Annotated in this window: 53 protein-coding genes, 3 pseudogenes and 1 riboswitch (1 of these 57 running past the window's edge); of the genes and pseudogenes, 22 read left to right on the top strand and 34 right to left on the bottom strand. The window is 72.2% G+C overall.

Annotated elements, in window-relative coordinates; translation table 11 throughout:
* Positions 1-81 precede the first annotated feature (81 nt).
* Positions 82-909, bottom strand: a complete 828-nt coding sequence (locus ACZ5ON_RS08925; protein ID WP_465587692.1) for a class I SAM-dependent methyltransferase — start codon at positions 907-909, stop codon at positions 82-84.
* Positions 910-981: 72 nt separating this feature from the next.
* Between ACZ5ON_RS08925 and ACZ5ON_RS08920 the strand changes: the two genes are divergently transcribed.
* Positions 982-1,590 carry a TetR/AcrR family transcriptional regulator gene (locus ACZ5ON_RS08920; RefSeq protein ID WP_465587689.1) on the top strand — a complete coding sequence of 203 codons (609 nt, stop codon included), beginning with the start codon at positions 982-984 and terminating at the stop codon, positions 1,588-1,590.
* A gap of 292 nt (positions 1,591-1,882) precedes the next feature.
* Here the strand turns inward: ACZ5ON_RS08920 and ACZ5ON_RS08915 are convergent, their stop codons facing one another.
* From ACZ5ON_RS08915 to ACZ5ON_RS08895, 5 genes are all read right to left on the bottom strand, one after another.
* Positions 1,883-2,932, bottom strand: coding sequence for a TIGR03617 family F420-dependent LLM class oxidoreductase (locus ACZ5ON_RS08915; protein WP_465587686.1), 1,050 nt, complete (start codon positions 2,930-2,932; stop codon positions 1,883-1,885).
* Positions 2,933-3,248: 316 nt separating this feature from the next.
* Positions 3,249-4,415 carry an MFS transporter gene (locus tag ACZ5ON_RS08910; protein WP_465587959.1) on the bottom strand — a complete coding sequence of 389 codons (1,167 nt, stop codon included), beginning with the start codon at positions 4,413-4,415 and terminating at the stop codon, positions 3,249-3,251.
* A gap of 265 nt (positions 4,416-4,680) precedes the next feature.
* Entirely contained in the window at positions 4,681-6,786 is a 2,106-nt protein-coding gene (locus tag ACZ5ON_RS08905) for a SpoIIE family protein phosphatase (protein WP_465587684.1), read from the bottom strand.
* A gap of 464 nt (positions 6,787-7,250) precedes the next feature.
* Positions 7,251-7,445: a zinc-binding dehydrogenase gene (locus ACZ5ON_RS08900; protein ID WP_465587680.1), complete on the bottom strand. Its 195-nt coding sequence runs from the start codon at positions 7,443-7,445 to the stop codon at positions 7,251-7,253.
* 96 nt (positions 7,446-7,541) lie between these two features.
* Positions 7,542-8,183, bottom strand: a complete 642-nt coding sequence (locus ACZ5ON_RS08895) for a DedA family protein (RefSeq protein ID WP_465587677.1) — start codon at positions 8,181-8,183, stop codon at positions 7,542-7,544.
* Between the two features lie 178 nt (positions 8,184-8,361).
* On the opposite strand from ACZ5ON_RS08895, the gene ACZ5ON_RS08890 reads away from it, so the two are divergent.
* The 4 genes from ACZ5ON_RS08890 (at position 8,362) to ACZ5ON_RS08875 (ending at position 11,050) form a co-directional block, all read left to right on the top strand.
* Positions 8,362-8,904, top strand: coding sequence for an SUKH-4 family immunity protein (locus ACZ5ON_RS08890; protein WP_465587674.1), 543 nt, complete (start codon positions 8,362-8,364; stop codon positions 8,902-8,904).
* Positions 8,905-9,106: 202 nt separating this feature from the next.
* A complete protein-coding gene (locus ACZ5ON_RS08885) occupies positions 9,107-9,502 on the top strand; it encodes an SUKH-4 family immunity protein (RefSeq protein WP_465587956.1) in 396 nt (131 codons plus the stop codon).
* 366 nt (positions 9,503-9,868) lie between these two features.
* A complete protein-coding gene (locus tag ACZ5ON_RS08880) occupies positions 9,869-10,405 on the top strand; it encodes a hypothetical protein (RefSeq protein ID WP_465587671.1) in 537 nt (178 codons plus the stop codon).
* 117 nt (positions 10,406-10,522) lie between these two features.
* Complete coding sequence (locus ACZ5ON_RS08875; protein ID WP_465587668.1) at positions 10,523-11,050, top strand: hypothetical protein; 528 nt, start codon at positions 10,523-10,525, stop codon at positions 11,048-11,050.
* Between the two features lie 112 nt (positions 11,051-11,162).
* Here the strand turns inward: ACZ5ON_RS08875 and ACZ5ON_RS08870 are convergent, their stop codons facing one another.
* Positions 11,163-11,555, bottom strand: coding sequence for an RNA-binding S4 domain-containing protein (locus tag ACZ5ON_RS08870; protein WP_465587665.1), 393 nt, complete (start codon positions 11,553-11,555; stop codon positions 11,163-11,165).
* Positions 11,556-11,639: 84 nt separating this feature from the next.
* Between ACZ5ON_RS08870 and ACZ5ON_RS08865 the strand changes: the two are divergent.
* From ACZ5ON_RS08865 to ACZ5ON_RS08850, 4 genes and pseudogenes are all read left to right on the top strand, one after another.
* Positions 11,640-12,044 (top strand): annotated as a pseudogene (locus tag ACZ5ON_RS08865) (SDR family NAD(P)-dependent oxidoreductase); the annotation flags it as partial.
* An 83-nt stretch (positions 12,045-12,127) separates the two neighbouring features.
* Positions 12,128-12,238 (top strand): annotated as a pseudogene (locus tag ACZ5ON_RS08860) (3-oxoacyl-ACP reductase); the annotation flags it as partial.
* A 178-nt stretch (positions 12,239-12,416) separates the two neighbouring features.
* Entirely contained in the window at positions 12,417-13,115 is a 699-nt protein-coding gene (locus tag ACZ5ON_RS08855; RefSeq protein ID WP_465587661.1) for an alpha/beta fold hydrolase, read from the top strand.
* A 322-nt stretch (positions 13,116-13,437) separates the two neighbouring features.
* Positions 13,438-13,812: a hypothetical protein gene (locus tag ACZ5ON_RS08850; protein WP_465587655.1), complete on the top strand. Its 375-nt coding sequence runs from the start codon at positions 13,438-13,440 to the stop codon at positions 13,810-13,812.
* 25 nt (positions 13,813-13,837) lie between these two features.
* Here ACZ5ON_RS08850 and ACZ5ON_RS08845 read toward each other — a convergent pair whose 3' ends face one another.
* Positions 13,838-14,659 carry a TetR/AcrR family transcriptional regulator gene (locus ACZ5ON_RS08845; RefSeq protein WP_465587651.1) on the bottom strand — a complete coding sequence of 274 codons (822 nt, stop codon included), beginning with the start codon at positions 14,657-14,659 and terminating at the stop codon, positions 13,838-13,840.
* Positions 14,660-14,787: 128 nt separating this feature from the next.
* Between ACZ5ON_RS08845 and qcrB the strand changes: the two genes are divergently transcribed.
* The 4 genes from qcrB to ACZ5ON_RS08825 all read left to right on the top strand — a co-directional run bounded on the left by qcrB (position 14,788) and on the right by ACZ5ON_RS08825 (position 18,587).
* On the top strand, positions 14,788-16,407 hold the full coding sequence (qcrB, locus tag ACZ5ON_RS08840; protein WP_465587648.1) for a cytochrome bc1 complex cytochrome b subunit: 1,620 nt from the start codon (positions 14,788-14,790) through the stop codon (positions 16,405-16,407).
* Positions 16,408-16,540: 133 nt separating this feature from the next.
* Positions 16,541-17,008 carry a PNPOx family protein gene (locus tag ACZ5ON_RS08835; protein WP_465587645.1) on the top strand — a complete coding sequence of 156 codons (468 nt, stop codon included), beginning with the start codon at positions 16,541-16,543 and terminating at the stop codon, positions 17,006-17,008.
* A 677-nt stretch (positions 17,009-17,685) separates the two neighbouring features.
* On the top strand, positions 17,686-17,895 hold the full coding sequence (locus tag ACZ5ON_RS08830; protein ID WP_465587641.1) for a hypothetical protein: 210 nt from the start codon (positions 17,686-17,688) through the stop codon (positions 17,893-17,895).
* A 44-nt stretch (positions 17,896-17,939) separates the two neighbouring features.
* Entirely contained in the window at positions 17,940-18,587 is a 648-nt protein-coding gene (locus ACZ5ON_RS08825) for a restriction endonuclease (protein ID WP_465587636.1), read from the top strand.
* Between the two features lie 378 nt (positions 18,588-18,965).
* Here the strand turns inward: ACZ5ON_RS08825 and ACZ5ON_RS08820 are convergent.
* Positions 18,966-19,088, bottom strand: a pseudogene (locus ACZ5ON_RS08820) (IS200/IS605 family transposase); the annotation flags it as partial.
* A 164-nt stretch (positions 19,089-19,252) separates the two neighbouring features.
* Between ACZ5ON_RS08820 and ACZ5ON_RS08815 the strand changes: the two are divergent.
* The 4 genes from ACZ5ON_RS08815 to ACZ5ON_RS08800 all read left to right on the top strand — a co-directional run bounded on the left by ACZ5ON_RS08815 (position 19,253) and on the right by ACZ5ON_RS08800 (position 23,394).
* Entirely contained in the window at positions 19,253-19,888 is a 636-nt protein-coding gene (locus ACZ5ON_RS08815) for a TetR/AcrR family transcriptional regulator (RefSeq protein ID WP_465587632.1), read from the top strand.
* 69 nt (positions 19,889-19,957) lie between these two features.
* Positions 19,958-20,623 (top strand): VC0807 family protein, encoded by a 666-nt coding sequence (locus tag ACZ5ON_RS08810; RefSeq protein WP_465587629.1) that lies wholly within the window; start codon positions 19,958-19,960, stop codon positions 20,621-20,623.
* Positions 20,624-20,666: 43 nt separating this feature from the next.
* Positions 20,667-22,106, top strand: a complete 1,440-nt coding sequence (locus ACZ5ON_RS08805; protein WP_465587626.1) for an FAD-dependent monooxygenase — start codon at positions 20,667-20,669, stop codon at positions 22,104-22,106.
* Positions 22,107-22,389: 283 nt separating this feature from the next.
* Positions 22,390-23,394 (top strand): hypothetical protein, encoded by a 1,005-nt coding sequence (locus tag ACZ5ON_RS08800; RefSeq protein WP_465587623.1) that lies wholly within the window; start codon positions 22,390-22,392, stop codon positions 23,392-23,394.
* A 271-nt stretch (positions 23,395-23,665) separates the two neighbouring features.
* Here the strand turns inward: ACZ5ON_RS08800 and ACZ5ON_RS08795 are convergent, their stop codons facing one another.
* Positions 23,666-24,880, bottom strand: a complete 1,215-nt coding sequence (locus tag ACZ5ON_RS08795; RefSeq protein WP_465587619.1) for a cytochrome P450 — start codon at positions 24,878-24,880, stop codon at positions 23,666-23,668.
* Positions 24,881-25,084: 204 nt separating this feature from the next.
* Entirely contained in the window at positions 25,085-25,288 is a 204-nt protein-coding gene (locus tag ACZ5ON_RS08790; protein WP_465587616.1) for a ferredoxin, read from the bottom strand.
* A 427-nt stretch (positions 25,289-25,715) separates the two neighbouring features.
* On the opposite strand from ACZ5ON_RS08790, the gene ACZ5ON_RS08785 reads away from it, so the two are divergent.
* Together ACZ5ON_RS08785 and ACZ5ON_RS08780 are read left to right on the top strand one after the other, a co-directional pair.
* Positions 25,716-26,153 carry an OsmC family protein gene (locus ACZ5ON_RS08785; protein ID WP_465587612.1) on the top strand — a complete coding sequence of 146 codons (438 nt, stop codon included), beginning with the start codon at positions 25,716-25,718 and terminating at the stop codon, positions 26,151-26,153.
* Between the two features lie 74 nt (positions 26,154-26,227).
* The gene (locus ACZ5ON_RS08780; RefSeq protein WP_465587607.1) at positions 26,228-26,854 is read left to right on the top strand and encodes a DUF3592 domain-containing protein; all 627 of its coding nucleotides are present in this window, start codon (positions 26,228-26,230) and stop codon (positions 26,852-26,854) included.
* Positions 26,855-27,145: 291 nt separating this feature from the next.
* Here ACZ5ON_RS08780 and ACZ5ON_RS08775 read toward each other — a convergent pair whose 3' ends face one another.
* Positions 27,146-27,661, bottom strand: a complete 516-nt coding sequence (locus ACZ5ON_RS08775; RefSeq protein WP_465587602.1) for a GNAT family N-acetyltransferase — start codon at positions 27,659-27,661, stop codon at positions 27,146-27,148.
* Positions 27,662-27,858: 197 nt separating this feature from the next.
* Here ACZ5ON_RS08775 and ACZ5ON_RS08770 point away from each other — a divergent pair, with 197 nt between their 5' ends.
* Positions 27,859-28,872, top strand: coding sequence for a hypothetical protein (locus tag ACZ5ON_RS08770; RefSeq protein ID WP_465587599.1), 1,014 nt, complete (start codon positions 27,859-27,861; stop codon positions 28,870-28,872).
* 260 nt (positions 28,873-29,132) lie between these two features.
* Here the strand turns inward: ACZ5ON_RS08770 and ACZ5ON_RS08765 are convergent, their stop codons facing one another.
* From ACZ5ON_RS08765 to ACZ5ON_RS08755, 3 genes are all read right to left on the bottom strand, one after another.
* Positions 29,133-29,876: an SDR family NAD(P)-dependent oxidoreductase gene (locus ACZ5ON_RS08765; RefSeq protein WP_465587595.1), complete on the bottom strand. Its 744-nt coding sequence runs from the start codon at positions 29,874-29,876 to the stop codon at positions 29,133-29,135.
* Positions 29,877-30,634: 758 nt separating this feature from the next.
* The gene (locus ACZ5ON_RS08760) at positions 30,635-31,768 is read right to left on the bottom strand and encodes a transglycosylase family protein (RefSeq protein ID WP_465587592.1); all 1,134 of its coding nucleotides are present in this window, start codon (positions 31,766-31,768) and stop codon (positions 30,635-30,637) included.
* Between the two features lie 4 nt (positions 31,769-31,772).
* Positions 31,773-31,917, bottom strand: a riboswitch (cyclic di-AMP (ydaO/yuaA leader).
* 476 nt (positions 31,918-32,393) lie between these two features.
* Positions 32,394-33,521, bottom strand: coding sequence for a nucleotide disphospho-sugar-binding domain-containing protein (locus ACZ5ON_RS08755; RefSeq protein WP_465587588.1), 1,128 nt, complete (start codon positions 33,519-33,521; stop codon positions 32,394-32,396).
* A gap of 290 nt (positions 33,522-33,811) precedes the next feature.
* Between ACZ5ON_RS08755 and ACZ5ON_RS08750 the strand changes: the two genes are divergently transcribed.
* Positions 33,812-34,426, top strand: coding sequence for a TetR/AcrR family transcriptional regulator (locus ACZ5ON_RS08750; protein WP_465587585.1), 615 nt, complete (start codon positions 33,812-33,814; stop codon positions 34,424-34,426).
* A gap of 435 nt (positions 34,427-34,861) precedes the next feature.
* Here the strand turns inward: ACZ5ON_RS08750 and hypE are convergent, their stop codons facing one another.
* From hypE to ACZ5ON_RS08655, 19 genes are all read right to left on the bottom strand, one after another.
* A complete protein-coding gene (gene hypE / locus ACZ5ON_RS08745; protein ID WP_465587582.1) occupies positions 34,862-35,941 on the bottom strand; it encodes a hydrogenase expression/formation protein HypE in 1,080 nt (359 codons plus the stop codon).
* Positions 35,934-37,139, bottom strand: a complete 1,206-nt coding sequence (gene hypD / locus ACZ5ON_RS08740; protein ID WP_465587579.1) for a hydrogenase formation protein HypD — start codon at positions 37,137-37,139, stop codon at positions 35,934-35,936. Before hypD ends, hypE begins: the two co-directional genes overlap by 8 nt.
* Positions 37,136-37,411: a HypC/HybG/HupF family hydrogenase formation chaperone gene (locus ACZ5ON_RS08735; protein ID WP_465587576.1), complete on the bottom strand. Its 276-nt coding sequence runs from the start codon at positions 37,409-37,411 to the stop codon at positions 37,136-37,138. The genes hypD and ACZ5ON_RS08735 overlap by 4 nt, the downstream gene beginning before the upstream one ends.
* A 42-nt stretch (positions 37,412-37,453) precedes the next feature.
* Positions 37,454-39,793 (bottom strand): carbamoyltransferase HypF, encoded by a 2,340-nt coding sequence (hypF, locus tag ACZ5ON_RS08730; RefSeq protein WP_465587574.1) that lies wholly within the window; start codon positions 39,791-39,793, stop codon positions 37,454-37,456.
* Entirely contained in the window at positions 39,790-40,530 is a 741-nt protein-coding gene (gene hypB / locus ACZ5ON_RS08725; RefSeq protein ID WP_465587571.1) for a hydrogenase nickel incorporation protein HypB, read from the bottom strand. Before hypB ends, hypF begins: the two co-directional genes overlap by 4 nt.
* Before the next feature lie 4 nt (positions 40,531-40,534).
* Positions 40,535-40,915 (bottom strand): hydrogenase maturation nickel metallochaperone HypA, encoded by a 381-nt coding sequence (hypA, locus tag ACZ5ON_RS08720; protein WP_465587568.1) that lies wholly within the window; start codon positions 40,913-40,915, stop codon positions 40,535-40,537.
* A gap of 339 nt (positions 40,916-41,254) precedes the next feature.
* Positions 41,255-41,365: a DUF6893 family small protein gene (locus ACZ5ON_RS08715; protein ID WP_465587565.1), complete on the bottom strand. Its 111-nt coding sequence runs from the start codon at positions 41,363-41,365 to the stop codon at positions 41,255-41,257.
* A complete protein-coding gene (locus ACZ5ON_RS08710; RefSeq protein ID WP_465587953.1) occupies positions 41,365-41,907 on the bottom strand; it encodes a hydrogenase maturation protease in 543 nt (180 codons plus the stop codon). The genes ACZ5ON_RS08715 and ACZ5ON_RS08710 overlap by 1 nt, the downstream gene beginning before the upstream one ends.
* An 89-nt stretch (positions 41,908-41,996) precedes the next feature.
* Entirely contained in the window at positions 41,997-43,400 is a 1,404-nt protein-coding gene (locus ACZ5ON_RS08705; protein ID WP_465587562.1) for a hypothetical protein, read from the bottom strand.
* Complete coding sequence (locus ACZ5ON_RS08700; RefSeq protein WP_465587559.1) at positions 43,397-44,056, bottom strand: DUF6084 family protein; 660 nt, start codon at positions 44,054-44,056, stop codon at positions 43,397-43,399. The genes ACZ5ON_RS08705 and ACZ5ON_RS08700 overlap by 4 nt, the downstream gene beginning before the upstream one ends.
* Positions 44,053-44,700, bottom strand: a complete 648-nt coding sequence (locus tag ACZ5ON_RS08695) for a DUF5947 family protein (RefSeq protein WP_465587556.1) — start codon at positions 44,698-44,700, stop codon at positions 44,053-44,055. Before ACZ5ON_RS08695 ends, ACZ5ON_RS08700 begins: the two co-directional genes overlap by 4 nt.
* Positions 44,697-45,167, bottom strand: coding sequence for a thioredoxin (locus ACZ5ON_RS08690; RefSeq protein ID WP_465587553.1), 471 nt, complete (start codon positions 45,165-45,167; stop codon positions 44,697-44,699). The genes ACZ5ON_RS08695 and ACZ5ON_RS08690 overlap by 4 nt, the downstream gene beginning before the upstream one ends.
* A complete protein-coding gene (locus ACZ5ON_RS08685; RefSeq protein WP_465587550.1) occupies positions 45,164-46,948 on the bottom strand; it encodes a nickel-dependent hydrogenase large subunit in 1,785 nt (594 codons plus the stop codon). Before ACZ5ON_RS08685 ends, ACZ5ON_RS08690 begins: the two co-directional genes overlap by 4 nt.
* An 81-nt stretch (positions 46,949-47,029) precedes the next feature.
* On the bottom strand, positions 47,030-48,088 hold the full coding sequence (locus tag ACZ5ON_RS08680; protein ID WP_465587546.1) for an NADH-quinone oxidoreductase subunit B family protein: 1,059 nt from the start codon (positions 48,086-48,088) through the stop codon (positions 47,030-47,032).
* Positions 48,089-48,228: 140 nt separating this feature from the next.
* Entirely contained in the window at positions 48,229-49,917 is a 1,689-nt protein-coding gene (locus tag ACZ5ON_RS08675; RefSeq protein WP_465587543.1) for an enoyl-CoA hydratase-related protein, read from the bottom strand.
* Positions 49,918-50,158: 241 nt separating this feature from the next.
* Positions 50,159-50,524 carry a hypothetical protein gene (locus ACZ5ON_RS08670; RefSeq protein ID WP_465587541.1) on the bottom strand — a complete coding sequence of 122 codons (366 nt, stop codon included), beginning with the start codon at positions 50,522-50,524 and terminating at the stop codon, positions 50,159-50,161.
* Positions 50,525-50,895: 371 nt separating this feature from the next.
* On the bottom strand, positions 50,896-52,425 hold the full coding sequence (locus ACZ5ON_RS08665) for an SDR family oxidoreductase (protein ID WP_465587538.1): 1,530 nt from the start codon (positions 52,423-52,425) through the stop codon (positions 50,896-50,898).
* A gap of 327 nt (positions 52,426-52,752) precedes the next feature.
* Positions 52,753-53,544: a crotonase/enoyl-CoA hydratase family protein gene (locus ACZ5ON_RS08660; protein ID WP_465587533.1), complete on the bottom strand. Its 792-nt coding sequence runs from the start codon at positions 53,542-53,544 to the stop codon at positions 52,753-52,755.
* Between the two features lie 114 nt (positions 53,545-53,658).
* Positions 53,659-54,462 carry a hypothetical protein gene (locus ACZ5ON_RS08655; protein ID WP_465587530.1) on the bottom strand — a complete coding sequence of 268 codons (804 nt, stop codon included), beginning with the start codon at positions 54,460-54,462 and terminating at the stop codon, positions 53,659-53,661.
* Positions 54,463-55,044: 582 nt separating this feature from the next.
* Here ACZ5ON_RS08655 and ACZ5ON_RS08650 point away from each other — a divergent pair.
* A protein-coding gene (locus tag ACZ5ON_RS08650) for a cupin domain-containing protein (RefSeq protein ID WP_465587527.1) crosses the window boundary here: on the top strand, positions 55,045-55,160 show its 5' portion. It continues 190 nt past the right edge of the window; only the first 116 of its 306 coding nucleotides appear in the window; it begins with the start codon at positions 55,045-55,047; its stop codon lies off the right edge, out of view.

Below are 55,160 nucleotides of genomic sequence, written 5' to 3'. Positions count from 1 at the left end.
CCTCCGGCTGCCCGCAGGACAACGGGCCGGCGTGCGGTACGAGTCGGCGAATCCGCCGGCGGACCGACCTGTGGATCCGGGTCAGCCGGAGCCGGTTCGCGCAGCGGTGACCACAACGGCGGCGTAGCGCATCGTGAAGCTGCCTCCCACCGAGTCGACAGCGGCCCCGATGCCCGCCAGCACCTCCTCGGACTTGGCCGGCGGGAGCAGGGTGTGGCCGCCGGTGGTGGGCAGCTGGTCCAGCCATTCGTCGCGGGTGTAGGACCGTTCCCAGTCGAACCGCCACTGCTCCGGCTCGCCGAACGCGACCGTCTCCCGGATCCCGTCGGCCGCCCTGGTGGACAGCGTCGCGAATCCGTCGGAGCCGGTCGTGGTCCATCGGCGGGAGGCGAGCGAGTCGGGCAGCACCCGGCGGTAGACGGCGGCGAAGGCTTCCGCGAGTTCGGGCGGCGGTTGGTCCACGTTCCAGAACACGGCCAGCCGACCGCCGGGGCGCAGTGCCTCGGCCGCCTTCGCCGCGCCCGCGACCGGGTCCACCCAGTGCCAGGTCTGCCCGGAGACGACGGCATCGAACGTCCGGCCGGCCGGGTCCCAGGCTTCAAAAGTCGCCACGTCGACCTCGAGTCCGCGCTGCCGCGCCCACGCGGCCATCCGCGGGTCGACCTCGACCCCGAGGACCGTGCAGCCGGCCGCCTGGAACTGCCGGGCCGCGATGCCGGTGCCGGTACCGACGTCCACCACGTCGGGCCCGGGGGAGGCGGCGACGATCGCCTCCACCATCGCGTTCGGGTAGCGGGGCCTGGCCCGGTCATAGCGTTCCGGGTCCGTGCCGAACGACTCGGCCAGCGCCCGGACTTGGTGAGGCTCGTAGCTGGAGGGCGGAGTCCGCTCCGGAGGTAAAGTGGGCATGCGCCCACTATGAGTGGGCATCTGCCCACCCGTCAACCGGGTGGGATCGATCGAGGCAAGAAGGGGTACACCGTGCCGACAGGGGTGGCCATCCACGACGTACGGCGGCAACTGTTCGACGCCGCCGAGCGCATCCTGCTCCGGGACGGGCCGAACGCGCTGACCAGTCGGGCGGTCACCACGGAGGCGTGCTGCGCCAAGGGCGTGCTGCACCGGCACTTCGCCGATTTCGACGCCTTCCTGGCAGAGCTCGTGCAGGACCGCGTCGGCCGGATCGACGGCCAGGCCGCCGTCCTGCGCGACCTGGCCGGGACCGGCACCGTCGCCACCCACCTCGTCCGCGTGCTGACGGAGCTCTTCGAGTCGGTCGCCGTGGCCATCATCGCCCTGGTCACCTTCCGGGACGACCTGCGCGCCCGGCTGCGCCGGACCAGGCCGGCCGGAGTCCCGGTCCTGACGGAGGCCGCGGCCGCGATCGCCTCCTACCTCGCGGCCGAGCGCGAACTGGGCCGCATCGCGGCCGAAGCCGATGTCGACACGCTCGCTCCCACGCTGATCGGCGCCGCGCACCTGCTGTTCGCCGACCGGAAGGGCGCCCCGCCGGAGGCCGAAGCAGTCCACCGGGTCGTGACCGCCGTGATTGCCGGTGTCGTGCAGGACCCGCCCGGGCGCCCGGTGTGAACCCGCGGCCGCTCCGGGGTTTCCTGCCGCAAGGAGGCCGCGGCTCGGTCTCCGACTCGCCTTCGCGGTAAATGAGTTGACCTGCGCCGCGCTGGAACGGTCCCATTGCCGTCGGCCCGACAACGGGGGTGGAGCGGGCCATCGCCGGCCGCCGGCCCGGCTGATCACTCCAGGAGGCTCACGATGACCGCCGTACCGGATCCGCATCTCGCCCTCGTCCGCGAGGTGGTGCCGCACACCCCGCGGGGCTGCGAGGAGTGCCTGCGCCTGGGGCGGCTCCGGCGCGGCCGGCTCAGTCCAGTGCGCGGACGGCGTCCAGGACGTCCAGGCCGAGTGCCGGGTCGGCGCCGTCCGGCAGGCTGACGGAGAGCCGGGTGACCAGGCCGGCGTAGCGGCGGTGGATCTCCCGGGCGACGTCCTCGACCGGGCCGGCGACCGCGAAGGTGTCGAACACCTCGTCGTCGATCAGCTCGGCCATCTCCTGCCAGCGTCCGCGTACCGAGAGCCGGTGCAGCTCTTCCTGGAGGTCCTCCCAGCCGTGCTGGGCGAGCACCGGGCGGTAGGCGGGTGTGGAGGCGTAGAAGGCCAGCCGCTCGCGTACGCCGGCCAGGTTGGCGCGCAGTTGCTCCTCGGTCCGGCCGGTGGCGGTGAGCACGCTGCCGGCGATCTCGAAGGGCCGGGCGGTCCAGGCGGCGCCGTCGGCCTCGGCCCGGGCACGGGCCTCGGTCAGGCCGGGCAACACCTGCCCGGTCAGGTAGGCGACCGAGGTGAAGGGGTGGCTGAGGAAGCCGTCGGCGACCGCGCCGGCGGTGCGGGTCATCAGCGGGCCGACACCGGCCAGCAGGATCCGGGGCACGCCGGTGGGGACCGGGTCGGGGGAGAAGACCGGGGTCATCAGCGTGTGGGCGTAGAAGTCACCGCGGAACCGCAGCCGTTCGCCGGTCTGCCAGCTGTGCCAGATCGCCCGCACCGCGTGGACGTACTCGCGCATCCGCGCGGCCGGCCGGTCCCAGGGCATCCCGAAACGCTTCTCGATGTGCGGCTTGACCTGCGAGCCGAGGCCGATGACGGCCCGTCCGCCGGAGGCGGCGTGCAGCCCCCAGGCCTGGTAGGCGAGGGTCATCGGGGTGCGGGCGAAGGCGACGGCGACGCCGGTGGCCAGTTCGATCGTGCTGGTCCGGTCGGCCGCGCGGGCCAGCTGGACGAACGGGTCGTACGCGGTCTCGGAGACCATCAGCCGGTCCATGCCCCGGCGTTCGGCCTGCTCGGCGGCGTCGAGGATGCCCGTCGGGTGCCCGGAGGCGAGCGCGTCGAGTCGGAAGGTGGCGCGCGGGCGGTGCATGGAGCGGCTCCTGGGTGCGGTGAGCGGAAGCGGTGCCCCCGTAGCCTCCCACGCCGGTCGGTACGGGTGGGCGCCTTGCCCGGTGCCGCGGGATCCGCTTCGTACCAAGCCTCGGTGTCCCAGCGGTCCTGCGGAGTCTCGTCGACCGCGTCCACACCGTGGAGCAGTCGGCGCCGGGCGGCGAGGCCGCGGAACCGGACTGCGGCGCTGACCTGCGTCCGCACGCCGCACGGCGGAGGCGGCGCACCCTTCGGGAACACCGGGAGCACGAACGTCCGAGCCGGACACCACCCCGCGGGGAAGCTCCGCCCGAGGGTCAGGCACGGCGGACGAGGGTGACGGCCAGCAGGATCAGTGCGGCGGACTGGATCGCGGCGACCGTGGTGATCAGTACGGGGATCGAGACCGTGTAGAGCACTCCGGTCAGCGTGCCGCCCGCGAAGGTCGCTGCGCCGACCACGCCGGCGAAGACGCCGTAGGCGGTGGCCCGTCGGGGACCGGCCACCAGATCCGCCACCGTGGCCCTCAGCGTGGACTCCTGAACACCCGTCGCGGCACCCCACAGCAGCGAGCCCGCCACCACCGCCGGGAGACTGTCGGTGAACGCCGTTGCCGGGACGGCGGCCGCCAGTAGTGGCAGCACCGTCAGGCCTCGGGTGCCGATGTGGTCGTACAGCCAGCCCGTGGCCAGCGCGCCCAGCGCGGCGGCCAGCATCGCCCCGGCGTACAGCACCGGGACCAGGGAGGCGGCCAGCAGGTGGCGCTCGACCAGGTGGAAGGAGAGCACGCCGAACGTGGCGAACCCGCTCATCGTCGCAGCCGTGAACGTCGCGTACAGCCAGAACGCCCTCGGCAGGCGCTCGCTGTCCCGGTCAGCGGTGTCGGTGCGGACCGGCTCGGCCGCGGTCTCGTAGCGGGTCGGGTCGGGCACCCGGAGCCGCAGCCAGCACAGCAGCGTCAGGACCAGCACCCCGGGGACGGCGAGGACGCCGAGCGCCGGGCCGTAGCTGCCGGTCCAGGCGAGCATCCCGGCGACCGTGAGCGGGCCGATCACCGCGCCGACCTGGTCCATCGCCTCGTGCACCGCGAAACCGCGCCCGCGCCCGGTGGCGGCGGTCGCGTGGGAGAGCAGGGTGTCCTTCGCCGGGGAGCGCACGGCCTTGCCGACCCGCTCGGCGATCACCAGCACGCACGCCGGCCACAGCGCCCCGGCGATCCCCAGCAGCGGCACCGACACCACCGTGAGCGTGTAGCCGGTGATCGCGATCGTCCAGTAGCGGCGGGTCCGGTCCGCCAGCGGTCCGGACACCAGCCGCAGCCCGAGTGCCGCGGCTTCGCCCGCACCGGTCACCGCACCGACCACGGCGGCGGAGGCACCGAGGGACGCCAGCAGCGGGCCGGTGATCGACCGGGCCCCCTCGTAGACGAAGTCCGCCAGCATGCTGATCGTGCCGAACCACACCACGAACCGCCATGGCCGCATCACCGCACCGTCCTCCCTCTCCCGCTCCGCTGCCTGTTTCCGCTCCGCTGCCTGCTCCCGCTCCGCTGCCCGTGCGGCGGCGGCCCCGTCACGTCCGCGCGGCCTGACCGGCGCGCAGCCGGCCCGATCTGCATGCTCCCGGCGATCTCCGTGGCCGTTAAGGTCCGGTCGCCGGGCCCGGCCACCCGCAGTGTCTCGTACGAGAGCCTGGAAACCGTGGTCAGCGCCCCGGGGAAGCCTCGTGATCCACGGACGGTTCAGGGTTTCAGGTGCGTTCCGGTCCCGTGCCGGGGGCAAGGGGCCGGGCGCGGGCGATGAGCAGTGCCACGTCGTCGGGCTCGTCGGGGTTGTGCAGGCTGTCCAGGAGCAAGTCGCAGGTCTCCTCCGGCGAGCCGGGCCGGTCTTCGAGCAGGTTGAGGAGCACCTGGAGCCGGGCGTCGATGTCCTGGTCCCGGGTCTCGACCAACCCATCGGTGTAGAGGGCGAGTTGGTGGCCGACGGAGAAGTCGACGGTGACGGCCCGGAAGTCGCCCCCGCTGACGCCGAGAGGGGATCCGGTGGGCAGGTCGACCAGCTCCGGTGCCCGGTCGACGGGGATGAGCACGGGCGGCAGGTGCCCCGCACCGGCGATGCGGTACCGGGCGAGATGGGGGTCGTGGACGGCGTAGACGCAGGTGGCAATGGTGTCGTCCAGGCCGGCGGTGATGCGGTCGAGGTGGTACAGCACCTCGTCGGGGGCGAGGTCGAGATCGGCCAACGTGCGGGTGGCGGTACGCAGTTGGCCCATGGTGGCGGCGGCGTTGAGGCCCCGGCCCATGACGTCGCCGATCACGAGGGCGGTCTTGTCACCGGCCAGCGGGATGACGTCGAACCAGTCGCCGCCGATGTCCACCGCCGCTCCGGCGGGCCGGTAGCGGGAGGCGATCTCCAGGCCCGGCCGCAGGGACGGGTGGTGCGGCAGCAGGTGGCGCTGGAGGGCGCGGGCCGCGTGGCGCTGGCTCTGGTACCAGCGGGCGTTGTCGATGGAGACCGCCGCGCGGGCGGCGAGTTCGCTGGCGAGGATGACGTCGTCGTGGTCGAAGGGGCGCGGGGTGTCGGTGCGCTTGAGGTCGAGGACGCCGATGACCTCACTGCGGGCGATCAGCGGCACCGCGAGATAGGAGCGCAGTCCGGCCTCCGCCAGCAGCCGGGCGGCCTCGCCGTCCCGGGCGATGCGGGGCAGGTCCTCCGGCCGCACCCGGGCCACCAGGACGGGTCTGCCGGTGGCCACGCACCGGGTGACCAGGCGGTCCGCACCGTAGGCCGCCGGCTCGCCGACCGGGTCGGCCGCGCGGGCGGCCGGTGTGGGCCGGGCGGCCTTGACCGCGAGGGCCCGGAACGACAGTCCGCCGGGCGGTGCGTCGGTGCCGCGCCCGACGTCCAGGATGTCCAGGACGGATTCGAGGACGTCGACCGCCGCGATGTCGGCGAGTTCGGGCACGGCGATGTCGGCCAGCTCGCGAGCGGTGGTGTCCAGGTCGAGGGTGGTGCCGACACGTACGGAGGCGTCGGCGATCAGGGCGAGCCGGGAGCGGGCCTGGGCGGCCTCGGTGGCGACCTGGTGCTGCTCGGTGACGTCCAGGACGGACACCGCCAGGCCGATCACCCGGCCACTGAGATCCTCAAGCCGGAAGTACGACGCCCGCCAGGCGTGCTCGGTCTCCGGATCGCCCGGTGGGTAGCCGACCGAGCGCCGGTTCACCAGCGGGGTGCCGTCGGCCAGGACCCGGCGCATCACGGACTCGACGGCATCGGTGTCCTGGAAGGGCAGCACCTCGCCCGCCCTCCGGCCGAGGTGCTCCTCGGCGGGCAGGCCGTTGATTCGTTCCAGCGCGGGATTGACCAGGACGTAGCGCAGGTCGGTGTCCAGCACCGCCAGGCCGACCGGGGAGTGCGAGACCAACCGCTCGGAGAGCGCCAGGTCGCGTTCGACCCGCCGTACCGTTTCCCGGTCGGAAGCGAGCCCGAGGGCGTAGACGCGGCCGTGTTCGTCCTGCAGCCGCACGTTGCGGAACTCGGTCAGCAGCCGGTGACCGTCCTTGTGCCGCACCGGGAAGGTGCCGACGTAGGGCCCCTCGCCCGCCATCACCCGGGCGAACAGGGTGAGAACGCGCTCGAAGTCCGGCTCATCCACCAGCAGCTTCGCCGCGGGCTTGCCGAGTGCCTCCTCGGCGGTGTACCCGAACAGGGCCTCGGCCTGCGGGCTCCAGAACACGATCCGCCCCTTCGCGTCGAGCACCGCCGCCGCGATCGCGAGCATGTCCAGCAGACCGCCAGGCGCCAGTGGGCCAGCGCATTCGAGGCCGGCCCCGGGCGGATCGCTCCTGCTCATCCCGGCCGCTCCTTCCCATTCGGCGTCTTGCCGCTGCTCCCTGGGCCACACGCGTCAACCGGCCATTCCATGATCTCCCTCGAGCTGCCGAAGGGCAGAGCGACGCCGGACGGAGAGGCCGTCCGGGGTGACGGTGACGCCCGGGTGAACGATCGTTCGCCCGGGCGAAGGGCGCCTGCTGTGGACACTCCGTCCCGGTGCCGTGGCCGCTCGGCTCCGCCCTCGCGGGCGGCGGACAGCGGACAGCGGACAGCGGACGACGGGCGACGGGCGGCAGGCGGCGGGTGCCGGAATGAGCCGGCGGCTCCGTCGGGGGTACCCGCGCGTGCCGTGACCGGCCGTAAGGCCGCCGGGCTGCGGAGGAGCCGCGTCCTCGGCGGCCCGGCTCCTTCGCTCCGGTCGGAGCCCATGGGCAGCAGGGCAGTCCGTCGGGAGCCCGCGCCGCGGCCCGCCGCCCCGGTCGGTCAGGGCACCAGGACCAGCCGTCCGCGGACCCCGCCCTTCGCCAGCCGCCGGTGCGCCGCGGCGGCCTCCGCCAGCGGGTACGTCCCGGCCACCCGCAGGGTCAGCTGCCCGTCCTGACCGTGCTGGGGCGGAGCCTGCTGCGGCTGATCGTCGCCCGCAAACACTGGGCCGAGGAACGGATCGGAGAGACCCACGCGGCCCGCCGGGAGTACGACGTCCGGTCGGACGCGGGGACGGCCTGACCGCCGGATCGTGCGGTTGCCCCGGGAGCCGCCCGTACTGGCCGCGCTTCAGCGCCTGCCTTCACGGTCGTCGTCCCGGTGCCGGCGCCCGATGATGCCGCGGCGGCGCAGCTGCCAGGCGGCCAGGACGGCGATCGCCACGACGGCGAGCAGAACGGCGGTGGTACGCCCGACGGCTCCCTCGACGCGGCTGTAGGCGGAGCCGGCGAAGTAGCCCAGCAGTGGGAAACCGGTGCCCCAGGTCACGCCGCCGAGCGCGTTGAACAGCAGGAATCGGCGGTAGGGCATGTGCGAGCTGCCGGCCAGGGCGGGCATCGTCGCCCGGAAGAACGCGACGAAGCGGCCGGCGAAGACCGCCACCGGGCCGCGTCGGCGGATCAGGTCCTGGGCGTCGGCGAGCCGGTCGCGGTGCCGCCGCAGCGGCCGGGAGCCGAAGATCATCGGACCGGCGCGGCGGCCGATCTCGTAGCCGACCGAGTCACCGACGATGGCCGCGCCGACCACGGCCAGGATCAGCCAGCCGATGGAGACCCTGCCCTGGTGGGCGAGGACACCGCCGAGGACGGCCGCGGTCTCGCCGGGCAGTACGAAGCCGAAGAAGAGCGCGTCCTCCGCGAAGACCAGTGCGGCGACGACGGCGTAGACCACCGGGCCGGAGAGGCCGCGCAGCCAGTCGGTGATCGAGTGCATCGGCCACCTCCCTGCCGGCTGGCCCGCCGGTCCTGTCCTGCTCAATGTAACCCGGCTGGTCCGGGCCGGTCGGCAGCCCGGGGCGGACCGGAGCCCTCCCGGCTGACCGGCGGGTCGTCAGTGGCGCCCGATAGGATCGGCGCTCCGGTGAAGGCGGCGGCAGGGGAGGCGGCAAGCCGTGGACAGTGGACGGCGAACGGACCGGCACGGGCTGGTCCGGCTGGCGGAGCAGGCGCTGCCGGACGGGCTGACGCACGGTCCGACGCGGCGCTTCCTGACCGAGCAGGGCCTGCCCGCGGCGGGAGCGGACTTGGTGTTCAACGGCCTGAGCGCAGAAAGGCTGCAGCAGCTCGGCCCGGGGGAGGGGGCAGCCGATGACGGGCGATGGCTGGTCCTCGGCGAGACCGACTACTGCGGCACCGCTGTGGTGCTGGACGGGGCGACGGGCGAGGTCCACCTCGCCGACCGGGTCGGTAGCGAGCTCCTGCGGGACCTGATCGCCTCCGACCTGCCCGCGCTCGCCGGGCTGATCCGTGAGGTCGAGTCGGTCGAACCGGCCGCCCGGCAGACCGACTCGCACGGCGGGCGCGGAGGTGATCGCGGCCGCCGAGCAGCGGTTCCGGGCCATCGACCCCAGGCTGTTCGAGGCCGACACGCCACCCGCGCACTGGCCCACCACCTTGCTGGTCCGCGCCCTGCACTGGGGCGCCCGCCCCGGTGAACCGGGCGGTCTCGCCTACGAGTTCGAGCCCGAGCTGGTCGCGGAGCTCGCCGCCATCGACGGGAGCGGCGAGGTGCGCCGCTACCAGCCGCAGGAGCTCCCGGCCGGGCTCACCCACGAACCCACCCGGCTCCTGCTCACCGAGGTCGGGCTGCCCCTCGACGGCGAGCTGTTCAGCGTCGACGCGGAACCGCTCCGGACGATGGCGCAGGCCCACCCCGGCACCGCCACCGAACGCGCCCACCAGCGCGACTACATAGCCGTCGGCCGGTGGCCGCACGATCTCGTGGTCGCCCTCGACGGCGCCACCGGACGGCTGGAGCTGCCGGACTGGTACGACGACGGCGGCCCCGCCGCCTACCTTCACCGGGACTTGTCCACCCTGCTCTACGCCTGCTGGACGTACGGGCGGCTACGGGACGAGTGGGCCCGCTGGGACTACGGTGCCGGCGACTGGGAGCTGTTCGACCCCCGGGCATTGCTGGGCAGCCACGTCGATGCCATGGTCGAGGCCGTCGATCCTCAGGCGTTCGAGACCTCCGGCCACTCCTGGCGGATGCTCGCCGAGGACCCGTACACCGGCGGGTTGCTCGCCTGACACCTGGCCGGGCGCCCGCACTCCGGACGGACGCGCAGCAGCAGCCGCACCAGTGCCCGACCACGGGTCGGGCCCGGCCTGCCGCGCGGGCCGCCGCGCCACGGATCGGGCCGGGCCGCGAAGTCGCCGGTCCCATGGGCGGAAGGCCGTGCATCTATCGGGAGTTGACGACCGCTCGCCGCGCCCAGGACCCGGACGCCCCAAGACCCCTGCCCGCGACCGGACCCGGCTGCGACGGTGGTGAGCCGAGCTGGCATGATGCGTGCCCGGCGCGGCCGGAGCGGGCCCGCGGCAAGGGGGAGTGGAGCTGTGCCGGGAACAGGGCGGGCATCCGCGGAGCGAAAGCCGGACATCGGCTGGGGGCTTGTGGCGGTAATGCTGCTGGTCGCCACGGGACTGCTCGTCGGCTGTGGCCACGCGGTGGAGAGCCGGGCCGGGGACCTTCGGTACGCGATGCGCGAAGCCGGTGTCGTCGGCCGGTTCACGGTGGCTTCGCATGCTCGCGTCCAGGTCACCCGGGGACGCGTGATCTGCCACGGCCCGGCCACCGCCACCGACGGCCGGCTCCTGGAAGCCGACGCCACACTGAACTTCGACGAGCCGGTCGGCGCCCGGATCCAGGTCCAGTACGCGACCGACGGCAGCATCCACCGCGTCGGCCTCTCACCCGTCACCGAGGACCTCTCCACCATCTGCATCTGCCTGGCCGGCGTGGTCGCCGGTGTCGTGGCGGCGGGCGCCGCACTCGGACACGCCGCTCCGGTACTCGCGGACCGGCTGTCGACCAGTGGGTGGAGCCGCCGGCTGACCGTGGGTGCCATGGCACTCGGCCTCAGCCTGGTGGCCTGCTCGGCAATGCTGATCGCGATCTCACTGGTGGCCCGGATGGTGCCGTCGGACTAAGGCCGACCGAGAGTGATGTAACCGTTGGGAGCTTTGCGGTTGCGGACCGTAATGGGGCGGGTGAGGCTGACCATCGCCGCCCCTTGCGGCCTCAATACACACAGCAAAGGTTGTTCCATGCGTAACAAGCGGATCATCGCGGCACTCGCCGGTGTCGCGCTCACCGGAGCCCTTGCCACCACCGTCGAGGCGAGCGCGGCCACCGCGCCGACCTCGCGGACCGCCACCACCCGGGCGGGACAGGCGGAACAGATGCAGTCGCTCCAGCAGATCCACCAGCTAGGCTTGCTCGGCGACCTCACCAGCAAGGTCGACGCCGTCGCGGCCTCCGCCAAGACCAACCCCCAGGTGGACAAGGCCACCCTCCGGACCCAGGTGGACGCTGCGAAGGCGGCGGCCGCCGCCCTGCAGAAGCAGGCCGAGAAGGCCGCCACCAGAGATGGTGCCGAAACCCGCAGCCTGGCGTCCGACATCGCCAAGCTGAATGCCGACCTCGCCAAGCTGATCGCCGACATCGAGGCCGGCAACGCCGCGGCCATCCCCGGCGACCTGGCGGCGATCGCAGCCGATCTGGTCGCCATCGTCAACGACGTCCTGGGTGTCCTGGACGCCCCGGCGGACGCCTCGGCCACAGCCGGGCACTGACCTCACCCGTCCCGCGCCCGCCCCGCCACCGCGGCGAGGCGGGCGTCGGCGTGCCGGAGCGCCGCCCGGCCACCACCGCGCCCGGGTACCGGACCGCCTGGGCCCGGTTGCGTCACCGACCGTGCAGTTGCTCCAGGTCGCGCAGCCGGTCCAGGTCACGACGGTCGCGCTTGGTCGGCCGCCCGGTGCCCCGGTCGCGCAGGCCGACCGAGGCGATCTCCTCGCGGGTCGGCGGCGGCGGGCTGTTGTCGATGTAGCACTCGGTGGCGACGCTCGCACCGACCCGCTTGCTGATCACCCGTGAGACGACCACGATCCGCTCCCGGCCCTCGTGCTGCAGCCGTACCTCGTCCCCGGGGCGCACCAGCTGCGCCGGCTTCACCCGCGTGCCGTTGACGCGGACGTGTCCCGCCCGACAGGCGGTCGCCGCCAGCGAACGGGTCTTGGTCAGCCGGACCGACCAGATCCAGCTGTCGACACGCACGGTTCCCTCGTCCGAACTCATACCTCAGACCTTAGACCGACCCGCAAAGGGCCCGCGGTCCCGGTCTCCGGTCACCGGCCCAGGGCTCTGTCGCCCTGCCGGCCGATGCCGCACAGTAGAGGGCGACCAGCGGTGGCGCGGTGTCGCGTCGACCTGTCCACTCCGGAGGGCCCCGGCCGGTTGGTGGACCGGGTCGCCGCCGAGCTCGGCGCACTCGATCTGCTGGTCAACAACGTCGGCGGCGGTGACGGCGGCCAGGGGCAGCTCGGCGGCTTCGCCGGCTTCACGGCTCAGCAGTGGTGCGAGACGTTCAACCTGAACTTCCTGGCCGCGGCCCGCACGACCAGGGCCGCCCTGCCCCACCTGACCGCCGCCCGGGGTTCCGTCGCCAACATCTCCTCCAACGGCGCCCGGGTGCCGCACGCGGGCCCGATCACCTACACCACGGCCAAGGCGGCACTGACCGCGTTCGGCAAGGCCCTGGCCGAGGAACTCGGCCCGCAGGGCGTACGCGTCAACACCGTCTCGCCTGGTCCCGTCCGCACCGACATGTGGAGAGCCCGGACGGCTACGGCGCTGACCTGGCACGGGCGATGGGCGTGGAACACGAGCAACTGCTGGGTCGGCTCGCGGCGATGGTCGGGATGCTCACCGGCAGGCTGGTGGAGACCTCCGAAGTCGCGGCCCTGGTGGCCTTCCTGGCCTCGCCCCTGGCGGGCAGCGTCACCGGTGCGGATCACATCGTCGACGGCGGGTCGGTCAAGACGGTCCGAGGCCGGGCCACCCTCCGACGGAGCGGTCGGGCCGGCCGCCGGACCCGGCGAGGGCGTGTGCCGAAGGTGATCAGGCGCGATTGTCAGTCCCCTCCGTTACGGTGCCGCCATGGTGAACTACGTACTGGTGGCAGGTGCCTGGCTCGGATCGTGGGCCTGGAGCGAGGTGGTGCCGGAGCTGCGTGCGGCCGGGCACGGTGCCCATGCGTTGACGTTATCGGGTCTCGCCGAGAGGCAGGGGGTGCCGGCCGGGCAGCAGACCCACGTTCAGGACATCGTCGGAGAGGTCGAACGGCTCGATCTGCGGGACGTCGTGCTGGTCGGCCACAGTTACTCGGGCATTCCGGTCGGCCAGGCAGCGGAGCGGATCGGCGACCGGCTGGCCCGGGTGGTCTTCGTCGATTCCAACGTCCCGGCCGACGGCGAGTCGTTCGTCTCGGGCTGGCCGGACGGCCGGGTGATGGTGGAGGCGTCGATCGCGGAGAACGGGGGTTTCTGGGCGCCCCTGACGGCGGCCGACTATGCGGGCCAGGGCCTCAACGACGAGCAAGTGGCGCGGATCGTGGGCGGATCGACACCGCACCCGGGTGCCACGCTGACCGAGCCCGCCGTGCTGGCCGGCCCGCTCGAACGGCTTCCGGCCACGTACGTCAAGTGCCTGCTGGACGGCGCCGAGCCGAGCCCGCAGGTGGCCGAGCTGCTGACCGGCGAGCACTGGCGGCTGGTGGAGATGGCCACCGGCCACTGGCCGATGTTCTCCCAGCCGCGCGAGCTGGCGCGCGTCCTCCTCGACGCGGCCGGGAGGTGACCGCGGTCGTAGGCGGCAAGCTCCGGCCGGGCGGCCGTCGGCTCGTGCGGTGCCGGTGAGTGCAACGGCTGATGTCCAATCAACATGCCGATCAGAACGGAGGTCGGCGCTCCCGTCGGAACAGGTGCGGGTCCGGTCCGGGGGCTGTCGATCCGCAGGCACCTGGATGCGCCGGCTGATCCCGGCCCGGTTCCCGGCGGAAGCGGGGTGATGTGCCACGGCTGCGTGAAGGAGCCGCTCGAGGCGGCCGCAGGGCGGTTCCTTCCCGGATGTGCGGGCGAGCCCCCGGAGCAGTGGGCGCGACGGCCGTTACCGTTCCATCGTGATGAACCACCAACCGGACGAGGATCCGGACGCCACCGTGGCCCGCGAGGCCATCGACGAGTACCTCACCGCGCGCTCCGAGCACTGGCGGCAGCTCGCCATCGCGACCCGCGACAGCGACCGGCAGGCCACCTACCACGCTGTCGAGAACCGGCTGACCCGCTGGCGCGAGCAGGGCACCCTGGACAGCTGGGTGGCCAACGACGCGCTCGAGGCCGCGAAGCAGAACGCGGCGCGCGAGCGTCTCGAGGCGATGGCGACGCCGGTGGGGGGTGCCGTGATCGAGGCCGCCACCCAGCGCGTGCAGGCGATCCGGCGCTGGTGTCGCGCCCAGGGCTTCGTCCTCGCCGACGACGTGGCCGAAGGGGAGTAGAACCCGGCCGGGGAGCCCGGCCGGGTCAGCGCGCTATCTCCCAGACACCGGTGAAGACCCCGTCCAGTTCCTCCTGTGCGGTGGGCGGACCGGGGAGCGGCCGCGGCGGACCGGAGCGGAACGCGTCGAGGACGATGGCGAGATAGCGCCGCCAGGCGTCCGGGTGGACGGTGCTGAAGGCGGGTACGGCCCGGCAGATCGGGCCCATCACGACCAGCAGGTCGATGGGCGTGATGTCGGTGCGCAGGGTGCCCTGCTCCTGGGCACGGGTGACCAGGGTGGCGACGGTCCGCGTGTTGCGCCCGATGGTGTCGGCGAGCGCCTTGATGTCCGGGTTGCTCATGGTGACCAGGTCGTTGATCCCCCGGTCGGCGGCGACCAGGGCGAAGACCCGCTCGAAGTAGCGGGTCAGCGCGGTCCAGCCGTCCTCGATCGCCAGCACCTCCTCGGCGGCCTCCGCGAGCCCGGCCAGTGCCTCGGCGAACACCTCCTCGATCAGCGCGTCCCGGGTGGGGAAACGCCGGTAGAGGGTCGCGTTGCCGACTCCGGCCCGGCGGGCGATCAGGTCGAGCGGCGCGGCGAGGCCCTGCTCGGCGAACACCTCGCGGGCGGCGGCCAGCAGCAGCTCCCGGTTGCGCTGGGCGTCCCGCCGCAGGCCCAGGGGCGCGGCGGCCCCGGTACCCGTCGCCGTCCCGGCGGTGCCCGCGCCGGACTCCCCGCGCGCCGAGACGGCTCCGGCGGATGCGGTGGACCCGGCGGACGCGGCGGACCCGGTGGCCCGGGTGTGCCTCCTGGCCGCCCCCTGGCTCTTCGGGCGGTCCGCCTGCTGGTCGGTGTGCTGTGCCATGCCCCGACCCTAACAGCATTCGGGGAGGGCTCCCCGGTTACGCTACAGTCGATCGCGGAACTGGGGACTAGTCCTCGTTTTTCCGTGCCGTGTTCTCACGATGTCCTCTCGAACGACAGGGGTGTGTGATGCCTGCAACCCGGACGGCCTCGCGCGGTGTCAGGGCCGCCGACTGGGCGGACGGCCGGCTTGGGGTCTACTCCCTAGCCAGGGCCAACCTGCGCAAGATCTTCCCGGATCACTGGTCCTTCATGCTCGGGGAGATCTGCCTCTACAGCTTCGTCATCATCATCCTCACCGGCGTCTACCTGACGCTGTTCTTCAAGCCGAGCATGGCCGAGGTGGTCTACCACGGCCCCTACGCCCCGCTGGACGGCATCCGAATGTCGGAGGCGTACGCCTCGACCATGAACATCAGCTTCGAGGTGCGCGGCGGGCTGCTGATCCGTCAGATCCACCACTGGGCCGCGGTGGTGTTCGTCGCGGCGATGTTCGTCCACATGATGCGGGTGTTCTTCACCGGCGCCTTCCGCAAGCCGCGCGAGATCAACTGGGTCTTCGGCTTCCTGCTGCTCTTCCTCGGCATGCTGGACGGCTTCTTCGGCTACTCGCTCCCGGACGACCTGCTCTCGGGTACCGGCATCCGGTTCATCGAGGGCACCGTCCTGGCGCTGCCGCTGGTCGGTACCTACGTGCAGATGTTCCTGTTCGGCGGGGAGTTCCCCGGAACCGACATCGTGCCGCGGTTCTTCACCATCCACGTGCTGCTGATCCCCGGCATCATGCTGGGCCTGCTGGTGGCGCACCTGATCCTGGTCTTCTACCACAAGCACACCCAGTGGGCCGGTCCCGGCCGGACCGAGCAGAACGTCGTCGGCATGCCGCTGATGCCGGTGTACATGGCCAAGGCCGGTGGCTTCTTCTTCCTGGTCTTCGGCATCATCGCCACGACCTCGGCGATCGCGATGATCAACCCGATCTGGGCGTACGGTCCGTACCGCCCCGACCAGGTGTCCACCGACGCGCAGCCGGACTGGTACATGGGCTTCGCCGAGGGGTTGATCCGCGTGATGCCCGGCTGGGAGGTCCGGGCCTGGGGTCACACCCTCAACCTGGGCATCCTGATCCCCTTCCTGCTCTTCCCGTTGGTGCTCGCCGCGATCGCCTGCTACCCGTTCGTCGAGGCGTGGATCACCCGGGACGCCCGCGAGCGGCACCTGCTGGACCGGCCGCGCAACGCACCCGTCCGCACCGCGCTCGGAGCGGCCTGGATCAGCCTCTACCTGGTCCTGCTGGCCGGCGGCGGCAACGATCTGTTCGCCACCCACCTGCACCTCTCGCTCAACTCGATCACCTATGCGGTGCGGATCGGCGCCTTCGTGGTACCGGTGGCCGTCTTCACGGTCACCAAGCGGTGGTGCCTCGGCCTGCAGCGCCGCGACCGCGAGAAGGTGCTGCACGGCCGCGAGAGCGGGATCATCAAACGCCTGCCGCACGGTGAGTTCGTCGAGGTCCACCAGCCCCTGGCACCGGCTCAGTTGCACCGGCTGACCGCGCACGAACAGCACCGGGCGGTCGAACGTCCGGCCGGCGTCGACGAGAACGGGGTCGAGCACAAGGCCGGACCGCTCGCCACGGCCCGGGCCCGGCTCTCCGCGGCCTACTTCGGCCCGACCGGCCAGATAGCCAAGCCGACCCCCGCCGAGCACCGCGAACTCGCCGGCGGACACCACGCAGACGGCCACTGACCACCGGAACGATCCCCGGCGTGATCAGCGGTCCTGGATTGGAACCGATCACCCGGCCGATCCCGGACCGACCTCCGATCCTCACCGATCCCGGACGACCTCGAACCACCTCGGACGACCTCGGAGCTGTGACATGACGACGACAGTGCGCCACGGGGGGCCGGCCGTGCGGCGCCGGACCGCGCAACTGGCGGCCCGCCGCCACCTGTTGGTCACCGCCGTCGACGGCACGCCGCTCACCGCCCCGACCTGGGTGGTGGCGGACGGCGCGGCGCTCGGGATCTGGGTCCCCACCGACAGCCGGGCGGTGCGGCAAGTGCTGCGGCGATCGCCGGTGTTCGTCGTCCCGTGCGACGGCCACGGCAGGCCGACCGGTGCCCCGGTGCTCGCCCGCGCCGCCGTCTGCGACCCGGAAACCACGGCGCGATACCGGACTTCGCTCATCAACAAGTACGGTTTCACCGCCCTGTTCAGGCTGGCCCGGGCCCGCCTGCGCGGCGGCCTGGAGGGCACCGTCGGCCTCCGGCTCACCCTGGTCGACTGGGAGTGCCTGCTGACCGCCGAACCCTGGCGGCCGTCAGGCTGGTACTGCCTCAACTAGGCACCGTTCGTGCAAAATGCGGCCAGGGGAACCGCGTGATTGTGTCGAGAAAGCTCGGGGCTTCCCAGCGGGGTGCTTCAGCCCCGGGGGGAAATCGGCCTCCTCGGCCTCCGTTGCGACGCGACGGAGTGTCACTGCTCGCCGGATGCGTTGGCGATGCTGGCTGTGCATCGGCAGGGTGAATCCGGCCTGGTCCTCCGTTACGGGTCCTGGGTGAGTTCGGGCGGTCCACCAGTCGTCCCGCGACCCTGGACTCCACGTGGCACCTGCCCGCACGGCGACGCCGACCGCCGGTACTCGAGTCGTGCCCGATCCGGAAGTGGGTCCGCGCCCGCAGTTCGTCGCGCGGAAGCCCCGCGCGCCCGATGAGCCGGCGTGCGCCGATGCGAACGCGCCATCTAGGGCGATGGGCGATCCACCGGTCGCGGAAGGCCGACTGCGGGCTCCGCCCTCGTGGCAGACCTTTACCGCCCCTGGACGGAGGCCCGTCCGCGCTGGTCAGGCGGGGTGGCCGGAGGCGGACAGTGCTCAAGGCGCGACCGTCCGGCAGATGGCCGATAAACATCGCGGACATTGCTGGTTGTTGATGGTCGATCAGGAGTTGTCGGAGCACGCTGCTACACCAATCTCCGGGACGGACCGCGCCGAGCGGTCCGCCAGGCAGGGAGGGAAGACCCATGGCACGCGAAGGGCTCCACTACGTCCGCGGTCACTACCGGCGCAACCCGAGGCCGCGCGTCAAGAAGACCAGCGGCTGGCTGGTGGCCGCGCTGCTCGTCGGAGGGCTGTGGCTGTGGGGCCACAGCGGTGACTCCGGTGCTGCGAACACCGGCAGTACCAACCCGGACAGCACCGCGTCGGCCTCCGCTCCGGCGGCGGGCCGCTGATGGGCCGACGGCCGTCACGGGTGCGACGGCGCATGCCGCTGCGGATGCCGCGCACACCCGCGGAGCGCGTCGCCGCCGGTGTCATCGTGCTCGCGGTCGCCTCCTGGGTCGCCGACGGCCTCCGGTGGTTGACCTCCGAGGGGCTTCCCGTGCTCGTCGCCGCGGCGGCCCTCGTGGCGGCGGGTCTCGGTGCCCGGTGGTGGCTGCGGCGGGCCGCGCAGGCCGCCCGGCGGGAGCGGCTGGCCATGCTGCGACTGAGCCTCGACCAGCTCGACGCCATGGACGACCGGCAGTTCGAGTTCGCGCTCAGGGATCTGATGATCCGCGACGGCATCTGGGCCAGGCAGGTCGGCCGGCAGGGCGACCAGGCCGCCGATGTGATCGGTGAGGATCCGCGGCGTGGCCGGATCGTCGTCCAGGCCAAGCACACCCGGGTCGGCGGCAAGGTGGGCTCCCAAGTGATGTACCAGGTCAAGGGAACCGCCGGCCCGGTGCACCGCGCGGACATCTCGGTGGTCGTCACCAACGGCTCGTTCACCCGGGACGCCAAGACCTGGGGTGACCGGCACCAGGTCCACTGGGTCGACCGGGAGCGGCTGCGGACCTGGGCCGAGCAGGGGATCGCGCTGCACGACCTGCTGCGCCTGCCGGCCCGCCCGGCACGGCGCACGCTCGGCGCTACGACCGGGTGAGCCGGTCCGCCGTGCGGGTGCCACACGTCGGCCGGCGGATCCGTGAGGCTGGACGGCGCGACCGTCCAGCCCGGCATCCGTCCTCCGGGGAGCACTGCCACCCGGCTCACGGCGGGTACGGGGCAGTCCGGCGGCACAGGGCCGGGTGATCACGACAGCCCGGAACCGGTCTGCCGCAGAGGGAAGTTCAGGAGGTCGGAGGAGGGTGCGAGGAGAGTGGCAACGCGGTGGCCGCCGAGCGCTGCCTCACCGCCTTCAGGGCCCGGTACGAGCAGGCGCTCCGTGTACTGATGGCCAAGGGCATCGCCTGGTCGAGCGCTCGCCGTTGAACTCGCGCAGCTCGGGGTGGAAGTCCGCGCACACGTCCCGCATGATCTCTCCGCAGCGTCGCAGGACCTCGTCGGTGAAGACTCCGCGCCGAGACTTGGGGACGAAGACCAAGTGGGTGTGGAGGGTGTGAATGGCGCTGCGGCCCCTACGCACGGCAGGGCTTGGTGTCATCAACAGATCGTCCCGGCAAGCCGGTTGACTCTGTCCGAGGGCCGCTCACCGGGCGGCCCTCGGTGCGCCCGGCAGGGCCGGGTGGGTGAGCCTCGGCGGGCCCCGGAGAGGCAGGCGCGGTCAACCTCTTGCTCGGCCGAGCAAGAGGTCCTATAGTTTTGCTCATGCGAGCAAATAATAGTTCGAGTGAGCAAAGGGCGGGCGGCAGGACGTTCACCGAGTCGGCGCGGCGGGCGCAGATCGTGCAGGCCGCCATCGAGGTGATCGCGGAGGCCGGATACGCCAAGACCTCGTTCGCGAAGATCGCCAAGCAGGCCGGCCTGAGCAGCACCGGGATGATCTCGTACCACTTCAAGGGCAAGGACGACCTGATGCACGAGGTCATCGCCGAGGTGATGCGGGTGGCCCAGGCGTACCTGGTGCCCCGGATCGAGGCGGCCGAGGGCTACCGGGGCCGCCTGCGGGCCTTCATCGAGTCGAACGTCGAGCTGCTGACGGTCTACCCGAAGTACCTGCCCGCGCTCATCGAGGTGCTCACCAACCTCAAGGGCGACGACCCGCACCGGATCGGCTACGCGGGCGCGCTGAAGGCGATGATGGGCGTCCAGGAGCAGCGCATGCGAGAGGCCCAGGCGGCCGGCGAGTTCAGGGACTTCGACGCCCAGGTGATGGTCACCGCGATGCGCGGCGCCATCGACGGCGTGATCACGCGCTCGGTGCACGATCCGGGCCTCGACATCAAGGCCTGCGGACGCGAGTTGGCGGACATCTTCGACCTGGCCACCCGCCGCACGCCGTAACAGTCGGCAGCAAGAGCGGCAAGCAGCCCATCAGAGACACATCACAGAGAAACATCACAGGGGGAGACCATGAGCGAGACCTCGGCACCGACCACCGAGCCCACGCAGAAGCAGAAGACCGCCCGCGCACGCCGGCATCTGATCCGGTCGCTCGTCTTCGAGCTCGGCATCCCGGTCGGCGGCTACTACCTGCTGCTCGGCCTGGGCCTGGGCCAGTGGGCCGCCCTCACTCTCAGCGGCCTGCTGGTACTGCCCTGGCTGCTCTACGGGATGGTCAGGAACCGCCGGGTCGAGCTGATGCCGGTGTTCGCACTGGTGCTGCTGATCGTCGGCGCCTTGATGTCGCTGGTCACCGGGAGCCCCAGGACCCTGCTGATCAGGGACAGCTGGCTGATCGGCGTGCTGGGAGTCTGGGTGCTCGGCACGCTGCCGACCCGGCGGCCGTTCATGCTCACCGCCTCCCGTTCGGTCGTCGCGGCGAAGATCGGCGAGGACGGCGCGCAGGAGTGGCTGCGCAACTGGGACCGCGATCCCGCGTTCCGGCGGCACATCCGGCTGCTCACTGCCTTCTGGGGATGCGGATTCACCCTGGACGCCGGCATCCGGGTGGTGCTCGCCTGCACGCTCCCGGTCGACTCGGTGCCACTGGTGAGCACGCTGCAGTGGCTGGTGATGCTCGGCGGCATGCTGGGCTACCACAACTGGTACGTCACCCGGCACGGGCTCAAGGTCTGACGGACCACCACGAGGAACCGGACGACACCACCAAGGAGCGAACATGGATACCGACGTTCTCGTGGCCGGAGCCGGCCCCACCGGTCTGCTGCTCGCCAACGAACTGCAACTGGCCGGAGCCCGGGCGCTGGTACTGGAGCGGATGCCGCAACGTACCGGTCAGTCCAAGGCATTGAACCTTCAGCCGCGCACCGCCGAGATGCTCCAGCAGCGCGGCTGGCTGGACGCGGTGCTGGACCGGGCGATGGCGACCCTCCCGGCCGGACACTTCGCCGGACTGCCGCTGGACTACACGGTGTTCGACACCCCCTTCCCCTACCAGGTGGGCATCCCGCAGGCCCGGGTGGAGGAGTTCCTGGAGGACCGGCTGACCGGGCACGGCGTCCCGGTGCTGCGCGGACACGAGCTGCTGGACCTCGCCCAGGACGACCAGGGCGTGACGGCCACGGTGGCCGGTCCGGACGGACGGCGGACCCTGCGGGCCCGCTACCTGGTCGGCGCGGACGGCGGGCACAGTACGGTCCGCAAGCGGCTGGGGGCCGCCTTCCCCGGCCGGGACGGCCGCGTCTCGGCGGTCGTCGCCGATGCGGTGCTCGAGGGTGAAGCCGGCACCGAGTGGCGACTGCCGGACCTGGAGCCGGACGAGAACGGCGTCTGCTTCCTGCTCCCGCTGGGCGACGGCCTGTACCGGCTGGTCCTCGGCGGCCCGGCGCAGCAGGGAGCCGAACGGACAGCCCCCGTCACCGAGGAGGAGATCCGCGCGGGGCTCCGGATGCACCACGGCGACGCCGTCCGGCTGCGCGAGCTCCGCTGGGCCTCCCGGTTCACCGACGCCTCCCGGCAGGTCGAACGCTACCGCCACGGCCGGGTGCTGCTGGCGGGCGACGCGGCCCACATCCACAACCCGTCGGGTGGCCAGGGGCTCAACCTCGGAATGCAGGACGCGTTCAACCTCGGCTGGAAGCTGGCCGCCGAACTGGCCGGCTGGGCGCCGCCGGGACTGCTGGACACCTACCACGACGAACGCCACCCGGCGGGCGCGATGGTGCTGGAGAACACCAGGGCCCAGGGCGTGCTCGGCGTGCCCGACCCGGACGTGCGGGCGCTGCGCGGTGTCTTCGCCGAGCTGCTCGCCACGCCGGAGGCCAACCGGCGGATCGCTGGGATGATCTCCGGCCTGGGCATCCGGTACGGAATTCAGGGGGAGCCCGAGCATCCGCTGCTGGGCGGGCGGCTGCCGAGGATCGAACTCCGAAGCGGACGCGGTCTGTTGCTGCGGTCCGCCGGCCGTGCCGACCTCGCGGGGGCGGTAGCGCCGTGGGCCGACCGGGTCGACTGCACGGTCGGTGCCGCGACGCACGGCGGGGAGGACCTGAGCGTCCTGGTCCGGGCGGACGGCTACGTCTGCTGGGTCGCGGAGGGTGCGGCCGGGCAGCCGCAGGACGCGCTGCACCGGTGGTTCGGCGAGCCCGCGCGGGCGTAGCCGGGGTCGGGACCCACGACGGACCGGGCCGGTAGACGGCTTCTGGCCGGTGGAACCGTCGCTCTGTCAACCGTTCGCGATGACAGTTGTCATGCCGATCCGGGCATGCGGGTCACTGACGGAGGATCGGTTCTCCACGGCAGGCTGGACGCAGAGCAGAGCGCGGCGAAGCGTCCAGCGGTGGAGGCCGGATCGTGATCAGCGCCAGTACCCCGTCGACCGATCCGTCGGTGGTCAGGAAACCCGATCACCGACGGGTCGCGGCAGAACAGGAGCAACCACCATGCGCGGCAAGGGAATCAACTACGACACCGGTTTCAGTCCGGTCGGCGGCAGCTCGCGGCCGGACTTCTCCGTCGAGACGGTCAGGGCGGAGATGCGGGTCATCGCCGAGGAGCTGAACTGCACGGCGGTCCGGATCACCGGTGGCGAACCCGAGCGGCTGGGTGTGGCCGCCGAGTGCGCGGCCGAGCAGGGGCTCGAGGTCTGGTTCGCGCCGTTCCCCTGCAACATGACGACCGAGCAGATGATCCCGTGGTTCGAGGACTGCGCCCGCCGAGCGGAGGCGGTCCGGATGGCCGGTGCCGAGGTGGTCCTGGTCCTCGGCTGCGAACTCTCGCTGTTCGCCCGGGGGTTCATCCCCGGTGACACCTTCCCCGACCGGCTGGCCAACATCGGCGCCCCCGACCCGGCGCTCTTCGCGCCGTACGGTGACGTACCCGGCCGGCTCAACGCCTTCCTGGCCGAGGCCGCCGCCGCCGTCCGGCCGCACTTCTGCGGCCGGCTGAGCTACGCCTCCGGCCCGTGGGAGAAGATCGACTGGACCCCGTTCGACCTGGTCGGGATCGACGCCTACCGCGACGCGCAGAACACCGCCGGCTACCGCGACCACCTGCGGGCCCAGTTCGCGCACGGCAAGCCGGTGGTGGCCACGGAGTTCGGCTGTTGTCCGTACCAGGGCGCCGCGGACCGGGGCGGCATGGGCTGGGCGATCGTCGACAACGACGCCGAACCGCCCCGGGTGGTCGGCGAGTTCGTCCGCGACGAGCAGGAGCAGGTGCGCTACCTGCGGGAGCTGCTTTCGGTCCTGGAGGAGGAGGGCGTGGACAGCGCCTTCTGGTTCACTTTCGCCAACTACCATGCGCCGCACAGCTCCGATCCGGAGCACGACCTCGACCTGGGCTCGTACGGGGTGGTCGCCGTGCTGGCCGAGGGAGGCCGCCCGGGGCTTGGCTGGCGGCCCAAGGCTGTGTTCGACGCCCTGGCCGAGGCCTACCGGTCCCGGTAGCCGACAACCCCTCGAAGTGGCGGTCGGCGAAGGACCGGGCAGCGGCGAAGGCCGGGTGGTGCGGGGGAGGCCGCGTCTCCGGCGGCCGACAGCGATAGCCGCAGCCGCACCGGCCCGGCGCCCGGGAGCCACGCGATCGGCCACCACGGGTGTGTGGACGGTCGCGCGGCGGCCCCGCACCCCGGCCGGTGCGACGCGTTGGCGGCGGATCAAGGCCCGCCGTGGTGCGCCGGCCGCGCCGCTGCCCGAGTCCCCGGGCAGCGGCGCGGTTTCACCAGGTGACGGGCAGCTCGTGGACCCCGTACACCGCCATGTCGCTCCGGTACCGGATCTCCTCGAAGGGCACGGCGAGCCGGAGCCCCGGCAGGCGGTCCAGCAGTGTCTGCAGGGCGATCTGGAGTTCGGCGCGGGCCAGCGGCTGGCCCAGGCACTGGTGGATGCCGAAGCCGAAGGCGAGGTGGTGGCGGGCGTCCCGGGCCACGTCCAGCCGTTCGGCCCCGGTGAACACCGCCTCGTCCCGGTTGGCGGTGGAGACCATGCACAGCACTCCGTCGCCGGCCTTGATCAGCGTGCCGTCGATCTCCACGTCCTCCAGCGCGACCCGGGGGACACCGAGGTGGACGATCGTCAGATAGCGCAGCAGTTCCTCGACCGCGCCCTTGATCAGCGAGGGGTCGGAGCGCAGCCGTTCGGCCTGGCGGGGGTTGCGCAGCAGGGCCAGGGTGCCGAGCGCGGTCATGTTGGCGGTGGTCTCGTGGCCCGCGATGAGCAGCAGTACGCCCAGCGCGGCGGCCTCCTCCAGGGTGACATCGTCCCTGGCGACCAGGCGGCCGAGCAGGCTGTCGTCGGGTTCCCGCTGCTTGCGCCCGGCCAACTCGGCCAGATAGGAGTTCAGTTGCTGCTGCGCCGCCTCGACCTCGGCCGCCGTCGCGCTGAGGCTGAGCAGCGCCTGGCTCTGCTCCTGGAAGAACTCGTGGTCCCGGTAGGGGACACCGAGTAGCAGGCAGATCACCAGCGAGGGCACCGGCAGGGCGTACTCGCGGACCAGGTCGGCCGGTCCGCCGTGGGCGATCATGCGGTCGAGCGCCTGGTCCACGATCTGCTGGATCTGCGGCCGCATCGCCTCCACCCGCTTGATGATGAAGTCGCCGGTCAGCAGTCGGCGCTGACGGGCGTGCGCCGGATCGTCCATGCGGAGGAAGGTGGGAGTGGTACGGAGCACCAGCTCGCGGCGGCCGGGGAGGAGGAAGGGGAAGCCGGGGAGACGGGCGTCGGCGCTGAAGCGGCGGTCGCCGAGCGCGAATCTGGCCTGCCGGTGGCCGGTCAGCAGCCAGCACGGGCTGCCGTCCCAGAGGCTGACCCGGCTGATCGGACCGGCGGTGCGGTGGACCTGCTCGTAGGCGGGCGGGGGAGCGAAGGGGCAGGTGCCCCGGTCGGCGGGGACGGCCGGCGGGCTGTCGGCCGTACCGTTTACGGCGGTGGTCATGCGACTCCTTCCACGTGCGGGCTTCCCGTTGCTGGGGGAGCGGGTACCCGGCTGTCGGTGTGTCAGGAAGACGGGGGATGACGTCCGGCAGTGCTGTGACGTTGCTGCTGCGGTGCCCGACGTCTCAGGTGCCTCGAGGGAGGTCCTCGCGGGGCGTGGTCGCGGTGCGGGAGGATGGGAGGCTTCCGTGGCCTCGCCGGCCGTTCAGTCGCCGTTCTCGTGCACGGTGATCACATTGGCGGGGCAGAGGGTGGCCGCCAGCCGGACGTCGGCCTGCTCCGAGGGGTCGGGGCGGTCCGTGAGGAGCTGGACGAGCCCATCGTCCTCGTTCTGGTCGAACACCGCGGGGGCGGTCAGTACGCACTGCCCCGCGCCGCAGCAGCGGTCGCGATCTACGGTCACCTGCATCTCGGGCACCTCGGGTGGGAGAGACGAAACGGTTGCCTTAGGCAACTGATTGTAATCTAGCTCACACCCGTGTCGCACACGAATAGCCGCCGGCGATTCTCCGGTGATTGGCTGGAAACTGCCCTTTGAATGCCCTGTGTGCCGGTGCCGGTCGGTCCGGTGGTGGGAAGGGATGGGGGTGGCGGCCCAGGTGGCGGCGGGCGCGGGCAGTGACCTGGGGACGGCGTGTGGCGAGTTGACGGAGAATCTGGAAGTTCAGTGGTGCCCGGACGAGTCTTGTGGTCTCATACAACTAGTTGAATGACGAACCTTGCGCCCTTCCTGGACCCGTGGCCGAGGCCAACTGCCCAATCACCGGCGGAACTTGTTCGGAGTGGCCGGCCGCAGGAGGCGAGGCCGGATTGACGACACCTTGGAGCAACCCGCGATGGACCTGGTGAGCGCCGGCGACGCCGATACCTTCACCCGCAGCGCCGCCGTGGTCGCCACCGGCACCTCCACCGACTACCGGGTCGAGATCCGCGCCGGCAAGCACCCGGTGGCCGCCGACGAGCCGGAGTCCTCGGGCGGCCAGGACACCGCCCCGACACCGATCGGCCTGCTGCTGTCCGCCGTCGGCTCGTGCACCGCGATCACCCTGCGGATGTACGCCCAGCGCAAGGGTTGGCCGCTGGAGCAGGTCCGGGTCCACGTCGCGTACGAGAAGGGCGAGCACGGCGACCGCCTCACCCGGCGGATCGATCTCACCGGCGACCTCGACGAGGCCCAGCGCGCCCGGCTGCTGGACATCGCCGAGCGCACACCCGTCACCCGCGCCGTGCGCGACGGACTGCCCATCGTCCCCGCCGGGGGCGCCCGCCACTGACGACGGACCGGCACCGGACCCGCCGACGGGGGGCGGCACGGGGGCGACAGGCGACAGACCAGGGGGAAGCTGTGATGTCGAACGGCCAGAGCACGACCCGTCGCGCGCACATCGGCTACGGCAGGGGGAGGGTCCGACCGGCCTTCGCCGGCCACCCGGCCGCCGCGGCCCCTGCGGTCTTCGCGGCCGCAGCTGCTGAACCGGCTTGTGAGTGGCCCGAGTTCATACTGGAGGGAGCCAGCCGCACCGGGGTGCGCAGGCGAGCCCTGCGCACCCTGGTGAACCTCGTCGGCGCCGTCGCCTTCATGGTCACCGGACTCGTCTTCGACTGCACCCAGGTCCACCTGTGGGTGAACTTCGCCGAGGCCGAGGAGGTCCCCGCGGTCGTCACCGATGCCGAGTACGTCAGGATCGGCGCCAAGGAGAGCCCCGCCGTGATCCGGCTGGCCATCGACACCGACGACGGCCGGGTCGAGGCGACGGCCGACGACCCGGCCGGGGGTCCGAACGGCCTGACCGCCGGTGACCACGTACGGGTCCTCTTCGACCCGGCCCGGCCCGGCCACGCGGCCTTCCCGGGCCAACTCGACTGGAACGCGGTCACCTTCCCCGGCGGGGGGTTCACCATGATCGGCCTCGCACTGGCCGGACAGGAGGCCTTCCTCACTGCCCGGCGGCTCAGGCACCGCCGTACCTGCTGACCGGACCGGACCGGACCGGCGGACTGGACTGGACTGGACTGGACTGGACTGGCCAGGCTCGCCTGTTGGGCCCGGCTCGGCCGTTGGCCAGGCGGGCGCAGCCGGGCACGACCCGACTCGGTGCGCGCAGCAGATGCGTGGCGCGACGGATTCGCAGAACCGGTCACCTGCGATGCCGCCCGTATGCCCGCTGCGCGTTGGGTCCGTACCACCAGCTCGGCTCGGCCCGGCGCGGCCACCCGGATCCGCTCCGTGTTGCGGTGCTCCCGGGTGGCCGCCCCGGGCCGGGCGTCACGGGAGGCGCAGCGGGCGGATCATGCACACCCGGGGCCAGTGGTCGAGGCCGTGTTCGGCCTCCAGGCGGCGGATCTCCCGCAGGCCCGGGGGCAGTGCGGCCGGGTCCATCGTGCGGAAGCCGCAGCGCTCGTAGTACGGCGCGTTCCAGGGCACCTGGAGGAACGTGGTCAGGGTGAGCGCGGGCATCCGGTGGGCGGCCGCGTGGCTCGCGAGGTGCTCCAGCAGCTCCCGGCCGATGCCCCTGCGGGCGTGCTCCGGGTGGACCGACACCTGTTCGACGTGGAGGTTCCCGTCCACGGGTTCCGCGATCAGATACGCCACCGGGCGGTCGTCCGCGTCCGCCGACACCCAGGCGAGCCCGGCACGCTGGTAGCGGGTGAGCTCCTCGATCGACGGCGGTTCGTCCTCGGCGATCTCGGGCATCCCGACCGAGTGGAAGGGCTCGCCGGCCGCCCGCTCGATGTCCTGGAGCGACGGGAGGTCATCGATTCGAGCCAGTCTGATGATCATTGTCCCATTCTGGGCACAGCGTGCTGTCTCGGCCAGCGGTTATCCGGAGGCGGTTCGCGGACCGCCCTAGCCGACCGGTGCTCCCGAGGTGAACTGCCCACCGGACTACGGCGAGCTGGCCACCGGTTGGCCGACCGGCTCGCCATAGTGACGGGATGACACCAGACCAGTCCGGGAGGCCGAGCTGTCCCGCGTCCTTGCGGCCCTCTCGTCGCAGCATCCTGGCCGGCGCGCTCGGCACGGCCGCACTGGCCGCGGGCTGCGGCGAGCACCCCACGAAGCCGACCGGTTCCTCAAGCACCACCTCGGCCCCGGCCGCCGGCCCTGCTACCGCTCCCACCGGCCCGGCCGGTGCGTCCCCTTCCGCACCGCCGACGCTCCCGCAGACCTCGCCGTGGACACCGGGCGCCGGCGAGATCCAGCCGGACGTCAAACTGCGCGCCGTCCAACTCGTCGAGGCGCTCGGAACCTGGCCGGACGGCGGACGGGGAACCGTTCGGGCCCGCAGTCGGATCGCGCCGCTCGGCCTCGACCCCGCCCTCGCCGACCAGGCCGGCCCACTGCTCGGGAGCGCGGACCGCGCCGCCCTCCAGGTGATCGTCGCCCAGTACGGCGGCATCCTCGCCGACTCGGCCAGCGTGCTGGTGGTCTGCGACCAGTGGACCCAGGTGGCAGCCGGACCGGTCGTGCCCAGCGGCACCACGGTGGACGTACGCCTGAGTGCCGCGACGCCCCGTTGGACCGTCACCGCCCTGCACCCGGCAGCCCCGGGACCGCCGGCGTCCGCCCTCTCACCGGCCGCCGTACAGGTACTGGCGGACCGTCGGATCATCCTGCCCCCAGCGGCGGTGGCCGACATCCGCAGCGGAGCCGTCCATGACAGCGTGCTGACCGCGATGCTGACCCTGGCGGCCGCGCACACCTTGGCGGTGAGTGTGGTCAGATCCGGCCATCCGCTCAACGTCTTCGGTACCGACCGCCCGAGCGACCACCCCCGCGGCCGGGCATTCGACGTCTGGCAGATCGACGGCCATGCCGTAGTGGACCCGGCCACCCCGCACGCCCTGGTGGACGGTTTCATGCGCGCGGCCGCGGCCGCCGGCTCGTACAACGTGGGCGGCCCCCGCCAACTCTCCGGTGGATCGACGCCGAACCAGTTCTTCAGCGACGCCACCCACCACGACCACGTGCACATCGGCTTCGAGGCCTGAGCCCTCCAGCTGTCCTGAGCCCTCCAGTTGTTCTGAACCCTCCACCCGTCGTGGCACGGACGCCGCGCGGCAAGGTCAACCAGGACGGCCTCCCGTGTCAGGCGGCCGCGCGGAGGCGGCGGTTCAGATCCGAGCGATCAGGACGTAGCGCTCGTCATCGACCCGCACCTCGCCACAAGTCCGGCCGAGGGGTTCGGGCCGCAACTCACCGATCAACGGCCCTATCGCCTCCTCGAGCGCGACGCTCCGCTCGATGGCGGTCAGACCTGGCCCAGGCCGCCGTCGACGAAGAGCTCTGCTCCCGTGGTGAAGGAACTCTGGTCCGAGGCTAGGAAGACGGCTGCAGCGGCGACTTCCTCGGGACGTCCGATCCGACCGAGCGGAAGCATGGCCGCGAGGGAGTCCGCCAGTTGCTGGTCCCCCTGCGCCGAGAGGCCGCGGATGCCGGGGGTCTCGATCGGGCCGGGGCTGAGGGCGTTGACCCGGATGCCGCGGCCGGCGAGCTCGGCGGCCCAGGTGCGCGCGAAGTTGCGGTTGGCGGCTTTGGTGGCGCTGTAGGTGGTCATCCCCTCGATTCCCATCGAGGCGTTGGTGGAGGAGAGCACGATCACCGAGGCGCCGTCCGGCATCAGGGGCAGCGCCTTCTGGACGGTGAAGATCGCCCCCCTGACGTTGATGTCGAACGTCTTGTCGTAGTGCTCCTCGGTGATCTCCCCCAGCCGGGCGATCTCAGCGAATCCCGCGTTGGCGACGACGACGTCCAGCCGTCCGCTGCGCCTCTCGATCGTTGCGAAAAGCCGGTCGAGATCGTCCAGATTCGACACATCACTCTGGATGCCGATCCCCCGTTCGCCGACGACCTCCACGGCCGCGTCCAGGGTGGCCTTGCGCCGTCCGGTGAGGTAGACGGTGGCGCCTTCGGCAGCGAACCGCCGGGCGATGGCCAGACCGATCCCGGTCGAGCCCCCGGTCACCAGCGCTACCTTCTCATCCAGCTGTCCCATGGTCGTATCCACTCCTTTGGCATCGTCCTCCGGCTGAAGCCAGAGGGTTCCAAGTCCTCCAGGTCGGGCTCTCCGCTTCACAACCGGTTGCCGATCCGGATTGCCGACAAGGGGCGTGCACCGCCCATCGGTCCTACAGCGGCTCCACAGACCTGACTTTCCGCCAGTTTGGCGGTAGGCCGGCCCGAAGCTCGACTGCCGCCCTACTTAAACGTGATCAAGCTATCACGTTAAGTGACAATTTGAGGCTGGGTCGTGCTCCACCTTGGTAGCAGGATGCCGATTTCTGATCGGAGTTCCGATGCCTCTCCCGGCTGGGGTCGGGGGCTTCCCCGGAGGCGTCGGATGAAGTGGCCGGATTCGTCGCACCTGAGAGCGTCGAAGTCTGCGGCGGAAATGCTTGTAGCACGTTGGCTCCGCAGCGATTCCAATGGGTCGATTCCGCTCAACAGGTGGTCCCACCGGCCCGGAGACCGTTGTCAGCGGGGACCGCTACGGTCCGTCGGGCACGGCACGATGCGCGAGTACGCGGAGGAGGCGGTACTGGGCCGCCGCCACTGGATGTTCTGGTGGGACTGAGCGGGGCCGATCCTCCGCTGGCCGGAGCCACCGGGACAACCAACTTCCGTGCGGAGGGCTGGCCTCATCGGCCGGCTCAGGTGTCCCCTTCGGGCGGACCGTCGGCCCGGACGACAGGAGCGCCCCGCAGCGGAGCCGACGTCCTGAGTCGTCAACTCCGGTGCGGGGCGCTCCGGGTGTCAGTGCTGCTGCAGGTTCAGCGACTGGCCGGGAAGGATCAGATTGGGGTTGGCGCCGATGACCGCCTTGTTGTCCTCGTAGATGTGCTGCCAGCCGGTGAGCTTGTGCGACTCGGCGATAGCGGAGAGGGTGTCGCCGTGTTCGACGGTGTAGGACTGCGGAGCCGCCGGGGTGTTCGCAGCCGAGGGGGCGGACGGCGAGGCGGGCGCGGTGGGGGAGCCCGGTGTCACGGTCGTGGCGGTAGGGCCGGAACTCGCGGTGGGAGTGCCAGGAAGCTGCGGGGTGCCGGTCGCGGAGCCGGGGGCGGGGGTGCCGGTCGCCGGCATCGAGGGGGTGGCCCCCGTCGTCGGGACGCCCGGCTGCGCCGGCTGCGAGGTGCCCGGAGCCGCCGGGCTCGGCGAGGTGGTGCCGGTGCCGGCGCTCGGCTGGGCGGTGGCCGCCGCGTTGTCCATGTGCTTGATGTAGACGTCGTGCTGGACGGTCCAGTGCCAGACGCCGTTGTCCTGGTACCAGTACACGCCGGCGGCCGGGTCGTAGCCCGCGCGGCCGGGGAAGGCCGGAGCCGGAGTGCCGGGCGGAGTGGTGTCGATGCCGGCGGAGGGCGCGCTCGGAGTGGGGGTGGCCGCCGGGGCGTCAGGCGCGGGCGCCGGCGTGGGCGTGGCCGAAGCTTGCGAACCGGGCGCGGTACCGGCCTTGTCGCCGTCATCGTTCTGACGGCCCTTGTCGCCGTCATCGTGGCGGCCGCCCTTGCCGCCCCCATCGGTCAGACCGGCCTGGGCGGCGCACGTGGGCCAGAGGCCGGTGCCGGAGTCCGCGAGGACCTGCTCGGCCACGGCTATCTGCTGGCTCCTGGTGGCGTGGTCGGGCTCGGCGGCGTACTTGTCACCACCGTGCGAGACCCAGGCGCGCTGCGTCAGGCCGAGGCCGCCGTAGTGGCCCTGGCCGTCGTCAGCGCTCCAGTTGCCGCCGGTCTCGCACTGGGCCACGGCGTCCCAGGTCTTGACGGGCGCGGCGTGTGCCCCGGCAGCGGTGAGTAGCGGGAGCGCCAGACCCACGCTCGCCACGCCGGCGGCGGCGATGGCGCGGTCGGCCTGGGTGGGACGGCGGTGGCGGCCGGAACCGGAAAAGACCACGGAACATTCCTCTCCGTACGCCTACGAGGTGAGCTGTCGGGTTCGGACCGGGAGGTGGCCCGGCCGCGTGGGTACGCGGCTTCACCCCAAGCCGTGGGGGGCGGCGACTGACCTGGTTCCCCCGCTCCTGCCCAGGGTGTGCTCGATGTCCCGGAGCGCGAATGGGCAGGACTCGGCGTACTGCGTCCGGGAGTCCGCAACGGCGAACTGCAGGGAGATTAGAGGGATCATCACCTGGATAACAAGCCCGCATCCGGTACATCACACAAAAATCACGACATTCGTCCAGCCTCCCTCTGGACTCCGGGCCGGCCGCCACACCCCCCCCGAGCCCGGAGTCGGCTCCGCTGCCTATGCGAGTACTCCGCCGCCGTCCACGGTGGCCGTCGTGCTGGGCTGCCCGCGCCCCGACGTCGTGCACCGCCCGATCACCGGTATCGCCCTGCAACGGGTCCGCCTCGTCTGGCGCGGGATGCGTACCTCACTGCTGATCGAGGAGTTCGCCGTGGGGCGCGCGAACGGCTCTGAGCGGCGCGCGGATCAGCGTGGGCGACCACGTACTTCGGAAGTGTGCGGTCACGCTGGTCCACGCGCCCCTCAGCGGACGTGACGGATCGGGCGGTGCTCAGCGGGTCTCGCGGTACAGCCGCTCGAAGTCGCCAACCAGGGCTGCCGGCGACGGCAGTTCGTTGATCTCGTCCTGCAGGGCGGCGGCCGCGTCGCGCAGGGTCTTGTCGTCGAGCAGCCGGGTGAGCAGCGCGGCGTCCACCGAGTCGCCCTCCGAACGCAGCGCGTACCCCTTGGCCTCGGCGGCGTCCGCGTTGATGAAGTGGTCGGCGCCCTGCGGCAGGATCAGCTGCGGCACGCCGGCGACGGCGGCGGTGAGCATGGTCCCGGAACCACCGTGGTGGATCACGGCGTCGCTGACGTCGAGGAGCTCGGCCAGCGGCGTCCACGGGAGCGGACGGATGTTGTCGGGCAGGGTGCCCAGCGGGCTCAGGTCGGCGCTGCCGACGGCGAGCAGGAAGTCCGCGTCGACCTCGGCGGCCTGCTCGGTGAGCCAGGCGATCGGGTTGACACCGGCGTACTCGGTGAGCACCGTACCCAGGGTGACTGCGATCCGGCGCCGCTCACCGCGGCCGACGAGATCGGAGGGGATGACACCGCCGCCGTTGAAGGGGACGTAGCGGACCCGCCAGCCGCCACCGTCACCGCCGAGCGAGGCCGGTACCACGTCGATCACGGTGCGCTCGCCGGGACCGGCCACCCCGTGGGCCTGGTAGTCGGCGGAGAGGATCTCGGCGAGCCGGTCGAGCATCGGAAGGCCGGGCATCACGCCGAAGTTGTGGACCAGGGTAGGTATGCCAAGCTTGGCCGCGACCAGTGGGGCGGCGGATGCGAAGGGCTCCATGACCATGATGTCCGGGCGCCACTCGGTGGCGACCCGCAGCAGTCCGTCGATGGCGACCCGGCCGTGCTCGGCGAAGCCGAGGGCGGCGAGTTCGAGGATCTCCTCCTGAGTGCGGTCCTTGGCTACGTACTTCGGCTCGTCCTTGGTGATCCGCTGGAAGGCCTCGCCGATGCCGGTGCCGTCGCCGACCTCGACCACCGGCAGTCCGGTGTTGCACAGCGTCTCCAGCGGAGCCGAGCCGGCGAACAGGACCTGGTGCCCGGCCGAGCGCAGGGCCTGCGCGGTCGGAATCATCGGGAAGATGTGCCCAGCCGCAGCCGGGGCGGTGAACAGGACGCGCATGTGGATGACTCCTTGCGTTTGCATGGAAGTTCAGATCTGACATTACGTCAAACGAGTGATCTGAGTGTCCGATTTTCGAACATGGGGGAACCCGGAAAACCCCCGAGGGCTCTCGACGGGCAGGGGAGGGTCCGGCGCCGGCCGTGAACCACGGTCGAGGGCGGCTCGGACTCTTGCTCAACCACCATGCGCTGCAGTGCTCTTGACTGCATAGCGTCCCTCCCCCGATTTTCACTGAACAGCCTGTCTTTCATCGGACAAACTGTCAAGTGATTGTAGGATCAGCGCCCATGGCTACCCGTAAATACGACCAGCGCCTGAGAGCCGAAGCCTCGGAGGAGACCCGCCGCCGCATCCTCGACGCGGTGTACACCTGCCTCCGCGAGGCCCCGGCCGAGCCGGTCGCCCTGGACAAGGTCGCCAGACTCGCCCGTGTCTCCCGCTCGACCGTCTACCTGGTGTTCGGTTCGCGCGGAGGCCTGTTCGCCGCTTTCGCCGAAGACCTCCTGGACCGCGGCGGGTTCTCCCGGATGCTGGAGGCGACGGCCCACCCGGACGCCCGCGAGGGCCTGCGCGGTGGAATCCACGGGGTGATGACGATGTACGCCGCCCACCGGGACGTGCTGCGCGCGCTGTGCTCGATGGCGATGCTCAGCGCGGACGCGGTCGGCGGCGCCGTCCAGCGCATCGAGCAGGGGCGGGCGGCGGGGGCCTACTACCGCGCGATGCGGCTGGCGGACCAGGGCCAGCTGCGTCCCGACGTCACCACTGAGGAGGCCGCGGACCTGCTCTGGATGCTGACCGGCTTCGACAGCTTCGACCTGCTGTACACCGGCCGCTCCCTCCCGGTCGACCGGGTCGCCGAGCGGATCGCCACGACGGCCGAGCGCACCCTGTGCCGGTGAACGGTGGGTGGTGAGCGATCACCGATGACCGTGGTCGTGACCGGTGGGCGGATCGGCGGATCCACCCTGGCAACCGGTCGCGAACGGCGGCGGTCCCCGAAGGGCCGGTGGATTTCCCCGCCCTGCCGCCGCTCGGGTGGAAGTGCCCGTGTGTCGTGGGAGGTGAGCCGGCCCTGGTCTCCCGTGCCCGCCCCGAACGTAGGTAGAGCACGCCAGGGACGGCACGGGCGTCGACAGAAACGGCGCATGATGAGCCGCGAAGGGATCGACGCCAGATCGCTCGAGGAACTCGCCGAGCAATCAACGGACTTGGACAGCGACGCGCTGCAGGTGATCCGCGAGGCGGCTGGCGGGCTGGCCTTGTGGCCGGCCCGCCGCACAGGTGAACGGACACCCGCGCGGCTGCTCGGCGAGCGAGCAACCGCGCGGCAACCCTCAGCAGATCCGCGGAAGTTGCTCCCCCACGGGCAGGTCCACCACTCTGGTGCCGCCCAGGCCGGTGCGGGACACCACCATCCCGGGGTGATCGGCCACGCACTCGCCGATGACGGCGGCCCGCGCACCCAGCGGGTGCGCCAGCATCGCGTCCAGCACCGCATCCGCATGCTCACGCGGCACGAATGCCACCAGCTTGCCCTCATTGGCGACATACAGCGGGTCGAGGCCGAGGAGGGCGCAGGCGCTCGCCACCGGCGCCGGCACCGGAATCGCGCGCTCCTGGATCACCACCCCCACGCCGGCCGCCGCCGCGATCTCGTTGAGCGCCGCCCCGAGCCCGCCCCGGGTGGGATCGCGCAGCACGTGCAGCTCGGGCGTGACCGCGAGCATCGTCTCGACCAGCCCGCCGAGCGCGGCGCAGTCGCTCTCGATCTCCACGCCGAACTCCAAGCCCTCGCGTACGCTCATCACCGCGATCCCGTGCACCCCGAGGTCGCCGCTGACGATCACCACGTCGCCCGGTACCGCTCGTTGCGGCCGGATGTCGACCCCGGCCGGGATCTGCCCGATTCCGGCGGTGTTGAGGTAGATGCCGTCGCCGTGCCCGGCCTCCACCACCTTGGTGTCACCGGTCACCACCTCGACCCCCGCCGCGCGGGCCGCCGCCCCGAGTGCCTGCGCCACCCGGGCGACCACCGCCGTCTCCACGCCCTCCTCCAGGATGAACCCGCAGGACAGATAGGCCGCCTTGGCCCCGCTCATGGCAAGGTCGTTGACCGTCCCGTTGACCGCGAGGTCCCCGATGCTGCCGCCGGGGAAGAACAGCGGGCGGACCACGAAGGAGTCGGTGGAGAAGGCGATCCGGGCCCCGCCCAAGGTCACCGCGGCCGAGTCGCCGAGCCCGGCCAGCACCGGCCCGCCGAAGGCTGGGGCGAAGACGTGCTGCACCAGCTCGGCGGAGAGCGCACCGCCACCACCGTGCCCCATCACCACCCGTGGATGGTCGCGCAGCGGCAGTGGACAGCTCCAGCCGGAGAAGTCCGGCGCCCTCCCGGTCGCACCGGTCGCCTCACGCAACGGTGCTCACCTCCGGCGAGCCGGAGACCGAACCCGAGATCGAGCCCGAGGCCTGACCGGAAACGGAGCCGGGGGCCGGACCCGAGACGGCGGCCGAGCCGGCGACCGGACCGCCGAGCCTGCGGTACAGGTAGTACGCGGCGCACGCCCCCTCGCTGGAGACCATCGTCGCCCCGAGCGGGGTGCGCGGCGTGCACACCGTGCCGAACGCCTCGCACTCGCTGGGCTTCAGTTGCCCCTGCAGCACCTCGCCGCTGCGGCACTGCGCGGGCTCGCACGGGGTGATGTCCGACACCGGGAAGCGGTGCTCGGCGTCCTGGTCGCGGTAGCGCGGCGACAGCCGCCAGCCGCTGGCCGGAATGACCCCGATACCGCGCCACGCCCGGTCGGTGACCTCGAAGACGTCCGCCAGCATCGCCTTCGCGGCCGGATTGCCCTCGGGCCGGACGGCACGCGGGTAGGCGTTGTCCACCACGTGCTCGCCGCGCTCCAACTGCCGCACCGTGCGCCGGATGCCCTCCAGGATGTCCAGCGGCTCGAAGCCGGTGACCACGATCGGCACCCGGTGGCGGGCGGCCAGTTCCGGGTACTCGTCGATCCCCATCACGCTGCACACATGGCCCGCGGCGAGGAAGCCCTGAACCCGGCAGTCCGGTGACCGCATGATCGCTTCGATGGCGGGAGGCACCCGGACGTGCGAGACCAGCAGGCTGAAGTTGCGGATGCCGAGTTTCTTCGCCTGGTGGACCGTCATCGCGTTCGGGGGAGCGGTGGTCTCGAAGCCGATCCCGAAGAAGACCACCTCGCGCTGGGGGTTCTCCTGCGCGATCCGCAGCGCGTCCAACGGCGAGTAGACCACCCGGACGTCCCCGCCCTCGCCGCGCACCCGGAACAGGTCCCGCTCGGAGCCCGGCACCCGCAGCATGTCGCCGAAGGAGCAGAAGATCACCTCTGGCCGGGCGGCGATCGCCAACGCCCGGTCGATCATCTCCAGTGGGGTGACGCACACCGGGCAGCCCGGACCGTGGATCAACTCGACCTCGTCGGGCAGCAGTTGGTCGATCCCGTGCCGGATGATGCTGTGGGTCTGCCCGCCGCACACCTCCATCAGCGCCCACGGCCGGGTCACGGTGGCGCGGATGTCCGCGAGCAGACGGCCCGCCAGCTCCGGGTTCTGGAACTCCTCCAGGTACTTCATTGCCGCGTCTCCTCCGCCGCTTCCCAGGCATCGCCGAACTCCTCCTGCAGCAGGCCGAGTTCGGCGAACAGGTCGAGTGTCCTGCGTGCCGACTCCTCGTCCAGCCGCTGCAACGCGAAGCCCACGTGGACGATCGCGTACTCACCCTCCCGGAGGTCAGGCAGGTACTCCAGACACACGTCCTTGACCACACCGCCGAAGTCGACCCGGGCCATCCGGGTTCCGTCCCGCTCCTCGATCTCCATCACCCTTCCGGGCACTGCCAGACACATCCGCCTCTCCTCGCCTCGAACCGCCTTGTTCCGCCGACCCGGCTACCGGGGCCGTGCGGCCACCATCAGCTGGCCCAGTGCCAGCCCGCCGTCGTTCGGCGGCACCTGCCGGTGGACCAGCACGGTGAAGCCGTCCCGTTGCAGCGCCGTGGCACAGTCGGTGAGCAGCAGGGTGTTGGCGAACACCCCGCCGCTCAGCGCCACCGTCTCCAGTGCGTGCGACCGGCGGGCGCGGACGCACAGCGCGTGCACCAGCCCGGTCACCGCCCGGTGGAACCGCAGTCCGATCACCTCCGGGCCGACTCCCGCCCGCAGATCGGCGACGGCGGCCGCCAGTACCGGGCGAGGATCCGCCACCCAGTCGGTCGCGTCCGATTCCGCGTCCCCGGCGATCAGTTCGAAGCCGTAGCCCTCGCCCACCTCGTTCACCGAGGCCGCCGCCGCCTCCAACTCCATTGCCGCCTGCGCCTCGTAGCCCGAGCGGTGGCAGACTCCGGCCAGCGAGGAGACCGCGTCGAACAGCCGGCCCATGCTGGAGGTCGGCACGCAGTTCAGGTTCCGGTCCAGCTGGCGCTTGAGCAGGAGGAGTTCACGCTCCGGGCAGACCGCCACGCACGGCAGCTCCGCCGGCCACGGCAGTCCGGCGGCATGCAGATGTGCCAGCGCCATCCGGTACGGGCGCTCCACCGCCGCGTCCCCGCCGGGCAGCGCCACATAGGCCAGGTGCGCGAACCGCCGGTAGGAGTCGTAGTCGGCCAGCAGCACCTCGCCGCCCCAGACCGCGCCGTCGTCGCCGTAACCGGTCCCGTCGAAGGCCACCCCGATCACCGGACGGCTCCCGTCCAGGCCGTGCTCGGCCATCACCGAGGCGATGTGCGCATGGTGGTGCTGAACCCTTACCGTCCCCGGCTCGCCGGCGCGGGCCCGGCGCAGCGCCCACTGCACCGAGCGGTACCCGGGGTGGCGGTCGGTCGCCACCAGTTCGGGCCGCACCCCGGTCAGTTCCCGTACATGGGTCACCGCCCGCTCGAAGGCCCGCAGAGTGGAGAGATCGTCCATGTCTCCGACATGGCCGGACAGCCAGGCACTGCGGCCCTCGGCCAGGGCGAAGGCGTTCTTGAGGTCGCCTCCCGTCGCCAGCACCGGTGAAACGGGCAGCGGTAGCGTCACGGGCAGCGGCGCGTAGCCGCGCGAACGCCGTACCGGCAGCGCCTCGCCTTGCCAGACCCGCACCACCGAGTCGTCACACGGGACGTGGATCGGACGGTCGTGCAGCAGCCAGGCATCGGCGAGCGGCGCCAGCCGCTGCAGCGCCTCGCCGTCGTCGGTGACGATGGGCTCGCCGGAGAGGTTGCCGCTGGTCATCACCAGCAGCCGGGGGCCCGGCGGATCTCCTGGCAGCCCGAACAGCAGCTGGTGCAGCGGTGTGTAGGGCAGCATCACGCCCAGGTCCGCACTGCCCGGGGCGACCGCCTCGGCCGCCGGGCCGCCGGGCCTGCGGCGCAGCAGTACGATCGGCCGCACCGCGCCGGTGAGCAGGCGCCGTTCCGTCTCGCCCAGCTCCACCAGCCCTTCCAGGTCCGAGAGCCGGCCGGCCATCAGGGCGAACGGCTTGTCGCCCCTGGCCTTCCGGCGGCGCAGCAGCGCGACCGCTGCCGGATCGGTGGCGTCGCAGGCCAGGTGGTAGCCGCCGATGCCCTTCACCGCCAGGATCGCCCCGTCCGCCAGCAGCCGCCGGGCGGCCGTCATCGGGTCCTCACCGAAGGCACGGTTGCGGCCCCTGGTCCCGATCAGGTTGAGCCGGGGTCCGCAGGCGTGGCAGGCGATCGGCTGGGCGTGGAACCGCCGGTCGGCGGGATCGGCGTACTCGCGCGCGCAGTCCGCGCACATCGGGAACCGGGCCATGCTGGTTCTGGACCGGTCGTACGGCAGCCCGGTGACGATGGTGTAGCGCGGGCCGCAGTTGGTGCAGGTGATGAACGGGTGCCGGTAACGCCGGTCGGCGGGGTCGGCGAGCTCGGCCAGGCAGTCCGCGCAGGTGGCGGTGTCGGGTGGGATGACGGCCCGTCGGGTTCCGGTGTCCTGCGAGGCGAGGATCGTGAATCCGGGAGCGCCGGTGGCGGCCACCACCTCCTGGGCCAGCGTGTGCACCTCGGCCAGCGGCGGGGCGTCGGAACGGATCCGGCGGCAGAACGCCCGCACCGCCTCGGCGCCGCCCTCGACCTCCGCGAGTACCCCCGCACCGGTGTTGGTGACGTGCCCGGCCAGCCCAAGCTCGGTGGCCAGCCCGAAGACGAACGGCCGGAAGCCCACCCCCTGGACCACCCCCTCGACCGCGATCCGCCTGCGTTGCACGGCGCCGGTCTCCGCCGGCACGGTCACCGCCCCTCCAGAACCACGCCGTGGTCGCCGTGGCCGTGCGAGTGGGCGGGCCGAGCCGCCAGCACCGGCCGGTGCACCGGGGCGCCGTCCAGTACCGCGAGCGCGCGGTCGAGCAGCGCGCCCGTCCCCGCGCCGGTCCGCGCCGCGGTGAGCAGGATCTCCACGCCCGGGTTCACCCGGGCCACGTTGGCGCGGAAGGCGGCCTCGTCGAAGCCCACCGCCTCGGCCAGATCGGTCTTGGTCACCACCACCAGGCTCGCCAGGCCGAACGCCGTGGGGTACTTCAGCGGCTTGTCCTCGCCCTCCGTCACCGAGGCCAGTGCGACCCGCAGCGACTCCCCGAGGTCGTAGGAGGCCGGGCAGACCAGGTTCCCGACGTTCTCCACGAACAGCAGCCGGGTGCCGTCCGGAAGCCAGCCCTCCAGATGTCCGCGCAGCATCGCGGCCTCCAGGTGGCACAGCCCGTCGGTCAGCACCTGCTTCACCGGCACCCCCGAGCGGGCGAGCCGCACCGCGTCGTTCTCGGTGGCCAGGTCGGCGGTCAGCGCCGCGACCGGCACCCCGCGCTCGCGGGCGAGCGCGAGCTCGGCCTCCAGCAGGGCGGTCTTGCCGCTGCCGGGGCTGGACAGCAGGTTGACGGCGACCGTGCCGCGCGCGGCCAGATCGGCGCGAAGCTCCCGCGCCTGCTCGTCATTGCGGGCGAGTACCGCCTGTTGGAGATCGACGACACGGCACACGGGTTCAGCCCTCCTGGTGGGTCGGGGCGGGCGCGGGATCATCGGCCCAGCACACGCTCAGAATCTGCAGTTCCCGACCGGTCAGCAGCTCGGCCTGCGCACCGCCGCAACCGGGGCAGCACAGGTCGGGCGGCATGCCGACGGGCCATTCAGTGGCGCACCCACCGCAGCGCGCGCGGGCCGCGACCGGTTCGGCCAGCAGCTTCGCGCCCTGCACCACGGTGTCCGCGCAGGCGAGTTCGAAGCAGAAGTCCAGAGCCTCGGGCACCACCCCGGCCAACTCGCCGACCTGGATCCGGACGGACTCGACCGCCCGGGCGCCGTGCCGTTGCGCGGCCCGGGCCACCTGCTCCACCACGGCCAACGCGATCGACATCTCGTGCATCGGCCTCTCCCCGTCGCCCGGTCGCGGGCCTGCCGTCCCTCGCTCCAGTGACCCATTACAGGGCGGCCCGACCATCCGCCTGGGCCGCCGCGCCGTGGCCGCGCACCCGACTACGCCATTCGCCCCACACCGCCCGGCCCGGTGGCGCCCGCCCGGGCGGAGGGCGTCCGCGCCGTACCCGAGCGCGGCAAGCGCGGTGCGCAGCAGTGAGGGGCGCGGACGGCCGCGCGGTCCGCCGCACCCAGAGGTGCGTCCGGCTTCGCGCGCGGTGCCCCGCGCCCCTCGACAGTGCGAGATCGGGAATGGCCCGGCACCACCGTGCGGGTGCCCGGCCGCCGGTCACATCCTCCTGATCTGCAGGTAGCGCTTGATGTCGGGCAGGTTCTGGGCGACGGCCAGCGCCAGCCCGGCCCCTGCCAGGACCATGCACGCGACGAGGATCTTCCGCATCAGGGCACCTTTCTCTCTCCACGGCCCGCCACCGGACCGCCGACACCGGCCGGGCGTCCGAGGCCGGGGGCCTCGCCGTCCCGTACCACTCGCAGGACCAGCTCGACCGCCCGGTCGACGGCGGCCGCCACCACCGGGCTGAGGCCGAGGCGTTCGTCGACCGACTCCGGTTCGCAGCCGACCACCAGGACCCGTTCGGGCGGACTGGCCCCGGTTCCGGCGCTGAGTGTCGTCATCAGCGCCAGCACCGCGTCCGGCCCCATCCGATGCCCGTCCAGCAGCGAGTACTCGGGCTCGACCGGATGCTCCCCGGCCGCCTCGAGCAGATAGAGCGTGCCAGGCCGGTCCCCCCGCTCGGTCGCGTCCACCAGTACCAACGTCCGGTAGCCGTCCAGGAGTTGGTAGGCCAGGTGGACCCCGCGCACACCGAAGTCGACGGCTTCCACCCCCTCGGGCAGGGGCTGGGCGGCGAGCCGGCGGACCGTCTCGACGCCGAAGCCGTCATCGCCGAGGAAGATGTTGCCGACACCCGCGACCAGCACCCGGCACCGCTCGGCCGCTGTCGACGGCGCGGTCGTGGCGGCAGGCGCGGCCGACGGACCTGCCGTCGTCGGAGGCGCGTCCGGGCGGCTCACAGGTCCTCCACCGGGGTGACTTCGTCGGGCTGGAAGTACCGGAAGCGGCCCTGCGCCCGCCAGAGGTCCGCGCCGGGGTCGCCGTCGATGGTCACGGCCAGGTGGACCGCGCCGTCCACGTCCCGCAGGACCGCCTCCACCAGCGCCGTCCGCCCGTGCAGGAACAGGTCCTGCGCATCGGTGCGCCGCCGCCCGGGCTTGAGGACGACCCGGCTGCCGGCCCCGACCGACCGACCGTCGACCACCACCCGGTCGAGAGCAGGATCGACACTCCGGTCGGCCCCGGGATCCCACCACGGGGTGTCGGGCGAAGGCCCGGGGAAGCCGTCCCCGTCCGGCCCCACGGCGGCCACCCCGGCCGAGGTGACCTCCCGCAGGCCGCGCACCGCCCCGTGCAACCGCTCCAGTACGTCGGGAGGCAGCGAGTCCGCGAGGTCGATCACGGCGCCGGCCAGCTCGTCGGTACCCCGGGCCTCCAGCTTCTCCTGCTCGGTCAGGGCCGCCGTGCGCAGGGCGAGGATCTCGTCGATCTCGGTGGCGTCGTAGAGCGCTCCCGGGCTCTCGGGCGCGATCTCCGGATGGTCGGAGAGGATGATCGGCGAGGAGAGCACCACGTCCGCCGCTCCCGCCGCCCCGGCCAGCACCGGCCAGGTGTGCTCGTTGCGGCACTGCGTGACGGCGGGCGCGGCCCACTGCGGCGGATCGGTCATCGATACGAAGGCACCCGCATCGAGCCCCAGCAGCAGGTGCGCCGCCACCAGCGAACGCCGCAGCGCCGACCCGCGGTCGGCGCCGTCGGGCGGGGTCCAGGCGCTGCTGTTCTCCACCACGGCGGTCAGCCGCAACGCACCGTAAGGACCGTGGAGTTCCGCCGCCGACAGGTTCAGGACGCCGTCGAGCCGCTCCCGCCGCCGGGTCAGACGGCCCACCGGCCGTTCGTTCCCGTACACGACCTCCTGCGACTGGCAGGCCGGCAGGTCGAACGGGACCGAGACCCCCTCGCCGGTCAACTCCTCCACCGGGAAGGAGACTTCGAGTCGTTCCGGGACTCCCTCGTCCCACGGCACCAGCACCCGGTCGGACAGGGCGAGTTCGTCCACCTCCTCGAACCCCCGGTCGGCCCGCTGCCGTTGCACCGTCCGCCGCTGGACGTGCAGGAAGCGCAGCTCGACCGTCAGCCGGGCACCTCGGCGTGGTTCCATCAGGCACTCGGTGCGCTGGTGGGAGTGTTCGGAGCCGGCTGCCGCGAAGGACGGCGGGACGAGCACCCCGAACTGCCAGCGCATGCGGTTCTTGGCCGCCGACGCCCGGTAGGGGTAGAGCACATAGCCCTCGAACAGGACGGCGTCCGCGATCCGGCGGGCGGCCTCGAAGCCCGGCGGAGGGGTGGACCCGTTCACCTCAGGCTCCCTTCGGCCCCGGCCCCGGCCGCGGCCGCGCCCGCCAGCAGCGCGTCCACCGTTGCCTCCCAGGACGGCAGCCCGTGGCGGGAGCGGTACGCCAGCAACGCGTCCATGCTGGTGCGCGGCAGCCGGATCCAGCCACAGCCCGGGAAGTGCTGCTCCATCATGTCCCGCCAGACCCGCACCGGCAGCCGGCAGGAGGCCTCCCGGTCCCAGGGCACAGGCTGTACCTGGAAGCCGCCGGGGCCGGTGAACGCGGTACCGGAGAACAGCAGCAGCAGCGGTGCCTCGCCGTCCGCCAGGGCGTCGAAGTAGCGGGCGGCGGCGACGTCCATGTCGTAGGTGCACGGCACCACCAGGTCCGCCTCGGTCTCCCCGGTGAACCCGGGGACCGTGAGCGAAACCTGGGCCAGCTGGACCGGGTTGACCGAGCCCGGCCAGCGGCTGCGCTCGCCGAACAGCACCTCCAGCCGCTCGGCCTCGCCCGGCCCGTACGAGCGGCGGGCGGGTTCGATCCGCAACTGGCAGTGCAGCACAAGGGCATGCACCCGAACGCCCTCGTCGGCCGCGATCCGCAGCCGGAACACCAGGGTCGGGCCCGCCGCGTACGGATCGGCGCGGATCCCGGTGCAGCTGAAGGTCAGGCCGGTCACGACGCCACCTCCTCGGCCAGGACCCGGGCGCGCTGCTCGACCCGGGCGAAGAACGCGTCGAGTTCGGCCCGTGCCCGGGAGCCGCCGTCGAAGCCCTGCCAGTGCAGGCGCATTCGGCCGACCAGCTCGTAGCAGACGTCGATCGGCACCAGGAAGCACTGCAGGCCCTCCGCCGTCCGGCGCAGCAGCAGCGCCTCCACATCCGGTTCGAGGAGGCCGGCCAGCCGGGTGCGGCCGAGGGTGAACTCCCAGGTGTGCGGGTCGAGTTCGCTCTCGGTGGGACCGGCCGGGCTGGGGTAGAGCCCGATCAGCCGGCGCAGCGCCGTGTTGCGGAAGAAGAAGGCGGTGGACACCGGGATCTGCAGCGACTCCCAGTCGGACCGGCCCAACTCGTGTGCGGGGTCGATGAGATAGCGGTCGGGGACCTTCCGGTAGCGGCCCTCGGCGGCACCGGGGGTCTCGAACAGCATGGCGCAGGCCGGGCAGGTGCAGGCGAGGGCACGGTCGTCGGTGTCCACCACATGCCGGTGGCCGGCCGGGAGCCGGACCCCGCAGAAGGCGCACCGCTCGGGCTGCGGCGGCGCGGGCTCGCACAGCCGGCGCAGCAGCGCCGAGCCCGGCCGGGAGATCGGACGCGCGTTCACCGGACCTCCGCCGCGGCGGGCGGGCGGGCGCCGATCTGCAGCAGCGGCGCCGGGGTCCGCTCCAGCTCCACGGCGGTCACCTCGGGGGCGTGGCAGGAGAGCGTGCTCTCGATGTCCTCCATCGCCGATGAGCCGCAGCCGCAGCCGGAGACCTTGCGAAGTGCCAGAACACCGCTGTCGCGGTCGAATCCGACCACCTCCACCGCGAAGTCGGCCACCGCCCGGGCGATCCGGGCGGTGACGTCCTCGGGGTGCAGGTCGTGCAGCACCAGCAGCCCGGCCACCAGGCGGTCGTCCAGCAGAGGGGTCAGCACGCCGGGTGGCAGCAACTCCACCAGCCGGGCGAGTCCGGCGCCGTAGAAGGCCATCAGCTCGCGCACCAGCGCCTCGCCGGCCTCGGCCTGCCCCGACGCGGTGAGCGAGTCCAGCACCTCCTTGACCCGCAGCCCGGTCAGCTCCGCGCTCATCCGCCAAGCCCGCTCAGGCCGGTGGGGACGTGCATCTTCTGCACCGTGCGCCCGCCGCCCAGGTACATGTGCACCCCGCAGGGCAGACAGGGATCGAAGCTGCGCACGGCGCGCATGATGTCGATGCCCTTGAAGTTCTCGGGGCTGTTCTCCTCGAAGATCGGGGTGTTCTGCACCGCGTCCTCGTACGGTCCCGGGGTGCCGAAGCTGTCGCGCACGCTGGCGTTCCACGGGGTCGGCGGGTAGGGGTGGTAGTTGGCGATCTTGCCGTCGCGGATCACCAGGTGGTGCGAGAGCACGCCGCGGACCGCCTCGGTGAAGCCGCAGCCGATGCTCTCGTCCGGCACCTCGAACTTCTCCCAGGTCTGGGTGCGTCCGGCGCGGACCTCGTCCAGCGCCTTCTCGGTGAAGTACAGCGCGGCGGCGGCGCTGTAGGCCTGGAAGTAGGTGCGCGCCCGGTTGCGTTCGAGTGCGTTGCTCCACTTGGGGATCTTCCACTCGAAGGTGACCGGCGGCTTGGTCATGGTGCGCGGCAGGTTGATCTGCACGCTGTGGCCGGTGGCCTTGATGTAGCCGATGTCGACCAGGCCGGACAGGGCGGTGGACCAGAGCCGGGCGATCGGGCCGCCGCCGGTGTCCAGGGCCAGGTACTCCTTGCCGTCGAACCAGCGCGGCGACATGACCCAGCTGTACTTGTCGTCGAAGTTCCGCTTCTGCGGCGCGGGAATGGTGTGCTGGTTCCACGGGTGCCTGGGGTCGACCGGGTTGCCCAGCGGGTCGTGGGTGACGAACTGCTCCTGGCCCTCCCAGTCCTGGTAGTAGGAGCTGCCGAGCAGGATCCGGATACCGAGGTTGATCTCGGTGAGGTCGTTGGTGACCAGCTTGCCGTCGACGATGATGCCCGGGGTGACGAACATCCTCCGGCCCCAGTCGGTCATGTTGCGGTAGGTGAAGTCACAGTGGTCGGGGTCGTTGAGCGCGCCCCAGCAGCCGAGCATGACCCGGCGCCGGCCGACCTCCTCGTAGCCGGGCAGCGCCTGGTAGAAGAAGTCGAACAGGTCGTCGTGGAGCGGGACCACCCGCTTCATGAACTCGACGTAGCGGGTCAGCCGGGTGAGGTAGTCGGTGAACAGCTGGACGGTGGCCACCGTGCCGACGCCGCCGGCGTAGAGCGTGGAGGGGTGCACATGGCGGCCCTCCATCAGGCAGAACATCTCCCGGGTGTAGCGGCTGACCTGGAGCGCCTCGCGGTAGAACTCGCCCTCGATCGGGTTGAGCGAGCGCATGATGTCGGCGATGGTCCGGTAGCCGTGGTCACCGGCGTGCGGCGCTTCGGTGCGCTCGGCGAGCTCCAGCACGCCCGGGTTGGTCTCACGGACCATCTTCTCGCAGTAGTCGACCCCGACCAGGTTCTCCTGGAAGATGTTGTGGTCGAACATGTACTCGGCCGACTCGCCCAGGTTGATGATCCACTCGCCCAGGTTCGGCGGCTTCACCCCGTACGCCATGTTCTGCGTGTACACCGAGCAGGTCGCGTGGTTGTCACCGCAGATGCCGCAGATGCGGCTGGTGATGAAGTGCGCGTCGCGCGGGTCCTTGCCGCGCATGAACAGGCTGTACCCGCGGAAGACCGACGAGGTGCTGTAGCACTCGGCGACCCGCTTCTGCTTGAAGTCGATCTTCGTGTGGATGCCCAGGCTGCCCACGATCCGGGTGATCGGGTCCCAGGACATCTCCACCAGGCCGCTGCCGTCGCCGGCGGTCCTCGTCGTCTCTGCCATCGTCCTCGTCGTGCCTTCCTTCGGAATCTGCCAACAGGAGGGGGCGCCGCACACGTCACCCCGTGTGCGGCGCCGCGGGTGTCACCAGGGCGCGCGGTAGCCGGTCGTCAGCTTGCGGCCGGCGCGGCGCCACTTCGGCTCCTTGTCCACGGTCGCGGCCGTGATCGAACGCAGCCAGCGGATCGTGCCGCCGTAGGTGCCGCTCAGGCCGGCGGACACCTTGCTGCCGGGCGGCTCGTCCATGAACGGCATGAACTTGTCGGGGAAGCCCGGCATGGTGCAGGCGATGCAGATGCCGCCGACGTTGGGGCAGCCGCCGATGCCGTTGGTCCAACCGCGTTTGGGGACATTGCACTTGACCACCGGGCCCCAGCAGCCGAGCTTCACCAGGCACTCCGGTGAGCCGTACTCGGTGGCGAACTGGCCCTGCTCGTAGTAGCCGCCGCGGTCGCAGCCCTCGTGCACGGTCGCGCCGAACAGCCAGGTGGGGCGCAGCTTGTCGTCCAGCGGGATCATCGGTGCGGCGCCGGTCAGCTGGTAGAGCAGGTAGGTCAGCGTCTCGGCGAAGTTGTCCGGCTGGATCGGGCAGCCCGGGACGCAGACGATCGGCAGGCCGGCCTTGGACTTCCAGTTCCAGCCCAGGTAGTCGGGCACGCCCATCGCTCCGGTCGGGTTCCCGGCCATCGCATGGATGCCGCCGTAGGTGGCGCAGGTGCCGATCGCGACCACGGCGGTGGCCTTGTCCGCCAGCCGATCGAGCCACTCGCTGGTGGTGACGGGCTGTCCGGTGGCGGGGTCGTCACCGAAACCGCACCAGTACCCCTCCTTCTTGATCGACTCGTTCGGGATGGACCCCTCGACGACCAGCACGAACGGCTCCAGCTCGCCGCGGTCCGCCTTGAAGAACCACTCGATGAAGGTGTCGGCACCCTGCACGGGGCCGCACTCGAAGTCGATCAGTGGCCAGTGCACCTCGATCTTCGGCAGGCCGGGCAGGGCGCCGGTGACGATCTCCTCGATGCTCGGCTGCATCGCGGCGGTCAGCGAGACGGAGTCACCGTCGCAGCTGAGGCCCGCGTTGATCCACAGAATGTGCACCGGGGGTGCTTCGGTGCGCTCCGGCGTTGCTGTAGCACCCATGAGGATGCCTCCTCGGAAACGGGATGAGCCCGGCATAACGGACCCATTGACTTACTAGCAGCTGATCCGCCGGTACGAGCGTTGGGCGGGCCGAACCGGTGACGGCCGCCCGCGCGCCCCGCTGCGTCCGAACGGGTGAGTCAGCGCAGCTGCGGCGGTGCACCCGAGACCGGCTGCTTGCGGACGAAGGCCGAGCGCAGCGTGTGGTACGACTCGCCGGGCGCGAAGAAGTTCCGGTGCATCCGCTCCAGCTCCGCCGCCCGGTAGGCCGCCAGTGGCCGCTGCGCCTCGTCGTGCTCCCGGGCGGCCTTCTTGGCGGCGATCCGCTCCTGCAGACGCCCCGAAACGGCCAGCGAGGCGGCGAGGCGGCCGACGGCGGCGCCGAAGTCCCCCGGCGTGCTCGGGACCACCCGGTCCACCAGGTCCAGCCGCAGAGCCGCCTCGGCGGTCACCGGCAGCGCCTGCTCGGTGAGCCGGCGGGCGGCGGCCTCGCCGACCCGGCGCGGCAGGGTGTACGTCCAGTACTCCGACCCGTACAGGCCCATCAGGCGGTAGTGCGGGTTGAGCAGCACGCCGGCGCGGCACCAGACCTCGTCCGTCGCCAGGGCCAGCATCACGCCGCCCGCCGCCGCGTTGCCGCCGAGCGCGGCCACCACCAGGCGGTCGGTGGTGGTCAGCACGGCCGCCACCAGGTCGTCGATGGCGTTGATGTTCCGCCAGGACTCCTCGGCGGGGTCGGCGGCGGCCTCGATCACGTTCAGATGGATGCCGTTGGAGAAGAAGTCCCGCCCGCCGCCCAGCACCAGTACCGAGGTCGGACGGTCGCAGGCAGAACGGTACGCGTCCAGTAGGCGGCGGCAGTGCGAGGTGCTCATCGCCCCACCGGGGAAGGAGAAGCGCAGGAAGCCGACCGGGCCCTGCTCCCGGTAGTCGAGGTCGGTCCAGGTCCGGCGGCCGGGCGGCAGGGTGGGCGGGGCCGGTACCTCCGGCAGCCGGGGGAGGAGGTCGCCCAGTGCCAGGACGGCCGGGAGCTTGAAGGTCGCCGGGCCGCCGGGGCGCCGGCGCGGCCGGAGTTCGGGGATCCACACCGCGCCGTCCACCGTAGCCCGGCAGACCGCCCCGGCCCGGGTGGCCAGCAGCTCACCCGGCACCCCGCGCAGCCCGTCCTCCGGGTGACCGCCGTGCAGATGCCATTCGCCGCCGAGCAGTTCATCCAGCACCCCGGGCTGCGAGTCCGCCGCCCGCAGCTTGCGGACCACGGTGGCGGTCGGGTCCGCCGCCCAGTCGACGCGGCGCAGGGGCTGTTCGAAGTAGGGGCGGGTGTGGTCGGGTACCCGCCAGCCCCGGCCGTACTGCGGCTGCGGGACGAACGTGCCGGAGGCGAAGCGCTCCACGGCGAGCAGTACCGCCTCCAGCGCGGCGTCGGCCACCTCGTTGCGGTACAGGTCGCTCTTGCCCACCGGCGGCACCGCGAAGCGGGCGCTCGCCCAGACCGGGCCGCCGTCCATCACCTCGTCCGCTTGGAGCACCGTCACGCCCCAGTGCTCCGCGCCCTCGTGGATCGCCCAGTCCAGCGCGGAGGGCCCCCGGTCGCCGGGCGGACCCGGGTGGACCACCAAGCAGGTGTGGGCGGACCAGACGTCGGGAGGGATGACGGACTTCAGCATCGGGGCCAGCAGCAGGTCCGGGGCGTGCGCGCGGACGGCCGCGCGCAGCTCCTCCGGCCCGGGCCCCAGGTGGACCGCCATGGTGTGCCCGCGCTCGCGCAGCTCGGCGAAGACGCGCTGGCTGAGACTGTTGAACGCGCTCGCGACGAGCAGAATCCGCATCCCGACCTCCGGCGTGGCCCGACCTCTAGGGATCGTGAACCACGGCACCGCACGCGCGTCCGAGCCCCGGCGGCGAGGTCACCCGATCGGCGGGGACCGGGACGGCCCGCGAGCGGCGCGTCGGCGGAGGCGGTGCGACCGGTGTCGACCGGCTGGATCGACGAACCCGACCGGATTTGACCGATTCGGGCTTGGCTGGGACGACGGCTGCCCGGCCCGGTGGGACCGGGCAGCCCGGGGGTCAGGAGACGCGCTTGAGCTGCCAGGCGTTGTTGTTGAGGCTGGGCACGGGCGAGTAGCGACAGCCGCTGCTGTAGAAGGTGCTCACCTGGACCCAGCCGGCCGGCTGGTAGGTCGAGGCGCAGGCGTTCACCACGGTGCCGACCGGGAGGCCGGTGAGCTGCTTGATCTGCTTCATGTTCGGTGAGGTGGTCGAACCGCAGCCGGCGCTGGTCCACCACTGGACGTCGACGAAGCCGCTCGGGGTGAGCGTGCTCGCGCAGACGTTGGTGACATCGCCGGGGGCGGCCTGGGCGGGGGATATGGTCAGAGCGAACGCGGCGGTGGCGAAACCGACGGCCAGCAGGCCGGCCCGAAGACGCGTCATGGGAGGTCACTTCCTCTCGGAGTGCGAACTACTGTTTGCCTATGCATTACTAACGTTTCATCGGCGGCAATGGCAGTGGCTTTCCGGCATATTTCGAGACCACAGAGGCCGAAAAGCGCCTTTGCGCAGGATGCCGGACCGGGGTGCGCTGCGGGTAGCGGTCCGTGATGCCGGGTGAGGTTCGCAGATGCGCACTTGATCGGGCGTGACGCTTCGCACGGTCGGCGGCCCGTTTGTGGCCGGCATGTCTCCAGGCGGTGCAAAGGCGGTGAAGGCGGCGCTTCCGGCGGCCGGAGCGGTGGCGGTGCATCGCGCGCGGGCAGGACGGGACCGTCGGGGCCTGCTGGGGTACTGCGGTCTCGCCGCCGTCCTCAGCGAGGGTGCGACCGGTCGGACGGCGGCTCCGTCCGGGCCGTGTCGCAAGCGCGGCGGGCGATGTTGCGGGCCATGCCTCCGAAGACGGCCGCGTGGAACGGGGCGACCGCCCACCAGTAGGCGTGGCCGGCCAGGCCGTGCGGGTGGAACAGGGCCCGTTGGCGGTAGCGGGCGCCGCCGTCGCCGTACGGGCTGACGGACAGCTCCAGCCAGGCCAGGCCGGGCAGTCGCATTTCCGCGCGCAGCCGCAGGAGCCGGCCCGGCTCGATCTCCTCCACCCGCCAGAAGTCCAGTGAGTCGCCCACCCGGAGCCGGTCCGGGTCGCGGCGGCCGCGCCGCAGGCCGACCCCGCCGACCAGCCGGTCCAGCAGGCCGCGTGCGGCCCAGCCGAGCGGGAAGGAGTACCAGCCGTTCTCGCCGCCGATGCCCTCGACCACCCGCCACAGCGCCTCCGGGGAGGCGGCGACCGGTCGCTCCCGGACGTCCTGGTACAGGCTGCCGCCTGCCCAGTCGGGGTCGGTGGGCAGCGGGTCGCTGGGAGCGCCGGGCAGGGACGCGGAGGACCAGCGGGTGGCCACCTCGGCGTCCCTGATCCGCTTGAGCGCGAGCCGGACGGACTCGTCGAAGCCGATCGGGGCGCCCGGCGGGTCGGGCAGGTACCGGGCGAGGTCGTGCTCGGTGCAGACCACCTCGTGCCGCAGTGACTCCACCAGCGGCCGGGCCAGCGAGCCCGGTACCGGCGTCACCAGGCCCACCCAGTAGCTGGACAGCCGGGGAGTGAGCACCGGAACCGGGATGATCACCCGGCGGCGCAGCCCGGCCACCCGGGCGTACCGGTCCATCATCTGGCGGTAGGTCAGGATCTCGGGCCCGCCGATGTCGAACGTCCGGTTGACGCCCCCCGGCAGCCGGGCGGCGCCGGTCAGCAGGCGCAGTACGTCCCGTACCGCGATCGGCTGGATCCGGGTGTTCACCCAGCTCGGGGTGACCATCACCGGGAGCCGCTCGGTCAGGTAGCGGAGCATCTCGAAGGAGGCCGAGCCCGAACCGATGATCACCGCCGCCCGCAGTTCGGCGGTCGGCACCCCGCTCTCCCGCAGGATCCGGCCGACTTCGGCACGGGAGCGCAGGTGCGGTGAGAGCCGTTCGGCGGGCATGTCGGAGGGCCCGAGGCCGCCGAGATAGACGATCCGCCGTACCCCGGCCCGCGCGGCCGCCGCGCCGAACGCCTGGGCCGCCACGCGGTCGCGGGCCTCGAATCCCGGACCGGTGCCGATCGAGTGGACCAGGTAGTAGGCGAAGTCCACGCCTTCGAAGGCGCCGGCCAGGGTGTCCGGGCGGGTGACATCCCCGGTGGCGGTCTCGACCTGGGCCCGCCAGGGGTGGTCGCGCAGCCGGCCGGGGTCGCGGACCAGGCAGCGCACGGTGTACCCGACGGCCAGCAGTTCGGGCACCAGCCGCCCGCCGACGTAGCCGGTGGCGCCGGTGACCAGGCAACGCAGGGGAGTGGGTGTCGGTTCGGGCATCGGGGGCTCCCGGGTCTCGCCGGCTGATCACCGATACCTTTACCGGACCAGCGGCCGGCCCGCATGCGGCTCGATCAGCCCGGGGACCGGTGGGTGGCGTGTGATCGTGAGGTCAGTCCGGTGCGGGTGGGGGAGGAGGTCCGGGCGCCGGGCGGGTGGTGGCCAGGGACCCGGCGGCGCAGGCGTGCCGCAGGGCGGTCGTGGGCGGGGTGTGGGCGACGAGGGTGAGGGTGAGGGCGGCGGAGCGCGCGGTAGCCGGTTCACGCCGGATACGGACGGCCCCGACGCGGCCGAGGGGTGCCCGTCCGGAGGTGTCGGGGAGGGGGCTCAGTCGCGGTGGTGCTCGAAGGAGCCGTGGCGCCCGGCTCCCGCAGCGAAGCGGGCCGCTCCGGCAGTGGTGTCGGCGGCCAGCGAGACCAGGCCGTGCTGCCATTCGTTGGCGATGGCCGCGGCCTCGGTGAGGCCGTCCTGTTCGAGCAGGGACAGGCGGTCGTGGCGCAGGCAGGTCTGGGGGAAGCGGGCTAGCTCGGCGGCCAGTGCCTCGGCAGCGGCGCGCTCCTCGCCGACGGGGACGATGCGATCGGCCAGGCCGATCCGGCGGGCCTCGGCGGCGTCGACCGGGCGGCCGGTGAGGATCAGGTCCATGGCCCGGCCGGTGCCGATCAGTCGGGGCAGCCGTACCGTGCCGCCGTCGATCAGGGGTACGCCCCAGCGGCGGCAGAACACCCCGAACACCGCGTCCTCGGCCGCGACCCGGAGGTCGCACCAGAGGGCGAGCTCCAGGCCCCCGGCGACGGCGTGTCCCGCGATGGCCGCGATCACCGGCTTGCTCAGGCGCATCCTGGTCGGGCCCATCGGCCCGGGGCCGTCGGCGGAGAGGCGGTTGGCGCGCTCCGTGCCGACGGCCTTGAGGTCCGCTCCGGCGCAGAAGGTTCCGCCCTCGCCCCACAGCACCGCGACCGAGGCGGTGTCATCGACCTCGAAGTCCTCGAAGGCGGCGGTCAGCAGCTCCGCGGTGGCGCCGTCCACCGCGTTGCGTGCGGCGGGCCGGGACAGGATCACCGTCCGGACCTGGCCCGTCTGCTCGACCCTGACCGCCGACTCGGACTCGGTTGTCACCGTGCGCGCTCCTCTCTCCGGGGACCTGACGGAACGGCAGCGGCCGTCCACGGCCGCCATCTTGCCGTCCGGACCGGCGTGCGGGACAGAGGACAGTCGCACCCCGGGAGGCGTTCAGCGGGCCAGGTGGTCGCGCGGGCCCATGACGATCGACGGGCGGGCGGCCGGATCGAGCGCCTTGAGCAGTGTCACCAGCTCGGGCTGGGCCAGGCTGACACAGCCGTGGGTGGGGCCGCCGTGGTCCACATGCAGCCATATGCCGCCGCCGCGTGAACTCCCCATCGGCTGCCGGGAGTCCAGCGGGCTCCGGCCCGGCACCCGGTTGTAGTTGATGGCGACGACGTAGTCGAAGGATCCGGCCAGGTCCTCGCCCTCGAAGCCGTCGCCGTCGATGACGAAGGAGTCGGAGCGGTAGTACGGCAGGGCGGTTCCGGGGTTGGACAGTCGGCCGCCGGCGTCGGTGAGGGTGAAGACGCCGATCGGGCTGTGCAGATCGCCCCGGTGGTGGTCCTCGGTCCAGCCGTCGCGGGCGTTGTGGCCGGGCCACGGTCCGCCCGCCGGGGTCCAGCGGCCGGCGGAGTCGGCGTTCCACAGCCGGACGCTGGTGACCGGGGAGTCCGCGGCCTCGCCGGTCGCCACCACGGCCTGCCGGGTGCCCGGCGGGATCAGGCCGAGCGTCTGCGGTCCGAGACCCGCGATGGTGATCGGAGCAGGGTCACCGGTCGGCGTGGATCGGGCAGCCGGCGAGGCGCTGGGGGCGGGAGCGGTGGGCTGCGGCAGGGCTGCCGCACGGTTCGCGCTGGGGTCGGAGCCGGACCTGGACGTCGCGCAGCCGGTGGCGGTGGCCAAGCCGGCGACGGCGAACAGGCCGAGGAGCGCACGGCGGCGGGAAGGTCGGGAAGGGCGGTCGGCAGACAAGGCGGTACTTCCTCGATGAGCGGCTGGGGAATCGTGGTGGTGCGGTGACCGGTGGCCATCCGTCGGAGGCCGTTGCGGTGGGTTCGGTGGAACCGAGTGCGGCGGCGGTCCGGCGAAGGGCGGTGTCGTGCGGTGCGGAGAGACGGAGCGTGGACGTCTGACCTCACGTTGCTGTAAGGAAGTTGACGGATCTCGCGCAGTGCGCCGGACGTACGCCCCGGGTTGCCCGGTGGTCATCCGGCCAGGCTTCGGGCACTCGGGACGGGGCGGTCCGCGGCAGGCCCTCGGCCGCGAGCCAGGCCGTGTGCGGGGGGCGTGGCCCGCCTGCGGCCGGGTGCCCCTCGAACCCCGTCCAACTGCCCGTCATCTCGTCCTCGTGCGTACCGGTACCGACTTCCCGACCGTTCCACGCAGGAGAACCCGGAACGGGTTCGGACTGATTGCCCGATGTGATCGACGTCATACCGGATGTGCGGCCGGTGTGAGAACGCCCGAAGGCTTTACCGAACGGTCGACCAACGGGCGGCCCCGGCTGCCTAGGGTCGGGTGGTCGACCAGGCCGAGAGGAAACAGGGGTGTGCCATGCGCACGATCGATCTGCCCGCCGTCGCCGCCGAGTTGCCCTCGGCGTGGAGCTCGCGCTCGCTGGGGCAGGTGGGGAACGCGACCGTGAAGGTGCTGCGGATGAGCGAGCTGTC

The sequence above is a fragment of the Kitasatospora sp. NPDC032150 genome (assembly GCF_055579945.1).
The sequence above is the reverse complement of the archived record's forward strand: the minus strand, read 5'-3'. Positions and strand labels throughout refer to the sequence as shown.

Excerpts from the sequence above, each read along its gene's own strand:
- ACZ5ON_RS08925 (WP_465587692.1), bottom strand. The coding sequence starts at position 909 with ATGCCCACTTTACCTCCGGAGCGGACTCCGCCCTCCAGCTACGAGCCT.
- ACZ5ON_RS08915 (WP_465587686.1), bottom strand. The coding sequence starts at position 2,932 with ATGCACCGCCCGCGCGCCACCTTCCGACTCGACGCGCTCGCCTCCGGG.
- ACZ5ON_RS08910 (WP_465587959.1), bottom strand. The coding sequence starts at position 4,415 with ATGCGGCCATGGCGGTTCGTGGTGTGGTTCGGCACGATCAGCATGCTG.
- ACZ5ON_RS08905 (WP_465587684.1), bottom strand. The coding sequence starts at position 6,786 with ATGAGCAGGAGCGATCCGCCCGGGGCCGGCCTCGAATGCGCTGGCCCA.
- ACZ5ON_RS08895 (WP_465587677.1), bottom strand. The coding sequence starts at position 8,183 with ATGCACTCGATCACCGACTGGCTGCGCGGCCTCTCCGGCCCGGTGGTC.
- ACZ5ON_RS08885 (WP_465587956.1), top strand. The coding sequence starts at position 9,107 with ATGGCGCAGGCCCACCCCGGCACCGCCACCGAACGCGCCCACCAGCGC.
- ACZ5ON_RS08875 (WP_465587668.1), top strand. The coding sequence starts at position 10,523 with ATGCGTAACAAGCGGATCATCGCGGCACTCGCCGGTGTCGCGCTCACC.
- ACZ5ON_RS08870 (WP_465587665.1), bottom strand. The coding sequence starts at position 11,555 with ATGAGTTCGGACGAGGGAACCGTGCGTGTCGACAGCTGGATCTGGTCG.
- ACZ5ON_RS08855 (WP_465587661.1), top strand. The coding sequence starts at position 12,417 with ATGGTGAACTACGTACTGGTGGCAGGTGCCTGGCTCGGATCGTGGGCC.
- ACZ5ON_RS08845 (WP_465587651.1), bottom strand. The coding sequence starts at position 14,659 with ATGGCACAGCACACCGACCAGCAGGCGGACCGCCCGAAGAGCCAGGGG.
- qcrB (WP_465587648.1), top strand. The coding sequence starts at position 14,788 with ATGCCTGCAACCCGGACGGCCTCGCGCGGTGTCAGGGCCGCCGACTGG.
- ACZ5ON_RS08835 (WP_465587645.1), top strand. The coding sequence starts at position 16,541 with ATGACGACGACAGTGCGCCACGGGGGGCCGGCCGTGCGGCGCCGGACC.
- ACZ5ON_RS08830 (WP_465587641.1), top strand. The coding sequence starts at position 17,686 with ATGGCACGCGAAGGGCTCCACTACGTCCGCGGTCACTACCGGCGCAAC.
- ACZ5ON_RS08825 (WP_465587636.1), top strand. The coding sequence starts at position 17,940 with ATGCCGCGCACACCCGCGGAGCGCGTCGCCGCCGGTGTCATCGTGCTC.
- ACZ5ON_RS08815 (WP_465587632.1), top strand. The coding sequence starts at position 19,253 with ATGCGAGCAAATAATAGTTCGAGTGAGCAAAGGGCGGGCGGCAGGACG.
- ACZ5ON_RS08810 (WP_465587629.1), top strand. The coding sequence starts at position 19,958 with ATGAGCGAGACCTCGGCACCGACCACCGAGCCCACGCAGAAGCAGAAG.
- ACZ5ON_RS08805 (WP_465587626.1), top strand. The coding sequence starts at position 20,667 with ATGGATACCGACGTTCTCGTGGCCGGAGCCGGCCCCACCGGTCTGCTG.
- ACZ5ON_RS08800 (WP_465587623.1), top strand. The coding sequence starts at position 22,390 with ATGCGCGGCAAGGGAATCAACTACGACACCGGTTTCAGTCCGGTCGGC.
- ACZ5ON_RS08795 (WP_465587619.1), bottom strand. The coding sequence starts at position 24,880 with ATGACCACCGCCGTAAACGGTACGGCCGACAGCCCGCCGGCCGTCCCC.
- ACZ5ON_RS08790 (WP_465587616.1), bottom strand. The coding sequence starts at position 25,288 with ATGCAGGTGACCGTAGATCGCGACCGCTGCTGCGGCGCGGGGCAGTGC.
- ACZ5ON_RS08785 (WP_465587612.1), top strand. The coding sequence starts at position 25,716 with ATGGACCTGGTGAGCGCCGGCGACGCCGATACCTTCACCCGCAGCGCC.
- ACZ5ON_RS08780 (WP_465587607.1), top strand. The coding sequence starts at position 26,228 with ATGTCGAACGGCCAGAGCACGACCCGTCGCGCGCACATCGGCTACGGC.
- ACZ5ON_RS08775 (WP_465587602.1), bottom strand. The coding sequence starts at position 27,661 with ATGATCATCAGACTGGCTCGAATCGATGACCTCCCGTCGCTCCAGGAC.
- ACZ5ON_RS08765 (WP_465587595.1), bottom strand. The coding sequence starts at position 29,876 with ATGGGACAGCTGGATGAGAAGGTAGCGCTGGTGACCGGGGGCTCGACC.
- ACZ5ON_RS08755 (WP_465587588.1), bottom strand. The coding sequence starts at position 33,521 with ATGCGCGTCCTGTTCACCGCCCCGGCTGCGGCTGGGCACATCTTCCCG.
- ACZ5ON_RS08750 (WP_465587585.1), top strand. The coding sequence starts at position 33,812 with ATGGCTACCCGTAAATACGACCAGCGCCTGAGAGCCGAAGCCTCGGAG.
- hypD (WP_465587579.1), bottom strand. The coding sequence starts at position 37,139 with ATGAAGTACCTGGAGGAGTTCCAGAACCCGGAGCTGGCGGGCCGTCTG.
- ACZ5ON_RS08735 (WP_465587576.1), bottom strand. The coding sequence starts at position 37,411 with ATGTGTCTGGCAGTGCCCGGAAGGGTGATGGAGATCGAGGAGCGGGAC.
- hypA (WP_465587568.1), bottom strand. The coding sequence starts at position 40,915 with ATGCACGAGATGTCGATCGCGTTGGCCGTGGTGGAGCAGGTGGCCCGG.
- ACZ5ON_RS08715 (WP_465587565.1), bottom strand. The coding sequence starts at position 41,365 with ATGCGGAAGATCCTCGTCGCGTGCATGGTCCTGGCAGGGGCCGGGCTG.
- ACZ5ON_RS08690 (WP_465587553.1), bottom strand. The coding sequence starts at position 45,167 with ATGAGCGCGGAGCTGACCGGGCTGCGGGTCAAGGAGGTGCTGGACTCG.
- ACZ5ON_RS08685 (WP_465587550.1), bottom strand. The coding sequence starts at position 46,948 with ATGGCAGAGACGACGAGGACCGCCGGCGACGGCAGCGGCCTGGTGGAG.
- ACZ5ON_RS08680 (WP_465587546.1), bottom strand. The coding sequence starts at position 48,088 with ATGGGTGCTACAGCAACGCCGGAGCGCACCGAAGCACCCCCGGTGCAC.
- ACZ5ON_RS08675 (WP_465587543.1), bottom strand. The coding sequence starts at position 49,917 with ATGCGGATTCTGCTCGTCGCGAGCGCGTTCAACAGTCTCAGCCAGCGC.
- ACZ5ON_RS08670 (WP_465587541.1), bottom strand. The coding sequence starts at position 50,524 with ATGACGCGTCTTCGGGCCGGCCTGCTGGCCGTCGGTTTCGCCACCGCC.
- ACZ5ON_RS08665 (WP_465587538.1), bottom strand. The coding sequence starts at position 52,425 with ATGCCCGAACCGACACCCACTCCCCTGCGTTGCCTGGTCACCGGCGCC.